Consider the following 57,671-nt stretch of genomic DNA (forward strand, 5'->3'; position numbering starts at 1 on the left):
TCTTTCGGCCCAGGGTGAGTCATCGGCCCCAGGAACCTACCGCTGAATTCCTCCCGGCTTGGCCGGGGATACACCGAAGCGTTTTCGTGACGCACAGCATGGGTCAGTATAGCCCTGCCCTCCTCCGGCGCGCCCTGCACCGCCTGTGGGCCCTCCTCGCCCCGGCTCGCGGACGCCACGCGACCGCCGCCCGCCGTCGCCGCTCCACCCGCGTCCGCCGCTACGCTCCACTCCCGGCCCCCGAGCCGACCAGCACGCCCCTCGCGTGCCCCACCCGGCCCTCCCCCGCGCCGCGCCTGGCAGCCCCGTCGGAGCACGTCTCCGCCGACGAGATCGCCCTCGTCCGGCCGTACTACTCCACGTGGGAGCGGGAACGCGCCCTCGATCGCGTCCAGGCCAGGGCGACCGCCCGGCTCAACGCCTGGTCGGGCGACCTGCTCGCCGCTCCGCCGTCCGGCACCCCGCTCGGGGAGTTCGACGAACTCGCCGCCCTGGTCCGCACCTGGCAGGCCCAGCAGACGCGGGAGGTCGTCGCGGCATGAGGACCACCCTCCGCAGCGAACCCCGCCCGCTCGTGCACTGGGAGCACCGGGTGTACTCCGGCGAGTTGTCCGAACTGGCCCGGGTGCGCGCCGACCTCGCCCGCGACCTGACCGGATTCGACCCGGACACGGTCGCCGCCGTCCAGCTCGCGGTCAGCGAGCTCTTCGCGAACTGCGCCAAGTACACCGACCCGGAGCGGCTGTACGGCGAGGTCATCCGCGGACTGGCGCTGCCCGACGCCTCGACGCTGCGCGTCTTCCTCTCCGACTCCGGCGGCGGTGGCGGCGTCCCGCGCATCCCGACCGGGCGCACCGACGACGAGTGGGAGTGGGCGGAGGATCAGCGCGGCCTGCTGCTCGTCGAGAACTTGTCCACAGCCTGGGGATATTTCCGGACCGTGCCGTGGGCGGACCTCGGCACCCACGTCTGGGCGACCTTCGACCTCGGCCCGACCGGCGCCCCCGCCGGTCTGCGGCCCTACGTCTTCACCAACCACTAGCGAAACGGAGCCACATGCCCTCGCCCACCCGAGAACACGAGATCCCGTTGCGGATCATCCAGAACCAGCCTGCCCTGGCACCCGTGCTGCTGGAGTCACTCGGTTTCGAGGTCCCGCATCACACCGAGGCGATCAACACCCTCTCAGCGCTGACCAACTGCGACCCCAAGGAACTCAACAGCGACGGGGCCGTGCTCCTACGCGACGGCCCCCGCCACGTCCTGGCGATCGTGGTCGAGCGCCAGAACTCGACCTCGAAGGAGAAGCGGCTCAGCTGGCCCGCCTACCTGGTCAACCTCCACACCCGTCTGAAGTGCCCTGCGGTGCTGGTGGTCCTGTGCCCCACCGACTCGCTGGCGAAATGGTGTGCGGCGCCGATCAGTATCGGACATCCGGGGTTCGAGCTGTCGCCGCTGACGATCGGCCCCTCCGACATGCCGGTCGTGGAGACCGCCGAACAGGCACGCATGCTCCCGGAGTTGGCGATGCTGTCGGCCCGCGCGCACGGAAACACCCGTCCGCGCGCGCTGAACGCACTGGTCGAGGCGTTGGACGCCACTGCCGACGAACACCGGGTGTTCTACTATGACTACGTGCTGGCCGGTCTCAACGAGGCCGCCCGGAAGGAGCTGGAGGGTTTGATGGCCGTGGACACCTATGAGTGGCAGAGCGACTTCGCCCGCAAGTACGTCGGCCTCGGCCGCGAGGAAGGGCGTGAGGAAGGCCGCGAGGAAGGGCACACCGAGGAAGCCGCACGCAACGTGCTGCTGTTCCTGGACGCGCGTGGCCTGACCGTCACGGACGAGGTCCGCCAGCGGATCGAGTCCTGCACCGACCTGGACACCCTGCACACGTGGGTTCGCCGCTCCGCCACGGTGGACCGCGCCGAAGCCCTCTTCGACTGACCGCTCCCCACCCGAGAGCCCGTCGCGGCGACCGGCCTCCGTCCGGCACCCCTGCCGCCGGGCGGAGGCCGCGACCGGATGCGGCGGCGGGTGTGTCCCGCCGCCGCCGGGGAAGGCTCAGGAAGATCCGCTTCCATCGACAGGAGCCCCCGTTGTCCGTCCGCCGCGTCGTGCCCGACATCCAGTCCAAGGCCCTGGAGGAGAGCCGCGACTTCTACGGCCTCCTCGGGCTTGAGGAGGTCATGAACCTGGGCTGGGTCATCAACCTCGCCTCGCCCTCCAACCCCTCGGCGCAGGTCATCCTCATGAGCCGCGACGAGACCGCCCCCGTCGCCCCGGACATGAGCATCGAGGTGGACGACGTGGACGCGGTCCACGCCGCCGTGGTCGAGAGCGGCGCGGAGATCGTCCACCCCCTCCAGGACGAGGAGTGGGGCGTGCGCCGCTTCTTCGTCCGCGATCCGAACGGCCGCGTGGTCAACGTGGTCGGCCACCGTTGACCTGACTCCGGCGCTCCCTCGCGTCATGGGGCGAGAGTCCGCCCGGTACGCGGCCCATGTCACCGTGACCGGGCCGACAGTCGCCGGTCAGACCGCCTGACCGCGCCGAGGGATCAGCGGGATCGCCTTCCCGATGGTCTCCGCGACGTCGGGAACCACGTAGCCCAGGGCGCGGAACCACTCCGCGACCTGGGTGAGCGGCGCGCCCACGTGCTGGGCCCCCACGATGAGGTTGTGGAGGGACAGGGGGCTCCCGGTGCTGATCGGAGGAGCGTAATGTCCCCTACCGAAGACGAGCACCGCCGCGTCATGAGGATCCAGGCCCGGGGGAAGCTCCTGGCACGAAGGCCGGAGACCGAAGTCCGCCAGCGCGCCGACGACGCTCTTCCGGTCCGCCCCCGTCTGCCTCTCCATGTGGAGGAGATCCGCGAAGGGTATGGCGGATCCCAGCGGAACATTCGGCCACATGACGTAACTCTCGTCGCGAAGCAAACGTTCGCCGAGCCGAGACAGGGGATCCGGAATCCGGATCGGCACATCGACCCCGAGCCGCTCCAGGCGCGCGAGGACCTCCCGCAGGGAATCGACGGATGTTCGAGATTCGAAGCACGCACTCAGGTACGTCATTTCCCTGGAAGGAATGAGTCTCACCAGACTTCTCTCCCGGAACTCCTCCTCCTTTTCCCGTGTCATGGTGAACCCCGCGATCCTCCCGAGCGCCAGGTCCCTGACCAGTCCGCCCACATCGAATCCACAACCCGCGAGCTGTTCGCACAACTCGAAGGGTGACATTCCCAGGTTCTCGGCGACGGTGGTGAGACCCCGGTACAGTTGCGGCCACGGTCCTCCCCTTGCGAACGAGTCCTTGTGCCGAAGGCATACCCTCCGGACCTCCTGGACCACCGGGGACCGCGCCGCTCGCACGGTGTCCTCACCGACCTCCACGCCACAGCCGCGCACCACGTCGGCGATCCGTTGGACGTCGGCCCCCATGGCGTGGGCGAGGTAGGTCAGGGCCATGGTCCCGACGCCATCACCGACGTCCAGGGTCCCGTCGAGAACCATCGCGCACACCAGGGGTTCGAAGCCCATCGCCTCCATGACGTCCATCGCGAGATCGGGACGCGTCCCGAGCAGCCCGAGATCGCCGAACCTCCGCATCACCCCGGCGGCGGTCGTGTCGAGACGGCTCGCCAGTTCAGGGACGATCTCCGAGCCAGGGGTGATTTCGTGCCCTCTGAGGTCGGCGCCCGCGTCCAGGAACACCAGGAGTTGGTCCGACGGGGACGCGCGACGCAAGGGGGATACGCTCGCGAGTTCCGGACGGATACCGATGAGCTCGTCGACCAGCGCAGCCCTCCCCACGGCCAGGACACGCCAGAGCAGGATGTGATCCTCATGGCCGGTGTCCTGACCCCGCCGCCAGTCCCCGAGAAACCTCATGGTGACATAATCGAGGTCGTCCCGGACCTGGGCGGTCAACAAGGCGTCGGCTGGCAAGAGACCGGAGATCCGCGGACGAACGTTCACACCCCCCAGGTCGACGGAGATGTCTTCCCGGACCGCGTACCCGATGACGAGGTCGCCGATCAACGGGCTCGCTCTGGAGACCTTCCCTATCCATCTGGAGTTCCAGAATTCCGCCCCAGCACCGCCCAGAGCCTCAACCGCCCCCTCGAGCAGGGAACGCAGCACGGGTGAGACGTCACTGAGCACCTGGGTGCGGTCCGCCGACAGGCTGCTCGGCGCGTAGGCGCCCGAGAGGTTGACGACCGCGCCGGTGAGTCCTGACTCCCGTGCGGTGAGGGACTGGTGACCGGCCGCCCACGAGACGGAGACCAGCAGCCCGTCCACCAGGAGGGCTCCATCGCGTTCGACCCAGAACACGTCAGCGCCCTCCGGGGCGTCTTCCCACGTGACGTGCGCCCCGAAGTGGAGACCGCTGCGTCTGGGGGACCCTGCCGCCTTCACCTCCTGCGCTTGAAGCACACCCGGTGGCCACTCCCGTTCCCTCGTCCCGTCGTTACCGGACGTGTGGAACTCGGCGACGCACAGGACGCCCCCCAGCGCCCTCACGCACGACCAGTCCGAGGTCACGGCCGCGTCGCCGCCCAGGTAGAGACGGACGCACGTCCCGGGTCCGGTTCCGCGTTCCGCCACCCGGTTGATCCGGTACAGGTTCCCCGGTCCCTGGATGGACGCCTCCAGCACCGGCCCCAGGGATCCGTCGGCCCCCATGCGGCAGGTGGTCACGTGGATCTCGTCGGCCAGCATGAAATAGCTGAGCACCCCGATCCCGAAACGACTGTTCGGGTACAGCTTCACGGGGGGTTCCAGGCTCTCCCAGCGTTCGCGTTCGACCAGGAAGTCCGACTGTTCGGCGAACCGCGCTCCCGCGTGGGAGAACACCCCGCGCAGCTCGGTCTCCCCCATGCCGACACCGTTGTCCCGGCAGTCCACGTACCTGCGCCCGTGCTCGTCCACACCCTGGGTGAACGCGATCCGCCCCTCGTACGCGTACGTGGCGGCCGACGTCCGGTCCAGGTACTCCGTGCGCGCCCGCCGGTACCGGCACGCGTCCAGGGCGTTCTGGTAGAGCTCGCGGATCGCCAGGTCCCGGTCCTTGTACAGCTGCACGCCGGTCAGCAGCTCCCGGGCCCGGCGCTCGTCGATGCGGAACCTCGCCCAGCCCTCGAACACCCCTTCCGCGGGCTGCACCCCGCCCGCGGACAGCCGCACCGGGAGCTTCGGCAGCGGTTGGTTCAACCGTTCACGATCCGCCTGGTGGATCTCGTACAGCAGCTCGTCCGCCCGCGCCACGTGTGCGCGCAGTGCCTCGATCAGCGCCGCGTGGTGGCACATCGCCTCCAGGACCGGCAGGCCTTCGGGCCCGCCCCAGTGCGCGTCCGCCACATCGCGGAGCAATCGCTCGGGAACGACCGGATCGGGCACGGCCAGGTGCTCGGCCACCACCTCCGGCAGGGACGACGCCTCCAGCGTCATCCCGAACCCCAGTGCCAGCACCAGCATGACGCGCTGTTCCCGCACCCGTTGGGGGCGGTCAGCGCGAACGCTCTCGTCGGCCTTGAGCAGACCGAGGAACTCAGGGTTGCAGACCCCCGGTCCCCGCCTCAGCCCGTGGAGGAACCGGGTCAGCCGGTCCGCGGCCAGGGTCCCGCCCAACGCGCACGCGGACGGTTGGACGGCCTCGACCAGCGCCCGGACCCGGTCGCGTCCAGCCGTGTTCTCCGGCCGCAGCACCCACCGGTGGAACAGCCACCAGCCGATCGCCGCCCCGTCGTCCGGGCGGCGCCGCGCCCGCTTGACCAGGACCCCGTGCTCCTCCGCGAAGTCCTCGAACGCCCGGCGCCGCTCGGACGCGCGGTCGAGCCGCTCCAGTGTTCCCGGGGCGACCTCGTCGGCGAGCCCGGCGGCCGTCCTCAGGTCGTGTACCCGGAACAGCAACGGGGTCAGGGCGAGCAGCGCCGCCTCGGCCGGGTACAGGTCGAGGTCGCGCCCTGCCTCCGCCTCGTGGAGCAGGGCCTCGACACGCTCCAGGAAACGGAGCGGCGCACCGGGGTCGAGCCACGGGTCGGCGGCCAGACGCCTCTCCGTGCCGTCGCGCAGTGGCACGAGACGGGCGGCCACATCGGCCGCGGCTGTCCGAAAGGGTTCCACGTCGTGCCCGGTCAGCACGTGGTTCCAGACGGGGGACTCCGCCACTCGCTCCACCCACGGGTCGCGTGGGGCGGGCGGGGCATCGTCGCGCCGGTGGATGACCACACCGCCGTGGATGTCCCGTGCCTGGATCACGGTCGAGTCTGTGACCTCACCGACGGAGTTGTCGTTGCCCGCTCGTTCCACCGCCGTGCTCAGCCCTGCTGCTCGTCCTCGGGGTGTTCATAGCCCCACTGCATCTGGACATGCAGATTTCCCTCCACGGACGACTTGGCGATGACCGCCCCGGCCTCCGCGGTGAGTTTCACGCCGAAGGTCACTTTGATGACGTCAGGCTTCAACGAGTTTCCCAGTTCGTCGAGCGTCGCCGAAACCGCTTTGCGCACGGTGGAGAGTTTCTCGGTGAAGGTCGCGGTGGCGTCCTCGATCTCCCGACCGCCGGCGACCAGCACGCTGTCGTCCCGGCCGTCGTCGACCTCGACGACGACGGAGTCACCTTCGTCCACGCTGAAACGCACGAGCCGTGACACCTAATGCACCTCTCGGGGGGAGCGCCCACCGCGACCACATGATCGGCAGCGGAGTGGGCATGTACAAGTGAGCCCGAACGTTATCAGAAAACATAAGCGAACGAACGACCTTTCCGGGCTGCGCGGGAAACAGGAGCGACCAATGATGGAACTGGGAGAATCGAGGCCGTCTCATGTATAGAAAAGACCAGGGAAGACGGCACCTTCGGAGGGACACGTGAGAGGGCTCGGGTGCGCTCCGGGCACGTGGCGCGTCTCCAGCCACAGCGAGGGCAGCAGCCAGGTGACCTGTGTCGAGGTGGTGTGGCGCGCCAGGAACCGGATCAGTGTGCGGGACTCCACCCGCCGGGCGGAGACCGCGTTGGTCTTCCCCCCGTGGGAGTGGGCGGCCCTGGTCCGACTCGCCCACTCCGGATGAACGGCGGTGCGGGATGCCCGCACCGCCGACTCACATCTGCGTCAGGAAGATGTCGGCGTCCCCCCGGACCGTCTGGCGGATGCTCAGCGTCGCCGGGTGGTCGGGGCCCATGACGTCGCGGTAGGCCGTCTCCACGGCCTCGAACTCCACGGACACGTCCTCTCCCTGCGTGTTCAGGTCCACCAGCAGATTCCGGCGCGCGACGAGCGTCAGCGGGTGGCGGTCGCCCAGGTCGGTCCGGCAGGCCTCCACGGTCACCTCGTCCAGTTCCCGGGCCCTGTCGACGCCCCCGGTGAGGAAGCAGTCGTTGGCGAGGCCCACCCGGCACGCCAGGGTGCTGGGGTGGTGGTTGCCGAGCCGCTCCTGGAACAGGGTGAGCGCCCGTTCGTCCAGGTCCTTGGCCTCCAACGCCCGGCCCAGCCGCCGCAGGACGATCCCGCGGTTGACCGAGGCCGCCACGACGTGCGGATGCTCCTCGCCCAGGAGTTTCACGTACCGCTCGCCGGACACCTCGGCCAGTTCCAACGCCTCGTCGTGCCGGTTCACCGCGCTCAGGGACAGCGCGTGGATCAGCGCCGCGTACAGGGTGTTGCTGCTGTCGACCCCCTGCTTGGCCTGGAACCGCTGCCAGGTCCGCTCGGACAGGGTGAACGCGCCGTTGTGGTCGCCGATCCGACGCCGTAGCACCGCGAGCACCGACTCGTTGGACAGCGTCCCCACGCCGTCCGCACCCTGGACCTGCACACAGCGCCGCACCACGTCGGTCTGGATCCGCTCCGCCTCGCGGTAGTGGCCCAGCTCCATCGTCGCCTCGGCCAGGCCGTTGACCGTGGCGACGACCCGGGGATGGTCCGGGCCGAGGACGGCCTCGACCCGCTCCAGGGTGTCCTGGTAGCGGTTGACCGACGCCTGGGCATCGCCGCTGAGCAGGAGGCTGTAGCCCAGGTTGTGCGCCATCGACAGGGTGAGCGGGTCGTCCTCGTCGAAGGCCCGGACCCGCTTGCGGTAGATGTCGGCGGCCTGCGTCAGGGAGTCCTTGAACCGACCCGCCAGGCGCAGGTTGCGCACGTGCTCGGTCTCGGCCTCCAGTACCTCGGGCGCCTGCTCCCCGTGCACCCGGCGCAGCGTGCTCAGGGTCGACTCGCACAGTTCCCGCGCCGACTCCAGCTTGCCCTGGTCCCGCATCGCCTTGGAGATCTGGAGCGCCATGTCCAGGGTGTTGCGGTGCTCCTCCCCCAGGGTCCGCCGCCACCACGCGAACGACACCGACGCGAGCCGCTCGGCCTCGTCCGCCTCGCCGCCGGCGAGAGCGATCCGCACCATCTGGATGACCAGGGCGCGCACCCACGGGTCCTCGCAGTTCCACGCCTCGGAGGCCCACACGTGCGGCACGAGCCGCGCGTACTGCCCGAACGCGGCGATCGTGGAGTCCTGCGGGTCGTTGTGGCCGAGGAGCTGGTGGGCGCAGTGGCGCATCACCTCGCGTTCCTCGTCGCTCATGGGCGCCTGCACCGCGCGCTGGACGAGGCGGTGCAGCGAGATGGTGTTGTTGCGGTGGGAGATGTGCGCGAGGCTGTTGCGCCCGATGTCGCGGATGGCCATGCCCAGCCGCGCGGGCTCGGCCAGGGCCTCCCGGAGTTCGGGCGGCGCGTCGATCTGCCGGGCGAAGTTGAACAGCGAGCGCGGAATGGGCGCGGTGGCGAGGAACGAGCACAGCTGGAGGAGCTGGAGCGCGGCCGGGTTGGTGGTCGCGAGCCGGTCGAGGGAGACGTTCCACGCGGCGGCGACCGGGACCGGGTAGTCCGGGTCGACCGGGGAGAGCAGCTGGATCATCTCGGTGGACTTCTCGGCGAACTGCCGCAGGTACTCGTCGGGGTCCATGCCGCTCTCGTGCAGCCACACCGCCGCCTGGTTCAGGGCCAGCGGCAGGTCGCCGAGCTCCTCCGCCAGGCGGTCGGCCTCGTCCTCGGTCAGGGACGTGGGGCCCCGACGTTTGAGCAGCTCGATGCTCTCGGCCCGGGTGAACTCGCGCACGGACAGGAAGGTGTCCCCTCCCCTGCGCGTCCAACTGCTGTCCCTCGACGTGATGATCACGTGTCCCTCGCCCCCGACAGGAAGGTACTGCTCCAGTTCCTCCCGGGACTGCGCGTTGTCGAAGACCAGGAGCCAGCGTCCGAAGGGCACGCCGCGCCGCAGCGCCTCCAGGACGTCCTGTATGACGTGCTCGCTGCCCGCGCCGACGCTGTCGAGGCCGAGGCGGGCCGCCAGCGAGGCGAAGGCCTCGCGCAGCTGGTTGCCGTGGCCCGCGAGGAACCAGCAGATCAGGTCGTAGTCCTCGGCGTACCGGTAGAGGTACTCCTTGGCGAGCTCGGTCTTGCCCACCCCCGACATGCCGTTGAGCGCGGTGATGACCTGCTGCTGGTCCTTCACCAGTTGCGACCGGAGCGCCGACAGCAGCTCCTCGCGTCCGGTGAAGGCGGTGTTCCTCCGGGGAACCTGCACCCAGACCGCGTTCAACGGCCGACCCCGCGAGCGCCCACCGGAAACGGCAGTGGGCGAGCTGACAGAATCGTTCATCATTCCCCCACTTGACGGGATTATGGACATACCATTCTCTTCGCCCGAAGGGACGGAACTGTGTACAGGGTTCCGCGTTTTCCCCGTGTTGCCCGTGGTCGCGTGCGCAGATCCGGGATCCTGCGCAGATTGTAAACCAGCTCCCTGCGGGGCGGCGACGTCCGAGGACACCGGTTCACGCCCTTCCGCGGGCTCGGAAAGGGCGTCGGCGTACATGTCCGCCGAACCCGCGTCATTGCGGAAGAGCGAGATGCTCTCCATCGCGGGTTTCATCGAATTCACCCAGCGGCGGGACGTCCTGGGGATTTCCGCCCGCTCCACGCGCTGCCCCCGGAGCATGCGGGCCAGGTCGCCGAACCAGGGGTCCACCTGGCCGAGGCGCTGGGCGGCCAGTCCGAGCATCCGGCGGATGTCCGGCACCCGCCCGCCGAGCGACAGCAGCGCCTCGCGCACACCGTCGCGGAACTCCCAGCGCTCGGTGTCCGCGCCGGTCTCGTCGCGGTCCGCGCGCCGCGCGACGAGCCCGCTGAAGTAGACCTCGGTCAGCTCCGACGGTGTGGGACCACCGAAGACCTCCTCGCACACCGCGCCCACCATGCTCGGGACGAGCGGGACCGCGGCCAGGGCGACCGCCAGCTCGAAGGCGTCGCGGGTGGCGGTCTGGTGGAAGCGGCGCACGGCCCGGACGGGGTCGAAGGCCCGCCCGCCTCCGGAGCCGGGAACGCGCGCACCGGGGTCGGGGGCCGGGCCGCCCTCGGGAACGGGCGCACCGCGGGCATCGGAACCCGGGCCGGTCCCCGGGGCGGAAGCGGGCGCGCCACCGGCGCCGCGTCCGTGTCCCGCCGCTCCGGGAACGCGCGCACCACCGGGGTCGGGCGCCGGTACCCCCCCGGAGGGCGGGACGGCGCGTGGACCCGGAGGCGAAGCGCCGGGCTCTCCCCGCGGGACCGCTCCGGGCGGCATCGGGGCCGCCGCGCGGTGCTCCTCCTCGGCGGGGAACTCCGCGGCGTGCACCCACAGGCGGCCGAGTTCGCGCCCCATGACGAACGCCGCCCAGGCGTGGACGGCGTCCGGACGGAGCGGAAGCACCGGCACGACCGTCCCGGTCGGCGGCCGGTCCTCCTCGTCCGCCCGGGTGATCGCCCGTTCGCGCACGTAGTCCGTGTTGGGTCGGCCGGGCCGGGCGGGCGCGCACACGCTCAGCTCCGTGGGCACCGTGCGCAGCGCGCCGCGCCGCCACAGCTGCGGGCGCAGGAGGTGCAGGATCGCGACCGCGCCGTCACCGGCGACTCCGGCGAGCCATTCCTGGAACGCGCGGTCCCGCCAGGCCGTGCCGAGGCCGTCGGTGAGCACCAGCACGACCCGCGTCCCCGTGCGCGGCGGCGCCGCGAGCACGCGCGGCCGGTCGCCGGAGTCCCGCAGGACGGGAGCGCCGCCGCCTCCGGAGTCGAAGCGCAGCTCCCGCACCGACCGGAACACGCCGCTGTCCCGGGCCAGGCGGGAGAAGGCGCCCGCCACACCGCGCTGGAACAGCATGGTGACCCCGTCGTCCACGATGAGGACCAGGTCCACCGCCCGCAGCGAGCGCGCCCGCAGCCGCGGGACGATCGGGACGCCCCGCTCGACCTCGTCGGTCTCCGGCCCGGGCGCGGCGGCGAGCAGCGCACGGGCGTAGTCGCGCGCGGTGCCGACCAGGTCGACCTGGTCGCTCGGCCCCTGGGGCAGTCTGAGGTTGAACGGGCGCAGGGCCGCGAGGAACTCCTGGCGCTCCTCCAACGAGGCCTCGCCCGCGCCGAACCACAGCCACGGCCCCCCGGCGGACACCGCGTCGCCGGGAAGGTGGACGGTGTCGACCGGTGTCCCCGGCGGCGGTTGCGGCGGCGTTCCGGACACGCGCGCACCCGGAGTTCCGGACACCCCGGTCTCAACCGTCCCGGGCGGCTCCGCCGTCCCCGGCTCCCCGGGCACGGCCGCCGTCGGCGGCGGCCCGGTCGGGTCCTGTCCCCGGGCGTCGGGGGTCGCGCTATCCGCTCCGCGCGTGCTCGCGTCCGCCCCCTCGCCCCTCCCCGCCCCCGAACCCGCGGCCGGGTCCCGACCGGATTCCGTCACGGTGCGGGGTGGGTCCTGGTCCTGGTCGGCGCCGCGGGGCGGTTCCCGCCGCCGCGTGTCGGCGCGGGTCCGGCGCAGCGCGGCGAGGAACACCGCGTCCGCCAGATCCGTCGCGTGCGCACCGAACGCCGCGGCCCACGGGTCGGCCCGGTCGCCGCGCCCCTGGGAACCGCCGCTCCCGTACTCCGCTCGGGGGCTCATCCCGCGGTTTCCGTGAGACGGTGCCACACCATGTCGGAGAAGTGCTCCACCTGCTCCGGGCTGGGCGCCGCGCCCGCCCCGTCCACGGTTCCGACCAGGTGCACGGCGTTGAGCAGCTGGTCGACGGAGAGCCGGTGGCCGTCGGCGGTCCGGCGCAGGAACTCGGTGACCAGGGCCCGTGTCCCCGGCGGCGTGGCGCCGTCGAAGTGCCCGGCGACCAGGGACACGAGCTCCTCGGCGTCCGGCAGCTCCATGTACACCGGGACGCAGCGGCGGAGGAAGGCGGGCGGGAGGTCGCGATCGCTGTTGCAGGTCACGACCGTGATGGGAAAGGCCGAGCACAGCACCTCGCCGCGCGTGACGCGGGCGGTCCGGTCGGGGTCGTCGGTGGCCACCTCGATCGACTCGGCGACGCCCGCCAGCCGGGCGAGTTCGGGGACGCGGTAGCCGCCGTTCTCGAAGAGGTCGAGGAGGTCGCCCGCGAGGTCGAAGTCGCCGAGGTCGAAGTCGTCCACCAGCAGCACCCGCGGCAACCTCGTCGGCAGGAAGGCCGTGCCCAGGGGGCCCAGGGTGAGGTAGCGGCCGATGGACTCGGCGCTGGAGCGCAGGTGCGCCTCGACGGGGTCGCCGTCGGCGCTGTAGCGGCGGTCCACCGTGCCGAGGGCACGGCGGCGCGCGCCCTCCACGTTGAGGTCGTGGATCTGGGTCAGGGGGTCGTAGACGTAGAGGCCCTCGGTGGCGGTGGTCCGGCTGTTGACCGCCCAGCGCAGGACCCGGCCCAATCCGAGCTCCCGCGCGATCTGGTGCGCCAGGCTCGACTTCCCGACCCCGGGCGGACCCGCCAGCAGGAGCGGGCGGCGCAGCAGGATGGCGGCGTTGACCCGGTCGAGCAGCCGTCGGCGCCGGGGCCCGAGCGGGACCGCCGACGCCCGGGTCCGGGGCCAGCCGAGCACGCGGGCGGTGTCCTCGGCGGACGGGTGGTCGTGCGGCGGCGAGGCGCCCGGGTCCGGTTCACCCCCGTAGGCGCGCCACGGCGGCGGTGGCGGCAGTTGGGCGGCCAGGTCCAGGTGGCCTCGGGGCTGACCGGTGCCATGGAAGATCCACCAGTCCGGCACCGTCCGCGCGGAGTCGGCCGACCCGGTCTCGGGGGGTGTGGTCATGGCGTGCCCTTCGAGCCGCGCCCAAGGGGGCTATCGGATGCTGTCTGTGGACAGTTGCGGAGGGGGTTCCGGCAGAACCGGAAAGGGGTCGTTGTAGATGACGGCGATCTCGAGACTGCCCTCGATGTACCCGCTCTCACTCGGTGACACGCGTCCGGAGCGAGAGCTGTGGAGAACTTCGGGGAGCGCGCGGATTTCCTCCAAGGTCACGGTCACCTCCCGCCCCACGCGAGCCGGATTCAGCCATGATCCGATTCCCCGACCGAATTCCGAGGAACGCCAGACCACAACCGGAACCCCAAGGGTAATGGCCGACCAGACCTGTGTATACCAATGGTTCAATCGCGAGGGAACCGACAGCACGATCACCCGGTCGTCGCGCAGCCGTTCCGGAAGCGGTTCGTCGTCCCTGCCGCGGTCGTGGTACTCGTCGAGCGCGAGCGCCTCCCCACGCGATTCCAACTGACGCCACCTGTTCACGCAGGTGCCCCACGCGTCATGGCCCGCGTGGTCCGGAAGCAGCTCCTCCGCCCGGTACACCACCTCCGCGCGTGCGCCGAGCGGGACGCCGCCGGTGGCGTCCCGCTGCCAGGTCTCGGCCTGGAGACGGTCGAGAAGGGGCAGGGGCGCGACCAACTCGACCCGCCTGCCGTTGTGGTGCGCCACGCGCGGGTCGGCCTCCATCCGGCCGAGCAGGAGGCCGACCCACGCCCCGATCATGTCCGGCGGGACGTCGACCTGGAGGTCGTGGTCGCAGAACTCCGGTTCCCCGCCACCGCGCTGGCTGAGCACCGTCCAGTACTCCACGTCGTAGCGGTCGCGCCGCGTGCCCCGGCCGACCCGCACGACCAACCGCGCCGGACGCTCCGGCGCGGGCGGCTCCCCGGACGCCGTCCCGAGCGGGTCCGACGGGCGCAGGCCGCGGCCCCAGTCCTTGAGCAGCCCCGTGTTCGGCGTCCGGAGGTCGCGGGCGACCTCGGCGCAGAAGAGGGCCACCGGCGGCTCCCCGCCCGTCGGCGCGGGGCGTTCGGCGAGGTCCATGAGGGCGTCCCAGGCCGTGACCGGTTCGGGGGTGTCGACCCGGAAGGCCGCCGGACGGACGCGCTCGAAGACCGCCTCGACCTGGTCGAACAGGACGCCGGACAGATCGTCCCGTACGGCGCCCACATCGCGCGCGTTGCGGACGTCGAGGTGCTGGACGAGCAGTTCGTACTCCTCCTCGACGAGCAGCGGACGGGCCGCGTCGGCCGCCGCCCGCGCGCTCCGGCCCCGGTCCTCCAGGTACAGCACCCAGCGCACGAGGCAGCCGAGGCGCCGGTGCTGGTGGCAGCGCCGGACGAGTGCTCGGGCGAAGACGGAGGCCTCTCCGGCGATGTCCGCGTTCCGGCGTACGGCGCTGGGCAGGTACTGCACCAGCTGTTCCCGGTGTTTCGGCGAGTAGACGTGTTCGACGTCGCACAGCGCGCGTGCCAGGCGCTCGACGTCCCGCGCGTTCACCCGGATCCCCACTCCAGCAGTGGTGCCGCCGCGTCACGGACGCGGCGCATGGACGCGCCCCCTTCCTCCCACGTGTCGAGCAGGTCCAGGACCTCGGCGAGGAGGTCGAACTCGTGGTGGGCCAGGCGGACCAGGTGCGCGGCGAACGTACGCGGATCCTGGTCGAGGCGGACGCGCACGCGCAGCCGCCGGTCGAGCCCCTGGTGGAAGGCCCGGCGCTGGTCGGGGGACAGGAGGGTGTCCAGGTCGGCCATGGCCAGGCCGGTGGCCGTGACCGCCCTCCGCGCGGCGGCCGGATCGGGCCGGGGCGCCGGGTCGACGGGCGCCGGGGGCCGGTCCGCGACCGCGCGGGGCGGGGCCGTCCGGTCCGACTCCCACACGGGGCGGATCTCCGACATGGGAATCATCCAGCCCAGCCTGCCTTCGGTGGCCGCCTCACACACGATGCCCACAAGGGCGTCCGTATTCTGCTCTCGGACGCCTCCTCCGCTGAAGCCGCGGGTGAAGGCGGCTCCGGCGCCGGGTTCGGTGTCGATCTGGACGTACTCGGGGTGGCTGCCGCCGGATCCCGCGACGCGTCCGGCGACCCAGCGGCCGGAGGGTGACTGGGAGAAGCCGACGACGCGGACGCGGTCCCCGACCCGCGGCGGAGCCGCGAGCTCCGCCGGGCGGGCCGGGGCGGGGCGGTCGAGGCGGAGGACGGCCACGTCCCAGGGACTGGTGTCCTTCCACCACCACCCGTCCGGAACGACCTCGGCGGTGGCGGTCCAGCCGTCCGTGCCGCGCGGGGCGTCCACGCGGACCCGGCTTCCGGGGCCCGCGTCGGCGACGGCCGCTCGGACGACGTGGGCGCACGTGACCACGTGGTGGGGGGTGACCAGGACCCCCGCCCCGTGGAGGACGGATCCGTTCGGGTCGGTAACGCGCAGTTGCCAGTCGGCGGAATTCTGGTGCGGCGGATATGTGGCCAGGTGGGACAATCAGGCTCCCGTTCGGCACAGGGGGCGGGAAACGGAGGACGGAGGTCGTTTCCACCCCGCTGTCGACGTGGATTCGTCTGATTCTACCTACGGACCCGAAAAACCCACAATACACAAATCCTTATAGCAGCCGACCTGAATGGTGAATTGAGTAGAGAAGTGCCCCGGGCCGCCCGTTTTCCATGGTAGGCGGACCGGGGCCGGCGATCGGCCTGGTTACGCCAGGTCGTCCCCGCGCCGACGGCGTCCCCACGGCATGATCCGGTCGAGGGCGAACCGTCCGCCGGCGAAACCGAGGGCCAGCGCGGTGACGGCGAGCACCAGGACCAGCTCCCACTCCGAGAACGCCTGACCGGCGTGCGCGAAGACGTAGGCACCGACCATGTCGAGGGCGAGGAGGATGCCGGCCAGGGGTAGCAGGAACCCGATGATGAGCCCGATCCCGCCGCCGACCTCGATGAGGCCCCCGACGACGGCGGCGACCTCGGGCATGGGGATGCCCATCATCCCGAAGAACTGAGCGGTGGCTCCGGGGTCCATCAGCTTGGGCCAACCGTGGTAGACGAAGACCCCGCCGATGACGAGGCGGGCGAGAAGGCTGGTGAAGTCGCTGACGCTCAGACCGGACGACTGTTGACTCATGGATCTTCCTGCTTCCGTGTGGCGGGCGTCTCGGGAGAGGTGCCCCGAAACGGACACTTGAGCGTACAACTTTTTCCCGAGAAACCACGTGTACGTTCGTGTCTAGTCGATCACGTATGGTGTCGAAGCAGGCGTAACCCCGGCCGATGTCGGCGCTGGTCAGAACGCGCGCGAGGGCCGAACGGCGTGTCGGGGGCTACAGGGGCGGGCGGCCGGGGTCCTCGCGGTGGGGGTCCAACGCGCTGAGCATCGCCTCGGAGATCGCCCCCAGCTGACCGACCTGGTCGCGGCTGAGCGTGTCGAAGACCACCCTGCGCACCTCCGTCACGTGGCCCGGCGCGGCGTCGCGCAGGGCCGCCAGCCCCTCCGGAGTGAGCTCGACCAGCGTGGTCCGCCGGTCTCCGGGGCGCTTGTAGCGGCGGACCAGGCCGTCGTCCTCCAGGCGGGCCACGGCGTGCGAGAGCCTGCTCGCCGAGGAGCGCAGGATCCGCGCCAGATCCGTCATCGTCCTCGTCCGGTCCGGCGCCTCGGAGAGCATGGCCAGTGCGAGGTAGTAGGTGTGCGGCATCCCCGCGTCCCGCCTGAGCTGGCGGTCGAGCGCGGCCTCCAGCAGGTTGACGGCGGTCATGAAGGACCGCCAGGCCCGCTGCTCACCGTCGTCGAGCCACCGCGTGTCGGCCACCGTTCCCCCGGGATCGATCGAGTATCGTCGCGCAACGCTACTACGCGCCCGTGGCCCGCCCCGGCGCACCGGCGCCCGACCGTCCGATCCGTGTGCGACGATGCGCCGCATGACGGACCTACGCAACCCCGCCGACGCGCGGTCGGTGGACGAACTCGTCGCGGCGACCGAACGCCCGAAGTACGTGCACTTCTGGGGGCACAGGCCGCCGGCGTCGGGCGATGTGTCGGCGAGCTGCCTGTCCCAGTGGTGGCCCGCCGCGTTCACCGCCGACGGGGTCGCCTATCCCACGGCCGAGCACTACATGATGGCGGGCAAGGCGCGGCTGTTCGGCGACGCGGACGCGGCCGGGCGGATCGTCGCGGCGGAGCACCCCGGGGAGGCCAAGAAGATCGGGCGGGAGGTCCGGGACTTCGACCAGGCGGTCTGGGAGGAGGCGCGGTTCGGGATCGTGGTGGACGGCAACGTCGCCAAGTTCGGCCAGAACCCGGAGCTGCGGTCGTTCCTGCTCGGCACCGGCCGACGGGTCCTGGTGGAGGCCAGCCCCAGGGACCGGGTGTGGGGGATCGGGATGGGGGCGGGGAACGAGGACGCCGGGCGCCCGGAGCGCTGGCGCGGACTCAACCTCCTCGGCTTCGCCCTGATGGAGGCCCGGGCACGGCTGGCGGCCGAGGGCGGGGCCTGAGCCCGGGCCGCCGCCCGTCAGACGGCGCCGATCCGGGCGGCCGTTTCGGCGACGTCTCCGCTGACCGTGGGGCCGAGCGGGGTGTAGCCCGCCTCCTCGGCGGTCGCCGCGCCGTCCTCGGAGAGCGTGTAGGTCCACAGGTCCCGCAGTGCCGCGCCGACGCCGTCGTCGTACCCGCACTCGAAGGCGAAGACATGGCTGATCCGCATGATCGGGTACGCGTCACCCGTGGCCCTGGGCAGGCTGGCGATCCCCTCGGGGTCGAACTCCAACAGCTCGGTGGCCGCCCCCGTGGTCTCGGGCGTGGGCCGAACCGCCGTTCCATCGGAGTTCTCGACGGGGAGGACCGCCAGGCCGGGTTCGTCCGTGGCCGACGCGTTGACGAACCCGATCGCACCGGGCCTTTCGAGGACCGTTGCCACGACACCCGCGTCTCCCACGGCGTACGTGGAGTCCACCCCCCAGTCGGTCTCCCCGCTGGCGCCGTCGTAGCGCTGTTCCCGCCACATCGCGCCGTACGTGGCCAGAAAGGCGCTGAAGGCGTCGGCCGTGGAGGCCGCGTCGTCGTGGCGGACGGCGAGGATCTCCAGGTCCGGGAGCTCGTAGTCGATCGATTCCGGATCATCGAGGTAGGCGGTGAGTTCCCGGTAGTTGGTGGCCTCCCCGGCGTACACGACCTCCAGTTGGCGCGCGCTCATCGGGACGTCGGCCAACTCCCCGTCCGCGGTGACGACGGCCACGGCACCGGTCACCACCGGGAACTGCACGACCGGACAGCCCCGTGCGTCCTCGGCCAGACGGCGCTGGGCGTCGGTGAGCCCGAAGTCCGCGACACCGAAGTCGATCCGGCCGTCGACGAACTGTTCGGCTCCGGAACCGGAACCGACCGAGTCGTAGGCCACGGAGACCCCCGACTGTCGATCCCGCGTGTACTCCTCCGCCCAGGTCCGGATCGCGGCGTCGGCGAAGGTCGATCCGGCGCCCGAGATGCTCCCGGACAGGGTGTGCGGGTCCGCGGGTTCGATGGTCGCGGCGCCTTCGCCGACCAGGTCTTCGCCCTGTCCCGTGCGGTCGTCGGCGGTCAGGCGCGTGGCCGCGAGCAGCCCGAACGCGCCGAGGAGCGCGACGGAGAGGGCTCCGGCGCCCACGGCGAGGGGGAGCCTCCAACGGCGGGGCGCTCTGCCGGGCGGAGGCGGCGGGGCGGTCGACGCCGGGGTGGGAGGGGCCGGCGCGGAGGAAGGTGTGGCGGGTGGTGTGGCGGTAGCAGGGGTCGCATGGGCCGGGGGCGACACGGCCGCGACGCCCCCGGGCCGCGGATCCCCCGTGTCCTGACCCCAGTGCTCGCGGATGAGGACGTCGACGATGGTCGTGTCGTCGGCTCCCGCGTCCTCCACCCGCGGCGCGGCGATCCGGTGCACGAGTTCCGCCGCCCGGGGTCTGCGCCCGGGATCCTTGTCCAGCGCCTGGACCACCGGTTCCGCGAGTTCCTCGGGCAACCCGTCCAGATCCGGCTCCTCGTTGAGGATGCGGTACATGAGTGTCTCCGCCCCGCCGTTGCCGAACGGCGGGCGCCCGGTGGCGGCGAAGGCGACCATCGCACCCCAGGCGAACACGTCGGCCTCGGGGCCGCTGGCGCCCCGGTAGCGCTCCGGGCTCAGCCACGCCGGGGAGCCCACCAGTCCGCCGGTCCGGGTCAGGCCGGTCTCGTCGACGGCGCGCGCGATGCCGAAGTCGAGCACCTTGGGGCCGTCGGGGGCGAGGATGACGTTGGACGGCTTGAGGTCGCGGTGCAGCACGCCGGCCGCGTGGATCGCGGCGACGGCCTCGGCCATGCCCGCCGCGACCACGCGCGTCCGGGGCAGGGAGAGCGCGCCGCCCCGGCGGACCCGCTCACCCAGGGTCGGACCGGGCAGGTAGGCGGTGGCGTACCAGGGCTGCTCCGCGATCGTGTCGTGGGCGAGGACGGGTGCGATGCAGCGAGCCCGGACCCGGCGCATGAGTTCGATCTCGCTCGCGAAGCGCGCCCGGAACTCCGGGTCGCCCGCGTACTCGGGCCGCACGACCTTGACGGCCACCCAGGACCCGTGGGGATCGGTCGCCGCGAAGACCACGCCCATGCCGCCGGCGCCGAGCCTGCCGTGGACCGTGAACGGGGGAACCGCCCGGGGATCGGTGGGCTGGAGGGGGGTCAGGCCGGGCGGCACGCGGGGCGGGTGGGCCATGGAAGTCCTCGGGGTCGGGGCCTCCACCCCGCGGCACGACGGCGGTCGCGTGCCACGGGAGGAAATCGGTCACACGGGTAGGACGCCTCACGCGTCCCAACCGTTCACCCTAGCCTCCGTGTGCGGGGTCCGAACTGTGGCACTACGCGCCGAATGAGACGTCCGGAATCGGCCAGCGGGGAGGCGGCTCCGCGGACGAGACTGACACCCATGAACGCACTGGAGAACAGAGTCGCGCTGGTGACCGGTGGCAGCAGGGGCATCGGAGCCGCGGTCGCCGAGCGGATCGCCGAGGCCGGGGCGGACGTGGCCCTCACCTACGTACAGGACGAGGCGGCCGCCGACCGCGTCGTGGCGGCGGTCGGGGCCGCCGGGCGCAGGGCGGTCGCGCTGCGGGCGGACAACGGCGACGCGGACTCCGTGGTCGCGGCGGTGGAACGCACGGTGGAGACCTTCGGCCGCCTGGACGTCCTGGTCAACAACGCCGCCGCCTTCCCCTTCGGACCGACCGGGGAGCTGACCCCGGAACTGATCGACGAGGTGCTGGCCGTGAACGTGCGGGGAACCCTGCTGGCCACCCGGGCGGCCCTGCGCCACATGGGGGAGGGCGCCAGCGTGATCAGCGTCGGCAGCAACGTCGTCGACCACGTCCCCTTCCCCGGGCTCACGCTGTACGCGACCAGCAAGGCCGCCCTGATCGGCATGACGCGGGGCCTGGCCCGCGAGGTGGGGCCGCGCGGCATCACCGTCACCATGGTCAACCCGGGCCCCGTCGACACCGACGCCAACCCGGCCGACGGCCCCAACGCGGACGGGATCCGATCGCTCGTCCCGCTGGGCCGGTTCGGCCGATCCGAGGAGATCGCGGACATGGTCGTGCACCTGGCGGGCCCCGGCGGACGGTTCGTGACGGGCTCCGCGATCGACGTGAACGGCGGGATCAACGCCTGACGCGAACCCGACACCGACCATCAGAGGTAATAAGAAACCATATATTTCGCAAAGGTGAGTTGACCGTCGTTTCTCCCCTTCCGAGATCGCGAAGGGGAGAATTCGCCTGCGGTAAACCCGTTGTTTGGCTCCGCGCACCCCATCACAGGAGTAGAGTCCGGAAACGCGGACAGTACGGTGCCCCGGCACCCGCACCCGTTCCCCGGAGCATTCCGGGTCTCGGCATTCTCGCCGCCACCCTTCAGCGATTCTCGTGGCCCTCGGTCAACAATGCGGTCACGCGCCCCGGGAAACTGGTCCACCACGCGCGCTCGGCGCGCCGCGTTCGTTCCGGGACACGCCGTCCTACGTTGACGAGACCAGACCCAGGGGATTCCCATGGCCTATTACCGTATCCACCTCAACGACGGCTCTTCCCACACGCTCCAGGCCGTGCGCATGCGTACCGACGCCCACTGCCTCTACCTGGAGGAGCGCGCCGCGGGATCGTGGCGCGAAGTGTTCACCAACCCGCTCCACGGCATCGACCGCGTGCAGCGCCGCTTCACCGAGAACGACGGCACGTGGACCTGGCTCAACGAGCGCCTGCCCGCGCCGATCGGCGGAGTGCGCGCCTGGTGACGCGGCGCCCGCGCGCGAGGGGCGGTGCCGCCGCGGCGCGGACGGCACCGCCGACCCGGGGGACGGCGCGTCCCGGACGGGGAACCGCCCCCGGCAGGGCGGGCACCGTCCCCGCCGAAGGGGACACCGCCCGCTACCAGGGCAGGATCCCGTAGCTCTCCGGGTCCGACGCGGCGGCCAGATGACCCCACAGCACTCCGGAGGGCCCATCCTCGGGCAGGGTCGCCAGGTGGAGGCTCACCCGCGCGCCCTGTTCGGCGGTGCGCGTGCCCGAGTGGCCGTTGAGGTCGGTGGCGCAGTAGCCGGGGTTGGCGGCGTTGACCTTGATCGGGGTGTCACGGAGCGCCCTGGCGTGCATCACGGTCACCATGTTCACCGCGGCCTTGGTCAGCGGGTAGCCGGGGCTGGCGACCAGGTCGTGGAAGGGACCGCGGGGGTCCGTCACCGCCCCCATCGACCCGATCTCGCTGGACACGTGGACCACGCGCGCGGCCGGGGAGGCGCGCAGCAGCGGGAGGAAGGCGTCGGTGACCGCCATGACGCCCACCACGTTCACCTCCAGCATCCGGCGCACGGCCGCCAGGTCGGTCCCGCCGATCGTGCCCCAGCCCTCGGCGACACCGGCGTTGTTGACCAGCACGTCGAGCCGCCCGAAGCCGTCGGCGACGGCGCCGACGGCGGTCGCGACGCTCCCCGCGTCGGTCACGTCCAGCGGCAGCACGCGGGCGTCCACCCCGTCCTCCCGCAGAGCGCGTTCGGCCTCGGCGCCGCGCCCGGTGTCCCGGGCGCCGACCAGCACCGTCATCCCCTCATGTCCCAGCAGCCGCGCCGTTTCGAGGCCGATGCCCCTGTTCGCCCCGGTCACCAGGGCCACCTTCGTGTCATGTGTGTCGGTCATGGCGCCATCGTGGAACCCGAGCGGGACGCGCGGGAGGCCCCGCTGATGGTGGTACCGGTCGTACCTCCCACGGCGGCGCGGCGTCGGGCAGGCTGGTGTCCCGACCCCCGGGAGGCACGCCATGGTGGACCGCCGCGAGCTCGCCGCGTTCCTGCGCGCCGGACGCGCACGGATCGGGCCGCGTGACGTGGGCCTGCCCGACGCCGGGCGGAGGCGCACCCCGGGTCTGCGCAGGCAGGAGGTGGCCCAGCTCGCCGGGATGTCGGTCGAGTACTACGTCCGGCTCGAACAGGCGCGGGGCCCCAACCCGTCGGCACAGGTGCTGTCGGCGCTCGCCCGGGCGCTCATGCTCAACGTGGACGAGCGCGCCTACCTGTTCCGGGTGGCCGGGGCGCCGCCGCCGGAGGCCCGGGTTCCGCACCAGGAGGTCCCCGCACCGGTGCGCCACCTCATCGGCGACCTCACGGCGACCCCCGCGTACGTGCTGAACGCCAGGTACGACGTCCTCGCGCGCAACGCACTGGCGACGCACTTCCTCGGCGGCGCACCGGCCGACGGTTCACGGCACAACGTCATCGAGTGGATGTTCTCCGCTCCGGACGACGATCCGCACTGGGCGGACCCGGACCAGGAGGAGTTCGCGCGCCAGTCGGTGGCCGACCTGCGGGTCGCCTACGCCCGCTACCAGGGCGACCCGGAGATCGCCGCGATGGTGACCACGCTGCTCGGGACGTCGCCGCGGTTCGCCCGGATGTGGGAGGAACGGCACGTGCGGGAACGGCGCGGGACGCGCAAGCGCATGCGCCACCCCGTCGCGGGTCCACTGGAGTTCGAGTGCCAGGTGCTGCTGATCCCGGACACCGACCAGCGGTTGATCACGTACTGCGCGGCGCCCGGATCGCCGACGGAGGCGGCGATCCGGCGGCTGGCCGACCTGCCGCCCCTGTCCGCGGCGCCGCCCGCTCCCGGTGGCCGCGCGTCGCCGTGAGCGGCCGAACCGGCCCGGGAACGGACGAGGGGCGACGGGACCGCGTCCCGTCGCCCCTGCCGGTGCTCGTCGGTTACAGGCCCTCGCCGTGGGGGGAGCCGGAGGTGCCGGAGCCGTCGGTGGTCTGCTCACCGGTCAGGCTGGCCTCCAGCCACTCGTCCCAGGACATCTGCCAGTAGCCCCAGCCGTTGTTCCACTCCAGCTCGCGGTCGGTGCCGGTGGTCTCCAGGACGTCGCCCATGAGGGTGTTCTCGAAGATCCACCGGGCGTCCTCCATCCGCAGGTTGGTGCACCCGTGGGAGGTGTTGGCGGAGCCGATGTTGCCGTTGTACGAGGCCTCGTGGAGGAACTCGCCGCTGCTGGAGGTGCGGACGGCGTACTGGACGTCCACGCGGTAGGCGTCCGGGGAGTCGGCGGGGACGCCGAGCGTCGCCGAGTCCATGGTCAGCTGCTCGTAGCGTTCCATGAGCACGTGGGTGCCGGTGGTGGTGGTGTACATCCGGCTGCTGCCGTTGCCGTTGCTCACCTCGATGACCCGGTCCTGCTCGCCGTCGATGTTGACGGCCATCTCGTGGTCGGGGACGTTCATCGTGAGGATGAGCTCCCGGCCGACCTCGAAGTCGATCTGGTAGTCCCGGACGCCGTAGACCCCCTCGGAGGCCTCGACACCGGCGAGGTGGAGGTCGACGGTCACGTTCTGGTGCGGCTCCCAGTACTCCTCGGGACGGAAGACGGCCTGCTGGTCCGACACCCAGTTCCAGGCGCCCGCGATCTCCTGGTCCGCGGTCACCTCCATCGCGCTCTCGACCTGCTCCTTGTTGGTGACCGGCAGGTCGAAGCCGACCACCACCGGCATGCCGACGCCGACCGTGTCGCCGGCGCTCGGGAAGGTGGTGTAGGTGTCCAGTTCGAGGCGCTGCCCGGGGGTGGCGTCCAGGGTGGCGAACCGCTGGACGAGTTCGGTCTCCTCACCGGCCGCGTTCGCCGCGGTGGCGGTGACGACGACCTCGGAGCCGGGGGCCAGGGTCCAGTCGCTGACCCACTCGGTCTCGTCCTCGTTGAGGGTCCCGGTCATGGCGAGGAGGTCGGAGCCCTCCTCCTCGGCGCCGGTGAGCGAGGCCTCGCTGACGACGGTCTGTTCGACCTGGACGTCGGTGATGACGCCGCTCTCGGCCGTCACGCGGACGGGGGAGTTCGGCGCGACCTCGGTCCCGCCGTCCTCGGGGGTGATGGTCAGCGCCGCGGGGTCCGCGTCGACGGCGGAGTCCTCGCTGCTCTGCGGCTCGGCGTCCCCAGACGTACAGGCAGTGGCCGCGAGCGCCAGCGCCATCAGTCCGATGCCGAACCGACGCGTCACCGCCGGGGTGGTGTTGCCCGTCACGTCTGGACCTCCATCTTGAACGCCGGGTGCCTGGTGCACGCTTTCGATAGTGAGACGCGTGAGCGCCGAAAAGGTTCGGATTCTCCGCGGATCGGTATGCAGCGGTGATCTCGGGCGCGTGGGGAGGAAGCGCCGGAACCGCCGACGATACACCCAGGGGGTAAGAGCCCGAACCTCCGGTCCCGAGATTACGGCCATCCGAGACCCAGTCCGCACAGAGACCGATCACATCCAAAAACCTGAGCGAACGAACAAGTTGTCGGATAGAATCTGGAGCAGTCGATCAGGTTTCTCTGGAAGGGGCCCTATGCCGTGGATCTGGTTGGGCGGCGCGATCGTCGCCGAGGTCGTCGCGACCACCTCACTCAAACTCTCCGAGGGCTTCACCCGGCCGATCCCGTCGGCCGTGGTGGCTGTCGGATACCTCACCGCGTTCGTTCTCCTCTCTCAGTCCCTGAACCGGGGTATGGACCTCGGTGTGGCCTACGGCGTGTGGGCGGCGACGGGCATCGCCCTGGTCGCCGCGATCGGCGCCCTGTTCCTCGGCGAGTCCCTCACCTGGGTGCAGGTGGGCGGCATCGCCCTCGTCATCGGCGGGGTCATGGCACTGGAGATGGGCGGCGCCCGCTGACCGGGCGCCTCCACCGTCACACCGGTCGACAAGGGGACACGTGAGCGAGACCGAGGACATCTCCGACGGCCGACGGCGCAAGGGAGAGCAGCGCCGCCGCCTCCTTCTGGACGCCACGATGCGCGTCGTCGAACGCGACGGCGTCGCCGCCGTGAGCCAACGGCGGGTGGCGGCCGAGGCGGGCGTCCCGCCCAGCGCGGTCACGTACTACTACGCGGGCGTGGACGACCTCCTGGTGGACGCCCTCACGCGGGTCAACGACACCTACGTGGCCGCGATCACCGCCCTGCCCGACGATCCCGACGACGCGCTGCGCGGGTTCGCCGCACTGGTGGCCGCCGGATCGGGCGCCGATCGGGCGCACGTGATGGCCGAGTGCGAACTCTTCCTCATCGCCGCGCGGCGGCCGTCGCTGCGCCCACAGATCGAACGCTGGAACGAGGCCGTGGATTCCTTCCTCGCCGCCTACCTGACCGACCCGGTGGCCAGGACCGGGGCGGCGGCCGCGGTCGACGGCCTGTTCCTGCGCGCCTGTACGACCGAGTCCGCGTTGACGGACGACGAGGTGTACGCAGTGCTCACCCGGCTGGTGTCCGCGACGACCGCGCCGCGTACCGGCCGGGAGGAACCCCGATCACGGATGTGAACTCACGGGTCAGGTGCGACTGGTCGCTGAAGCCGAGTTCGGCGGCGAGCCGCCCCCAGTCGGGCCGGTCCCCCGCACGGGCGCGCTCGGCGGCCTCGTAGAGCCGGTACCGGCGGATCACCGTCTTGGGCGCGAGGCCGACGTGGTCGGCGAACCGGCGTTGCAGCAGACGCACCCCGACTCCCTCGCGCTCGGCGAGCGCGGACACGCTGACCACAGCGGGATCGGCGGCCACCCGGTCCACGATGTCGGCGGTGTCCTCCGCCGGGTGGCGCTCCTCGGGCAGCCGCGCGGCGAGGTGGCCGTCCACCCACGCGATCAGCGGCCCGGGACCGGCGTGGTCGGGCGGGTCGTCGTCGAAGACCTCCGCCCACGGCAGCGCCGCGTCCACGATCGTGTTCAGGGGGCGACCGAGGAGCGGCCGGAATCCGGCGGGACGGAACATGACCCCGAGCGCCCAGCCGACACCCTCCAGACGGCGCTCGGTCACACCCGTGGCGGGACCGTGCACGCCCGCGCGGCCCCCGGTGAACACCACGTTGACCACGGGGTGCGGCAGGACCCGCTGCACGTGCGGCGCACGGTCGGTCAGGTCCCAGGAGGCCACCCAGTAGCGGTCCACCAGACGGGCGACGGGCGACGAGGGCGCGTGGCGGTCGAGCCGGAAGCGGGTCAGCCCGGTCTCCGGGTCGAGGATGCCGCGCGCGTCCCTGTCGACGGACTTCGGTATCACGGGCCAAGCATAGGACGCGGCGTTCGAACACGTGTCGCGTTTGTTCAAGACCTCCTGCGGCTGCCGGATCAGACTGGTCGTCACCGACGACTCCCGGAAGCAGGTTCCGCCATGAGTGACATCGCCAAGCGCTACGACCGCCTCTCCGCCGACTTCGCGCGCGCCGTCGCGGCCGTTCCCGAGGACGGGTGGTCGGCCGACACCCCGTGCGACGGCTGGACCGTCCGCGACCTGGTCCAGCACGTGGTGGACACGCAGGGCATGTTCCTGGGACTGGTCGGCCGCGGACTCGGGGAGATCCCCTCGGTGGACGACGACCCGGCCGCCGCCTGGGACGCGGCCAGGTCAGTGGTCCTGGCCGACCTCGACGACGCCGAGCGCGCCGGCACGGAGTTCGACGGCCTCTTCGGCCGGACCACGTTCGCCCGGGCGGTCGACCAGTTCCTCGGGTTCGACCTCGTGGTCCACCGGTGGGACCTGTGCCGCGCGACGGGCCAGGACGAGCGCCTCGACCCCGACGACGTGCGCTGGGCGCGCGAGACCGCCGACCGCTTCGGCCCGAACCTGCGCCGCGAGGGCGTGTGCGGCCAGGAGCTGACCCCGCCGGAGGGCGCCGACGACCAGACCCGCCTGCTCGCCCACCTCGGCCGCCGCGCCTGGTAACCCGCCCCGCCGGGCCGACACGGCGCCGCCCTCACGTGTCCGCCGCGCGGGCCGCGGCGCCGAGCTTGGTCATCCCCACCAGCAGCCGCAGGATCATCAGTCCCGACGCGGCCAACAGCACCCAGGCGGCGATGCTCAGCACCTGGGCGCGCGAGGACAGGTCGGCCCACACCACACCGGGCCCCTCGACGGCGTTGAACAACCCCACCGACATCAGCCCGGTCACGGCCGCCAGGACCGTGAGCACCGCGCGCTGGGCCGCGTGCCGCAGCAGAGCGCGGTCCTCCGGATGGGCGAACGGCCGCACCCGCACGGTGAACCGGCCCTTGTGCAGCTGGTCGGTGATCCGATCGAATCTGCGCGGCAGCCTCCGCAGCGTGGGCATGAGCGCCGCAAGCTCCCCCATCGCCGCGTCCCGCACGTTGTCGGCGCTCAGGGCGTCCGCCATCCGGTTCTCCGCGAACCTCCGGGCCTCGGTGACCGTGTCGAAGCCCGGAGAGAGGTGGACCAGCGTGCCCTCCAGCGTGGCCAGGGCCCGGAACACCGCCGCCAACTCGGGCGGCAGCGACAGGCCGAACCGGGTCACGATGAGCATCAGCTCGGTGAACATGCGCATGCTGGCGGTCGCTCCGCTGTGCAGGTACCGGGCCATGAACTGGCCCAGCGCCCGCCGCAGCCGCTCCTCGTCCACCCCCGCGGAGTCGTCGACCACGTCCAACAGGGTGTCGGTGAGCAGCACCGCGTCGGTGCGGTCGATGGCCAGCAGCATCATCCGCAGCGCCTCACGGGTCTGCCCGTCCAGGCGGCCCACGGAACCGTAGTCCAGCAGCCCCACACCGCCGTCGTCGAGCACCATGATGTTGCCGGGGTGCGGGTCGGCGTGGAAGATGCCGCTCATCATCACCTGCTCCAGCAGGCAGTCCAGCAGCACACGGGCGATGTGGCCGCCGTCCGCGCCGTCCAGGTCGGCCGAGCCCAGCGGCGTCCCGTGCAGGCGTTCCATGACCATGACCCGGCGCGTGGTGTAGGCCTCGTGCACGGTGGGGATGCGCACGGGCGACCCCGCGGTCGCCTCGGCGACGGCGGCGATGTTGGCCGCCTCGACCTCGAAGTCCAGCTCCTCCAACAGCGCCTCGGCGAACCCCTCCGCCAGGTCCACCACCCCGATCGCCGGCCCCCATTCGGTCCCCCGCTGGAACCTGCGCGCCAGCCTCCGGATGATGTCGAGGTCCCGCCGCACGACCGGCACGATGCCCGGACGCTGGACCTTGACCACGACTTCCTGTCCGTCCGGCAACCGCGCCAGGTGGGCCTGGGCGATGGAGGCCGAGGCGAGCGGTTCGGCGGAGAAGTCCGCGAAGAGCTCGTCCAGGGGGCGGCCCAGGGATCGTTCGACGGCCTCGCGCACCTGGCCGAACGGCACGGGCGCCACCTCGCTGTGCAGGCGGCCCAGCTCCTCGACGAACACCGGCGGCAGCAGGTCACGCCGTGTCGCCATCACCTGGCCGAGCTTGACGAACACCACCCCGGCCTCCTCCATGGACCGGGCCAGGGACCGCGCGAGACGGCGCTGGGTGGAGGCGTCCTCCCCCGCGTCGCGCCGCCGGGTCACATACCCCCACAGGCCGTGCCGGGCGAGGATCCACACGATCCTGCGGTACCGACCGACGCGCTTGAACCACAGCACCGTCCCGCGCGCCGCCGCCAACGGGCGCAGCCGGGTCCCCTGCGGCAGGGCGAGTTCGAGGGCGACGAACACGAGCATCGCCGCGACGGCCATGGCCAGCGACATCAGCGCGACGAACCCGGGCCCCGCCAGCCGCTCGGGATCGAAGTCGGGCGAGGTGGGCGTGGAGCCCAGATACAGCAGGATGCTGGCGGCGCCGCCGATCGGCACGCCGACCGCCCCGGCGATCACGAGCCGCGGGGCGTTGAACGGCACGCCCATCATCCGGCTCGCGAGCACGCCCAGCCCGAGCAGGAGGAGGACGAACAGGCCGATGGACAGGATCTGTCCCAGCCAGCTCCCGGCGTCCGTGGCCGCCGGGGCGGCCAGGACGGCCGACGTGTGTACGGGGAACTGTTCGGGGTGGCTGAACATGGCCACGAACCCTTCCGGGTCGTCGTGGCGGACACCCGCTCGTGCACGGACGCCCGCCGGGGGGCAGGAGGCGGCGCCCTGGATCCCGGTGCGGCGTGGTGGGGACGGGGGCGCCTGGATCCGAGTCTGCCACCCTCGCGGCGACCGTGGGTGGCGGGTCCACTACCTGTGGACAACTCACCGCCCCGCCACCGCACCGCCTCAGACAACCCGCCGGCCCCGCGGACGCGAAGGGGGCGCGCCCCCTCAGGTGCGCGCCCCACAGCGTCGGATCTCGGCGGATCAGCGGGTCAGACCCGGATCAGCAGGTCAGCTCCCACGAGCACTCCAGCTCACCGCCGCGCTGCTGCGCGGGGGCGTTCTGGCGGAGCGTCGCGACCGGGGCCTCGTGCCCCAGGTACTCGGCGATGCTGATCGCGATCCCGTCCTGCACGTGGATCGGCGCCCACCCCGCGTGGCCGTTGTTGACCACGCTGAACACCAGGTCGCGGCCGTCGGGCCCGGTGACGTACCCCGACAGCGCGCTGACCCCGGACATCGTGCCGGTCTTGCCCTGGACCACTCCGTCGGCGGCCGTACCGCGCATCCGGTTGGCGAGCGTGCCCCCGACCCACGGATCGGGGTCGCCCGCGACCGGGATCGAGGCGCGCCAGGTCCCGTACCAGGAGGCGTCCCGCGTCCGGCTGAGCAGTTCGGTGACGGCGTCGGCGGTGACCCGGTCGGTCCGCGACAGACCGGAACCGTCGTGGAAGACCATGTCCCCGGTGTCCACGCCGAGACCGGCCACGGCCTCCTCGACGCCGGCCAGACCGGCCGCCCACGACCCCTCGTCGGCGACCTCCCGGCCGATGCTCTTGACGAGCATCTCCACGTGCCCGTTGTTGCTGAACTTCATCAGCGGCACCATCAGTTCGCCCAGGGTGTCGGACTCGTGGTCGGCGACCACCTCGGCGTCCGACCGGTCCTCGGGCATCTCGCCCAGCGTCACGTCGCCGCGGACCCGGACCCCGTGCCGCTCCAGCGCCTCCCGGAACACGTGCCCGGCGAAGGCGGCCGGCTCGTCGACCGTGCGCAGCCGGACGACCGGGTCGGCGTCCTCCGGCAGGGAGCCGGTGACCGTGATGGTGTTGGCGCCCGTGGGACGGTCGATCACGACGGAGCCGGTCTCCCCGGCCGCCACGGTGACGGCCTGGTTGTCCAGCTCCATGTAGCCCTCGGCGGCGCCGAGGTCCACGTCGACCGGCTCACCCTCCCCCGCGGGGGCGACCACGACCTCCGTGACGCCGGTGTCGAGGCGCTCCCCGTGGGCGACGGTCAGCGCGGAGATCTGCGCGGAGTAGGCGTACGGCTCGTCCGACGGCCACCAGTCGTCGACCAGGCGCTCGTCGTCGAACCAGGTGTCGTCGGCGACCAGGTCCCCTCGCACGACCCTGATCCCGGAGTCGGCGACCTCCTCGGCCATCGCGTCCAGGTCCTCGGCGGTCAGCGACGGGTCGCCGCCGCCCACCAGGTACAGGTCGGTCACGGAGTGCCGGCGCCGGCGCTCGTCCTCGACCACGACGTCCGTGGTGAACGTGTGGTCGGCGCCGAGCACGTCCAGCCCGGCCGCGGTGGTGAACAGCTTCATGTTGGACGCCGGGAGCAACTGCTCCCCGCCGTCGCGCGAGTACAGGCGCTCGCCCGTCTCGGGGTCGACGACGACCACACCGGACACCGCCCCCTCCAAGGCGGGATCCTCCAGGAGGGCGTCGATGTCGGCGCGCAGCTCGGCCAGGCGGTCCCGCTCGTCCACCGCGTCGGCGAGAGCGGACGAGGCCGTGAACGGCGCGACGGCGGCCAGGGGGAGCGCGGCCAGCGCGGCGGCGGCCAGACGGGTTCTCCTCCGGAGGCGGCCGGGACGGAACCGCGAGGGGCGGTGGCCGTCGGGGGTCTCGGCGGTCATGGATCTCCTCGTGAGATCGGTCGGGGGTCCGTTGACACGGGGGCGCGGCGCCACGGAACATGGCGGAACGACCGTAGCGGACGGAGTTCCCGTCCGCCACGGACGCGCCCGGGGCACGGACCCCGGCCTCAGATCAGCTCGACCACCTCCGAGTAGTGGCAGGCGTCGCGGTGACCGGCGCCCCGCTCCTCCAGCTCCGGGGGCTCCTCCACGCATCGGGCCTGCTCCTGGGCAGAGAGGTCGTTCGCGAACTTCGGGCACCGCGTCCGGAACCGGCACCCCGACGGCGGGTTGGCCGGGCTGGGGACGTCACCCGTGACGATGATCCGCTCGCGGGTGCGTTCCTTGACCGGGTCCGGCAGAGGGATGGCGGAGATGAGCGCCTGCGTGTACGGGTGCGCGGGGGCCCCGAACAGCTGCTCCGTCGTGCCGGTCTCCACGATCCGGCCCAGGTACATCACGGCGACCCGGTCGGCGATGTGCCTGACCACCGACAGGTCGTGCGAGACGAACAGGTACGACAGGCCCAGCTCCTCCTGCAGGTCCTCCAGCAGGTTGATCACACCCGCCTGGATGGACACGTCGAGGGCGGAGACGGGCTCGTCCAGGACCAGCACACGGGGGTTGAGCGCCAGGGCGCGGGCGACCCCGATGCGCTGGCGCTGACCGCCGGAGAACTCGTGCGGATACCGGGAGCCGTGCTCCGGGTTGAGCCCCACCAGCTCCAGCAGCTCCCCAACGCGGCGCCGGGACTTCCCGTTGCCCTCGCGGTGGATGCGCAGCGGCTCGGCGATGATGTCCGCGACCGTCATGCGCGGGTCGAGCGAGGCGAACGGGTCCTGGAAGACGATCTGGAGGTCGCGCCGCAACGGGCGCATCTGGCGCGGGGTGAGCGCGTGCAGCGGCTGGCCCCTGTAGTGCACCTCGCCCGACGTCCGCCGGATCAGCTGCAACAGCAGCCGCGCGGTCGTGGACTTGCCGCACCCGGACTCGCCCACCAGGGCCAGCGTCTCCTTCTCCCGCAGTTCCAGGGAGATCCCGGACACCGCCTGCACCTCGCCGATCTTCCGCCGGAGCAGGCCCTTGGAGCGGATCGGGAAGTCCTTCACCAGGTCGGTGACGGTGAGGATCGGCTCACCGCCGCCCCCCGTCCCGGAGCCCGCGCCCGAGGCGTCCTCTCCCGGGGAGTCCGGGGACTCCCCGCCCGCGGAGCCGGGCTCCGCGGCCGACTCCGTGCCGGTCCCGGCCGCGGCCCCGGCGCGGAACAGGTCGGCCGGGGTGGACTCCCCCAGCTCCGCGCTGAAGTGGCACGCCGCTGAGTGCGCGCCCGCGTCGCCGACGTCGGCCCACACGCGGTCACCGCGTTCGTCGAGCGCCAGCAGGAGCGGCTCCTCCTCCCGGCACCGCGCCCGCGCCATCGGGCAGCGCGGCGCGAAGGAACAGCCCGGAGGCATGGCGTTGAGCGAGGGAGGCGTCCCCGTGATCGGGGTGAGGCGCTCGCGCCGGTCCGCGTCGAGCCGGGGAAGCGAGCCCAGCAGCCCGAGGGCGTAGGGCATCCGCGGCCGGTAGAACACCTCCTCCACGGGCCCCGACTCCACGATCCGGCCGCCGTACATCACGGCGACCCGGTCCACGTTCCCGGCCACCACACCCAGGTCGTGGGTGATGAGCACGAGCGCCGCGCCGGTCTCCCGCCGCGCCGCGTTCAACGCCTCCAGCACCTGGGCCTGCACGGTGACGTCCAACGCGGTGGTCGGCTCGTCGGCGATGATGACGTCGGGGTCGTTGGCCATCGCGATCGCGATCACCACGCGCTGGCGCATGCCGCCCGACAGTTCGTGCGGGTACTGCTTGAGCCGCTGCTCCGGGTGCGGGATACCGACCAGTTCCAGCAGCTCCAGGGCACGGTCCATCGCCTTGGCCTTGCTCACGTTCCGGTGCGCGAGCACGGCCTCGGAGATCTGGTAGCCCACGGTGTAGACGGGGTTGAGCGAGGTCAACGGGTCCTGGAAGATCATCGCGATCCGCTCGCCGCGCACCTTGCTGATCTGCGCGTCCGTCAGACCGACGACCTCCTGGCCCAGCACGCGCGCCGATCCGCTCACGCGGGCGTTGCGGGGCAGCAGACCCATGATCGCCATGGACGTCACCGACTTGCCCGACCCGGACTCGCCGACGATCCCCAGCGCCTCACCCGCGCGGAGCACGTAGGAGACCTCGCGGACCGCCCGGAGCGGCCCGTCGTCGGACTGGAAGGTCACACTGAGGTCGTTGACCTCCAGCACCACGTCGTCGCGCTCCACGGTGGCTTCCCTGGCTTCCTTCTCGCTGTTCGTCGCGTCGGTCGCGGTCATCGGCGCTCCATGGTCTGTCGCGGGTCCAGGGCGTCGCGGAGGCCGTCGCCGATGAAGTTGATCGTCAGGCAGACGATCACCAGCAGGACGCCCGGCGGGTAGAAGAGCCACGGTCGGGTGGAGGCGGCCGTACGGGCGTCGCCGATCATCTGGCCCAGGGAGATGTCGGGGAGCTGGATGCCGAAGCTGAGGAAGGACATGCCCGCCTCCAGCAGGATCGCCACGGCCACCAGGAGGGTCGCGGCGACGATGATCGGCCCGGCCGCGTTGGGCAGCAGGTGCCGGACGATGATCCAGCCCGGCGACGCGCCCGCCGCCCGTGCCGCCTCCACGAACTCCTGCTCCCGCAGGGACAGCACCACGCCGCGGACGACGCGGGCGATCTGCGCCCAGGAGAACGCGGCGATGATGAGCGCCACCGCCCACCACGTGGTGCCGCCGCGCACGCTGCCGGCGATCGCGGCGACCATGACCAGCAGCGGGACGATCATGAAGACGTCGACGATCCGCATCATCAGCGCGTCGGTCCGTCCCCCGTAGTACCCGGCCGTCGCGCCCCACAGGGAGCCGACCGCGGTGCCGAGGAGCGACACGGTGAACGCCACCTTCAGGGTCTGCTGGGCGCCGCGCATGAGCTGGCCCAGCACGTCGTGCCCGGCCGTGGTGGTCCCCAGCGGGTGGTCGGCGTTCGGCGGGACGCTGGGCGGGATCTCCCGGTGGACGAGGTGGTCCCAGGTCCAGAAGTAGGGGCCCAGGAAGGCGAAGAGGGCGATCACGACCAGCACGCCCAGGCTGATCATGGCGGGCCGGTGCCGGAGGAACCGGCGGACGATCAACTGGAGCTGGGTGCGCTGGACGCCGCCCACCCCTTCGGCGGCGACGGCCGTGCCCGGCGCGCTGTTCTCACTCATAGCGGATCCTCGGGTCGAGCACGCCGTACAGCAGGTCGGCGATGAGGTTGGCCAGGATGACGGTCGTGCCGCTGAGCATCAGCCACGCCATCAGCGCGAAGGAGTCGTTGGCCGCGACCGCCTGGATGAAGAACTCGCCGAGCCCGCGCCACTGGAAGACCCGCTCGGTCAGGACCGTGCCGTCGATGATGGCCGCCATGCCGACGGCCACGACCGTGGTCAGGGGGATGAGCGCGGTGCGCAGGGCGTGCCGACGGACGACGACCCGGTTGGGCAGGCCCTTGGCGCGCGCCAGGCGCACGTAGTCGCTGTTGAGCACTTCCAGCATGGAGGTGCGCTGGTAGCGGCTCCACGACGCGAAGCTGGTCAGCATGAGCACGATCGTGGGAAGGGTCATGTAGGCGAGGGCGTTGGTGACCAGCCCGAAGCCCGATTCGCTCTGCGCCTGGTAGGTGCCGTCGCCGACCGTGGCGAAGAACTGCGTGCCGACGAGTTCGTTGAACCCGACCCCGGCCTGCTGGACGATCCCGGCGAACCAGAACGTCGGCATGGCCAGGGCGAGGAAGCCGACGAAGGTGAGGGTGTAGTCGAGCTTGGAGTACTGCCGCATCGCGCTGACCACGCCCGTGAGGACGGCCAGGCCGATGGCGAAGACGGTCGCCGCGCCGACCAGCCGCAGGGTGACCCCGAGGCGTTCGGCGATGTTCGCGCCGATGTCGTAGGTGGCGCTCTGGGTGGAGGGGCCGAACTCGCCCTGGAGCAGTCCGATGTCGCCGTTGCCGCCGATGCCGGTGATCCAGAGCCAGTACCGCTCCGGCATGGACCGGTCGAGGTAGAGGCGTTCCTCCTGGAGCTGGATGACCTCCGGGTCCGGGGGCGGCTGCATGACGCGCATGTTGGCCAGGGGATCGCCGGAGAGGTCGATCAGGACGAAGGTGAGGACGGAGGCCAGGAGCAGGACGGGTATCGAGCCCAGCACGCGCCGCACCGTGTAAACGAGCATGGGTGTGATCCTTCAGGGTGAACGAGGACCGGCCCGGGCAGGGGAGGCGCCGCACCGCGGGCGTCCGTCGAGGACGCCCCACCCCGCGTGGAGAGCCGTGCGGGGTGGCGGGTGACGGGTGGGCTCCCGTGCCCGGGCCCGGAGACCTGCGCCGGTCTACTCGGCGAGGCTCCACTCACCGATGTTGTAGGTGGCGCGGAAACTGGAGTAGAGGTTGTCCTCGATGCCCGCGACCCGGTCGCTCGCGAAGAAGTAGTTCGGGTCGGCCAGCAGCGGGAGGACGTACGCCTCCTCGACGAGGATCTCCATGGCCTCGTTGGCGTAGTCGGCCGCCTCGTCGCGGTTGCGGGCCGAGCCGGTGGACTCCACCAGCCCGTCGATCTCCTCGTTGTCGAGCCGCCCGAAGTTGCTGGTGCTCTCGCTGTGCCACTGCTGCTCGGGGTTGCTGGCGAAGTAGGGGGAACCGCTCCAGCCGAACTCGACGATGTCGAAGTCCTGGGTGCTGAGCATCTCGCCGAGGTTGTCGGTCATCTCGATGGTGGTCTCGATGCCGATCTCCGCCAGGTGGGACTGGATCAGCTGCACGGAGTTGTTGCGGACGACGGTGTCGGTGCTGCGGAGGCGGAACGGGCCCACCTGCTCGCCGTCGAGCATGAGGGTGTCGCCGTCGAGCTCGTACCCGGCCTCCTCCAGGATCTCCAGGGCGGCCTCGGTGTCACCGCTCCCCTGGCCGGTGGGGGTGACGTGGTCGACGAAGTACTCGCTGTCGTTGCCGAAGGTGTGGTTGTTCTTCAGCTCGTAGTCCGGGTAGCCCTGGCCGTAGGTGCGGCTGGCGATGTCGTCGCGGTCGATCGCGGTGAAGACGGCGCGGCGGAGTTCGACGTCCGAGAGCCACTCGTTCTCGGTGTTGAGGTCGATGTGCTCCCAGGTGCTTCCCTCGGCGATGGTGACGGTCGCGTTGGGAATGCCCTCCAGCTCCGCGATGACGTCCTCGCTGAACTGGGCGGGGTTGGCTCCGTCGATCTCGCCGTTGTTGAACGCGTTGACGAAGGTGCCCTCGTCGTTGTTGAACGGCATGATGATGCGGTCGAGCTGGACCGGCTCACCCCACCACTCGGCGTTGGGCTCCTTGACGACCTGGTTCTCCAGGTCGCCGTCGACGATCATCCACGGGCCGCCGGACCACTCGGGCCGTGTCTCGTGCAGCCAGGTGTAGAACTCGCCGAGCTGGTCGGGGTCGTCGACGTCCCAGCCGTTCTCCTCCGCCAGGTGGGACGGGTAGAAGCCGCCGCCGGGGCTGTCGGAGTCGAACTGGCTCATCCACTCGGGGTCGGACAGCCCCTCCTTGAGGGTGATCGTGATGGTCGTGCCGTCGACCTCCATGGTGTCGATCATGTCCGCGTTGGTGGTGCCCCGGGAGTCGCAGGTGGTGCAGTAGCCCTCGTCCGGGGAGGCCGACATCATCGCGGTGACGCGCAGGTCCTCGCCGGTCATCGGCGTGCCGTCGCTCCACACGGCGTCCTCGGCGAGGGTGAAGCTGTACTGGAACGGCCCCGCGTCGAGGTCGTCGTTGATGACCTCGGGCTCCTCGGCGAGGATGTCCAGGTTGTACTCGTAGGTGCCGTCCGGAAGCCAGATGCCGGTGTTCGGGACCACCCCGGAGAGCATCTGGAGGGTGTAGACGCTGCCTCCGGCGCTACTGGTACTCGCCCACGCGGCCGGGAGGCTGTTGATCACCCATGTGACCTCCCGTTCTCCGTCCGCTGGACCGCCTCCGCCGCCGGAACAGGCTGTCAACACCATCATCGCGGATGTGCCCGCCGCGGCCAGCGCGAGCGTTTTCCTTCGTTCGTGCATCAGTTACACCCTTGATCGCTAATACGAGCCGAACACACAGCGTCCGATCGCGTGACGCATACCCCGCCGAAGTTAGGCGATTAGTCGATCAGAAGACCATTAGGCGAAATGTCTGTATAGCCCCACTGCAGGATTCGTGACCCATCCGCAACCCGTTCGCGGCCATTGCCCGGAGTGCCCGACACACGGCCTCAACACGCGCGCAACATCCCGTGCCGTCGCGCGTTTGCGCAGTACAGAGCCCCTCCGAGTCCGACTACACAGCGAAGTTGGATTCGGACATACCAAAAAGGGATTGATGTCCACTAGACACGGGCGACCGAAGCGGACACGAGGTCAACAGCGTTTATTCTCGGGATCCTCACGGGACGATCCGCACACCAAACCAGACATAGGACATCAAACTACACGTATAACGCGAGAGGTCGCCCGCGCGAACCCCAACGCGCGCCGCCCGGAAGGGGGAGGGCACAGGGTTTCATTCATCCGAAGATCCCATGACAATCAGGAAAAAGCGACAGAAGGAACAAAAGACACCAACAACCACATAGTCCCTGGAGTGTCGCCAACAGGGGTGCCCGAAACCGCAGACCGCACGTCTGGGAAGCCGATAGGCTGCGATCGGCGACCGCCATCACCCCGCGCAGTACCCGTCGAGAGAGGCATCTGCCGTGTCCGAAACCGTCCGCATGGTCTGCCCCGCAGGCCGCAAGCACGTGGAGTTGTCGGCCGGTTACCTCCTCGTGGCGCTGGCCGTCGTCGCCGTGGTCGTCGAACCCGGCCACTGGGCCACCGTCACCCTCGGTGTCCTCCTCGCGCTCACGGGGATCGCCCTCGCGGTCCACGGGCACCGGATCACGTCACCGGTCCTGGAGGTCTCCGACGACGAGTTCCGCTACGTGCGCGGCCGCTACGTCGTCAGCGTCCCGTTCCAGGACATCGGCTCCTACCACGTGCTCACCGGGCGCATCCGGTCCCTCGCCCTGTACGACACCTCCGGTCGGCCCAAGCGCTTCCCCTCGCTGCGCAGCCGCCGCACCGCCCGCACACACCTCCCCCTCACCGGGATGACCAGGCCCGCCAAGGTCGAGTCGTTCATGGCCGTGGCCGGCATCCCGCCCCGTGAGCGCTCCCTGACCTCCTGAGCCGGATCCGGGCGCTCCTACGCGTGAGGAGCGCGGGGCAGGCGTGAGGTCGGCGGGCGCGTGTGCGCCCGGTGCGCCGCCCAGGCCCGGGACCTGGGCGGCACGGCCGTTCGGGAGACGGGCGACGGCGTTCCCCAGAGCGCGGACGGTGTGAGCCCCCAGGTCACTCCCGTCCACCCGACACCACACACCACTGGGACATACCGCCGCAAGGTCGTGTGATCTACCCTCGATGGGGTGAAGCAGTCCAGAATCACCGCCATCCTGACCGTAGCGGGGATGCTCGCGGCCATGTGGGTCTTCGAGATCCTCGACAGCGTCCTGTTCAACGGAGGTCTCGACCAGGAGTTCGGGCTGCGCGCCTGGACCTTCTCCGACCCCTGGACCGTGCTCACGGCACCGTTCATGCACGGCAACCTCCAGCACATCATCGGTAACTCACTACCGTTCCTGGTGCTGGGGTCCCTGGTCGCCTTCAGCGGGCTCGGCCGGTTCCTCCTGACCACCCTGATCGTGGCCCTGGTGAGCGGCCTCGGCATCTGGTTGTTCAGCTCGCCCCTCACCCTCACCGTCGGCGCCAGCGGCCTCGTCTTCGGCTACTTCGGCTACACGGTGCTGCGCGGCCTGATCGAGCGCAGGACCATCGACATCGTGATCATGATCTGTGTGGTCCTCTTCTACGGGACGATGATCTGGGGGGTCCTGCCCCAGCACCCCGGCGTCTCCTGGCAGGCCCACCTGTTCGGCTTCCTGGGCGGTCTGCTCGCCGCCTACCTGCTCCCCCGTCGGGAACGCCAGAACCAGAGCCAGCAGTGGAAGCCCGGCTCGCAGGGCGGCTACTACGCTCCCTGACCCCGGAACGCCGCACACGGGAACGGGCCGCCTCCCATCGAAGGGAGACGGCCCGTTCGTCGTCGCCGCGGTGGCACCGGCGCCACCGCGGCCCCGTCGGCGGGGGCCTAGAACTCCAGGCCCTCCGCGTCGTCGCCCAGGGTGCGCTCCAGGAACTCGGGGTTCTCGGAGAGCCAGACGCGCGCGCCCTCCTGCGGGTCGTCCTCGTACTCGTCGAGGGTCAGCGCCTCGAGGTCGCCGAGCTCCTCGTCGGACAGGTCGAACGCCTCGATCCAGGCCGCCACCTCGGGGAAGTCCTCGGCGAAGCCGTCACGGCCGACCGCGTGGACGCTCTCCGCGTCGCCCATCAGACCCTCGGGGTCCTCCAGGTCCTTCAGGTCGTACTGCGCGTAGGCGATGTGCGGACGCCACAGCGTGACGACGATCGGCTCCTCCTCCTGGTAGGCGGAGTCCAGCTCGGCGAGCATCGCGGACGTGGAGGACTCGACCAGCTCGAAGTCGTCCAGACCGTAGCCCGGCATCGCCTCCTCCCTGGTGACGCGCACCAGGCCGGAGCCCGACTCGATGCCGACGATGCGGTTGTCGAGCTCCTCGGCGATGCCGGGCAGGTCCTCGATGCTGTCGACGTCCTCCATGTAGGCGGGGACGGTCAGCGTCAGACGGGCGTTGTCGTACCAGGAGCCCAGGTCCTCCAGCTGGTCGCCGTAGTCCTCCCAGTAGTCGGCGTGGGTCACCGGAAGCCAGGTGTCGAGGAACAGGTCGATGTCACCGTCGGCGGTGCCCTGGTACATGGGCGCGACGTCGAGCTCGGTGACCGTGACCTCGTAGCCCTTCTCCTCCAGCAGGACCTGCCACAGGTTCGTGGCCGCGATGTCCTCCTCCCACGGGATGAGGGCGATGTTGATCGCACCGCCGCCCGTGCCCTCGTCCTCGGCCCCCGAGCCGCCGGTCAGGTCCTCGCCGCCACCGCCGCAGGCGGTCAGCAGGAGTGCGCTGCCCAGGCCCAGGGCCGTGAGCGATGCCAGACGCGCGTTCATACTCTTCCTTCCCTCGATACTTCTTCGTCGGTCTCTCACGAGCGCGCGCTCTCGGCGCGCGCCTGCGGGGAGTTGTGCGTGATCGCGGCGGTCAGGCGGTCGAGGAAGATCGCCAGGACGACCACGGCCACGCCGGCCTCGAAGCCCAGGGCGCCGTCGTTGCGGGAGATGCCCTGGTAGACCTGGTTGCCGAGGCCGCCGGCGCCGACCATGCCCGCGATGACGACCATGGAGAGGCTGAGCATGATGACCTGGTTGACGCCGGCCATGATCGTGGGGAGGGCGAGGGGGATCTGGATCCCGGCCAGGATCTTGCGGCCGGGCGCGCCGAACGCCTCACCGGCCTCCACCAGCTCCCTGTCGACCTGACGGATGCCCAGTTCCGTGAGGCGAACGCCCGGCGGCATGGCGAAGACGACGGTCGCGACCACGCCGGGGACGGAGCCGATCGAGAAGAAGACGACCGCCGGGATGAGGTAGACGAAGGCGGGCATCGTCTGCATGAGGTCGAGGACCGGCTTGACGATCCTGCTGACCGTGTCGTTGTACGCGGACAGGACGCCGATCGGGAGCGCGATCACCAGGACGATGAGACTGGCCACCAGAACCAGGCCCAGCGTGTCCATGGCGTTGGCCCACTGGCCCACGGAGGCCACCAGGGAGAGCGCCACCAGTGCGAACAGCCCCATCTTCCAGCCGGCCACGGAGAGCGCGAGCAGGCTGAGCAGCAGGATCATGAGGACCGCGCGCGGCTCCGTCACCGCGGTCGGCAGGAGGAACCAGCCGAGCAGGACAGCCGCTGTCCAGCCGCCCGCCACGATGCCGGTGCGCGTTCGGGTTCTCCCGTCCAGCGTCCCTAGCACCGTGACGGCGAGCAGGAAGAGCACGGAGACGACGAAGTAGCCGTCGGCGTACTCCCCCGTGGCGTCGATCAGCCAGAGGACCGGCCCGGGCGGGAGGACGCGGTTGATGAACAGGTCGCCGACGGCGAACTGGGCGTGGAGGATGTAGAGCACCGAGACCACGCCGACGATGGCCACCAGGGGGACACGCCGGGTCCGGAGCAGCGGGACCGCGATGATGACCGCGGCGATGAAGGCGAGTTGACCGGCGGCCGGGGAGACGAAGAAGCCCGAGAGCGCGTCCACGGCCCAGCTGACGAACTCGCCGATGACGTCGAAGACCACGCCGAAGTGGGTCTTGAGCCACTGGTTGAGGGCCTCGAAGCCAGCGCCGAGGGGAAGGGACGGCGGAAAGTCGACGGGTGTCACGCGTTCTCCTTCCCTGCCGCGAGGGCGGAGAGCACGGAGTCGCGGCACACGCTTCCGATCTCCCGTCCGTCGTCGGCGACCACCCGGAGGCGGTCGACCTCGACGAGGCTCGCGTAGAGGTCGGCGATGGGGGTGTCCTCTCCGACCTCGGGAGCCGCCGCGTCGGCCATGACGTCGGTGTCCAGCGCGGAGGCGGCGGTGAGCACGCGGGTGCGGTCGACGTCCTCGATGAAACGCTCGACGTAGTCGTTGGCCGGGGAGCTGAGGATCTCCTGGGCGGTGCCGATCTGGGCGACGCGGCCGTCGCGCAGGACGCAGATGCGGTCGCCCAGGCGCATGGCCTCGTTGAGGTCGTGCGTGATGAAGACGATCGTCTTGCCCAGGGTCTCCTGGAGCTCGAGGAGCTGGGTCTGCATGTCGCGGCGGATCAGCGGATCCAGGGCGCTGAACGCCTCGTCCATGAGGATGATGTCGGTGTCGGCGGCCAAGGCGCGGGCCAGGCCGACGCGCTGCTGCATGCCGCCGGAGAGCTGGTGGGGGAGCTTGTCCTCCCAGCCGCCGAGACCGACGAGGTCGAGGGTCTCGCGTGCCTTGCGCTCGCGCTCGGCGCGGGGCACCCCGCGCAGTTCGAGGCCGTAGGCGGCGTTCGCGCACACCGTGCGGTGCGGAAGCAGGGCGAAGTGCTGGAAGACCATGCTGATCTTCTCGCCGCGCAACCTGAGCAGGTCCTTCTTGCGAAGGGCGGAGATGTCGACGCCGTCGACCTCGACCGTGCCCGCCGTGGGCTCCAGGAGGCCGTTGAGCATGCGGATGAGTGTGGACTTCCCCGATCCCGACAGGCCCATGACGACGAAGATCTCGCCGGGCTTGACCTCGAACGAGACGTCGATGACGGCCGCGGTCACGTTGAGGTCGGCGATGGTGTCACGGTGGCTGCCGTCGGAGAGCCGCCTGACCGCTGCTCCCGACTGTCTTCCGAACACCTTGTACAGGTTGTCTGCGCGTACTGCTGGCACGGTCTCCTCTGTGGGGCTGTCCCGCCGCGAGGACCGACAGGGCACACGTTGTCCCTTCGCCACCCGCGGTCATCTCAGGCGGCGGATCGGCGCAGAGCCCCCGCGTGCGCACCCCGAGGACCGGGGCGAGACCGCCACCTGGTGTCACGTCGGGGCGCCACCTTACCGAGATGTACACCGGCGGTTTAGTTGGAAGGTCACTAGCAAATAACAGGTTTAACCGGGATAAAAGCGGTCCGTCGACCTGTGGCGGTGGATGGCGGCAACACGAAGGACCCAGTTGTGATCTACACCACTGGGTTCTCTGTCGTGATATGGGTCACATCAACCGGATGAGTTCGCACGTCCACGGAACGTGGCCAACCCTGACCATAGCGTCAGAACGCGCGGACCGGGTGGCCGCTTCCGGTCAGTCGGACTCGACGGGGATCGGCGTGCGGATGAAGTTCTGGTGCGAGCGCGAGGGCGTCGGACCGCGCTGCCCCTGGTAACGGGAGCCGTACCGCGCGGAGCCGTAGGGGTGCTCGGCCGCGGAGGAGAGGCGGAACATGCACAGCTGGCCGATCTTCATGCCCGGGTAGAGCTTGATCGGCAGGGTCGCCACGTTGGACAGCTCCAGGGTCACGTGCCCGGAGAAGCCGGGGTCGATGAACCCGGCCGTGGAATGGGTGAGCAGTCCGAGACGGCCGAGGGAGCTCTTGCCCTCCAGACGGCTCGCGATGTCGTCGGGAAGGGAGACGACCTCGTAGGTGGACGCCAGGACGAACTCTCCCGGGTGGAGGACGAACGCCTCGTCGCCGTCGGTCTCGACCAACCGGGTGAGGTCCGGCTGCTCGACCGAAGGGTCGATGTGCGGGTACTTGTGGTTCTCGAACACCCGGAAGTACCGGTCCAGCCGGACGTCGATGCTGGACGGCTGGACGAGACCGGGGTCGAAGGGGTCGATCCTGACCCGCCCGGCGTCGATTTCGGACCTGATATCGCGATCGGAGAGCAGCACGCTCCGAACCTACCGCCTGCGAGAACGCCGCGGGAGCGGGCCGGTCGGCGGTCCGGCGCGAAGGCGAGTTGCCTACGGGGCCCGAAGTTGGGCTAGGATGGCGTTCGTTGCCAGCCGATGACGATCGTCGGCGGGACGACGCGGATGTAGTTCAATGGTAGAACTTCAGCTTCCCAAGCTGATAACGCGGGTTCGATTCCCGTCATCCGCTCCGAACAATGTTAGGCCAGGTCATTCGGGGTTTTCCGAACACCTGGCCTCACATGTTTCCTAGGGCTCCACACGCCCCGCGTGCCCGCTACGTGCCCGATGCTCAGACGCGGGCACCGACGAGGGGCGGATCCCCGTCGTCATCGTCACCGCCGTTCTCGCGGGCCTTGCGCAGTTCCTCGGCGGCCCTCTCCCCCAGCAGGAACTCTTCGAGCGCGTTCTCAGGGATGCGCACATGCCGCCCGATGCGGACGAAGGTGATGCGCCTTCCTCGATCAGACGACGGGGGTAACGCTCGGAGGTGTGGATGCGTTCGGCTGCCTGCGCCACGGTGAGCAGACGGCCGGTCGGACGGGTCTTCGTGGTCGCCATCAGGCAGCCCTTTCCATTGCCGAACGTTCGGAGGTACGTGCCGCGTCGAGCTGGGCGCGGCGCTTGAGGGATTCGCCCACCGCCCGGAGGAGTCGCCGTTCCCGGGGAGCCACGTCGGGATCGGTGGGACGAGCCAGTTCCCACGCGAATTGGCCGGAGTTGACCGAGGCCAGCGCTGGTAGACGGGGGTCGTTCTCGTCGCCCTGGTCCTCGTCGACGGGATCGACGCCGAGCGCGTTGAGGACCCAGGTGAGCCGGTCGGCTTTGTGGTCGGCGAGGGTCTTGCCCGACCACTTGCGCGAGACCAGGGACGCGGCGGCCCGCGTAGCCCAGGTGTTCGCGGCGGTGTGCCTTGGACCGGCAGAACCCCGGGCGGAGTCCCGCCTTGGGCTGGTCGGATTGGATGCCGTAGCGGAGCCAGTTCGCGCACCGGGGCGAGCACGGTTCGAACCGCAGCGCGTCCAGGAGTCGGTCCACGTGCTGTTCCTGCGTCAGGGACTCCACTTCGTGGCACTCGGCGATGTCCTTGGTGAGGTACTTCGCGAGGTACCGGACGCACCGGTCAGCGTCCGCCGAACCAGCGACAACGCCTTTGGCGTCGACTTGGCGGCCGAACCGCACCACATGATGGGGTTCGGCGTCCGGATCCTCGCCCAGAGCGTCCAACGCCTCGTCCCAGGGGGGCAGGAGTTCGCCCGTGGTCGGGTCGAGGTAGGTCCCTGCGGATTCGTCCCACACCGGCAAGCGGTCACCGTCGAAGGCCACGCGATCGGCCGGAGGCCACCACACCTGGTGGTAGGTGGCGGCGGCGATCTGGCGCAGCTCGGCCCGGGGGATCGTCCCCCTGGTGGCCATGTGCAGGTGTGGGGCCAACCGGCGTTGGGGTTCGACGGCCGCGAAGTACTGCACGTCGAATCCGGCGACCCGGCGGAGGTTCTGCACGAACCGATCCACGAGCTTGGAGAAGTGCAGCGCGTCCCGAGCCGCCCGCCGGTAGTCGTACGTGGACGGGTCAACCGGGGTGCCGTCCGACTTCACCCGCCCGTAGGAGTCGAGGGTGAGCGTGATGAACAGCGACGGCCGGAACACCCTGCCCGTGTTCGGATCGGTGTAGGCCCGCCCGACCGTCTTCCGGGTCATCGGCCGCTTGGGAAGGTCCGGGGCATCCTGCCGACGACGAGTCGAGCGCACTCGACGCGACCCCGACGAGGAGGAGCCCGAACGGGTGACCGAGCCCCGCAGCCCGGAGGCGTTGATCTCCTCGTCCAGGTCCGAGATAGCCGCGTCCAGTGCGGCCAGGTCCTCCGCCGAGGCGTCCCCGGACACGGCGAGTCGGTCCCGTTCGGCGGTGACCACGGCGCGCTGTTCCACCCACGAGCGTTGCACCTCCGAGGGCGGGTCAGGCTCCACCACGGGTTCCTCAGCCAGATGCCGCCCCTCCTCACACTGCGTCCGCCGAAACGACCGTTTCCGTTTGGCGCAGGCAGGGCAGCGGGATTCGAGCGTGGACCCGCACGGGACGTCCACGATCTCGGTGGCACCGGTGGCGATGTCGGTGCGTCGAAGGGACACCGGGCGGATGCACACCCCGTGGTCGGCAACGACCTGTTCGGCGACCTCACGGACCAGGGGTTGCGCGAGCCGTTCGGCACGGGTCGACTTACCGGTAGGAGTCGGCATCAACCCACCCCCACGACCACAGAGCGGGAGACCCCCACCGCATGCAGCCCCAAAGACCGAAGACCGGCATGATCTTCCACTGGATTGGGTGCCTGGCCTTCATCCCCTTCCTGGGTTGGCACATGTGGGTCTTCGAGGACGGCCGGTGGAAGGTCCTGCCCTTTTGCTGGCTGCTGTTCCTGTGGTTCCTGGTCCGCGACACCAGCAAGTACAGGCGCTCGATGCATGAGTACCTGGAACATCAGGCCACCCAGAGCCCGAAGGAGAAATCCACCCCGTAGCCCCACCTGACGTCGATCTAGGGTTGCGCCATGGACGCACCACAACGCCTCATGTTCTGGATGACCTTCCCAGGGATGTTGCTGTTCGGGATGCTGTCGATCAACGTCGGTCTGTTGGCGGCATTCGCTGGTATGGGGGTCTGGTTCGCGCTGGTGTTCCTGTGGGCTGAGTGGTACCGACGTAGACACGGTCATCCCTCCGCCTCCTCAGATTCAGACCCTTAAGCGTCGGTCATGGCGGTGATGTCGTCGTCCGAGACGTACGCGGCCCGCACCCTCATGGGTGCCGGTGAGCCCTCCATCCGGATGTAGCCCACCCCGGGAAGGCCGGGGTCGATCAGGTGCGCGTTCGCCCCCCGGTCGCGGGCACCCTCGCCGAGGATCATGTCGACCTGGGACGCCTCGTCCAGCCGCAGGGCGACCTTGTCGGGGAACAGGTTGCGCAGGTTCATCACCTCCTTGCGGGGGTCCTGGAGAGCGGCCAGGACCGCGAAGCCGACCGAACGGCCTTGTGAGGTGAGGGTGGCTATGGCGTTCTCGGCGCGGCGGCGCACGTCGCGGTCGGGGTGGTAGGCGGTCAGGAACGCCACCTCGTCCAGCACCACCAACACGAACGGATCCGTCACCGTGGGGACGTGAGACCGCTGCTTGCCCGCGTACCGACGCGCCCGGTCCTGCATGTCGGCCACCGCTGATTCCAACACCTTCACCGCGGACTCGCCGTCATCGGCGTACCGGGCGAACAAGGACCGGCCGTAGGACAGTTCCATCCGTTTGGGGTCGGTCGCCCACACTCGCGCCGTCCCGTCCGCGATGGCGGGGAGCATCGCACGGATGGTCGACCAGATCACCGACCCCTTCCCGGACCCGGTCACCCCCGCCACCAGCACATGCGTCCCGTGGAGGCGAAGCCGCCACTGAGAGCCGTCCTCCCTCACGCCAACCGGCAGCGCGGACAGATCCACCCTGTCCGACACGTCGAGGGCGTCCAGGGGTTCCGGCGAGGGTGTCCTGTCGGGGGAACTCCAGGACGATTTTGCGTGGCCCCTCCACCACCACACGGCAGGACGGGGCACCGAATCCGTGCGCCAGCTCGGCCACCCGGGTCTCGAACTCCACAGGAGACGTCCCGGCTACCAGGGAGACCCGGACCCGGTCAGCCCATTCCTAGCAGGTGACGCGGCGGATGCGGGGGAGGTAGCGGCGTTCCTGGTAGGACTCGGCCAGCCCGGAGATCACCAGCACGGGTTGCCAGTGGCGGCGGTAGACCGCCACGTGCCGCCACCAGGCGAGCAGGCGAAGCGTGATCCAGCTCCGGTAGGAGTCGGGCCAGGTGCGCCACCACACCAGCGACGCGACCGCAGCCGCTCCCCACAGTCCGACCAGACCGGGCCAGCCCAGCCACCACCAGTCGCCGAACGACACCGAGGCATTCGCCACGAGGACCGCGAAGCGGAACGGCAGGGTGACCAGGAACCGGGTCAGCCTCCATATCCACGAGCCTAGGACCACGATCCCCGGCGTCTCCACGATCGGAGTCGTCTATCGCACCCCCTGGGCCGGGGTCGACAGCGTCGGGGATGTTTGAGGGGTACCGATCTTCGCCATCAGCGGTCACCGCCTATCGCGTCTTCGATCCGCGCCAGGATCCGGTCACGGTCAGCGCGGGCACGGGCAGCGGCCTTGACCGTGTCCGGGTTGTCGTCCCGGTCCGCGAGCGTGGCGAACACACGGGCCTTGAAGTCGAAGAACTCGGCGCGCTCGGCGTCGGTGGAGGGGTGGGAGTCGACCGCGTCGAGGAACAGCCGGACCAACCGCGGGCCGGTCAAGGTGGACAGGTCAGACCTGTTGTCGGACATACTTGAAGACACCTCTTCTGAGATTTCGCAGTCGCAGGAGGGGTTCAGGGGCGGCTAGGTGTTGGCGCACCAGACCGCCCCGCTTACTTGTCAGGAGGCGGTCACGCCGCTTCCTTGGCCGGTGCGCGACGGCCACCAGCAGCGCCACCGGGAGCCTTCACACCACGGGCACGCAGCGAGTACGCCACCCGGGGGCGGCGGCCGTTGTCGTCCACGTAGGGCATGACCGCCATCGCCTCGAACTCGATCGGTCGGAACGGCAGCCCAGGAACCTCGTCCGGCAGGGTCGGGCAGACCTCGGCGGCGACCTTGACCTTCACCGACTTGGCCTTGCCCCGCGCTTCGGGGTCGGCGTCGATCATGTCCACCGCCCACAGCGGCAACCCCGAGTCCTTGTCCATCTGCGGACGCTTGGTCTCGAAGTCCGTGATCGCCTTCACCCCAAGGGCGAAGGCACCGAGCGGGAACACCGTCCCGAACCGGCAACGCACCCTGAATAGCCACCAATCAGCCTCTTCTCAGCTCTGTCGACCCCCCTAGACACTCAGTGGCGACGCCACCGAAGACAGTTGTCTAGGGGGCTGGGCACGAAGGTGACAGCACGGCGAGGCGATTGTCTGGGGGCTAATCAGGCAGGGGTCCACGTGACGACGGTGGCGTCGTCATGGAGCTTGCCGCGCGTGTATTCACGCTGGTCAGCGTCACTTGCTTCCAGTGTGCGCACGTAGTCGATGAGCGCGGCGGGGCCGTCCTTGACGGCGAGGGTGTAGCAGTCGACCCAGGTCTGGGCGTCGAAGACCTCCACCCCGCGCGTGGCCCCGTCCGTCATCGCGGCGAACCCGACCAACGCGTCCAGGGACAGGGAACCGGTCAGGGCTTCGGCCGCCGCGCGAGGGTCGGCGCCGGCGGTCCAGAACCCGCCGGGGACGTTGCGGTAGGCCCGGATGGCGTGAGCCCGTTCGTGGAGTTCGGCCCGGCGTTCGGGGGTGCCCTCGATGGTGGTGAAGGGGGCGGCGGCCAGCTTCCACTTCAGGTCGTCAAGACGGGTGTCGGTGATGTCGTTGACCGTCCCGTCGGTGCCTTTGGACAGGAGCACCGAGTCCGACAAGACCAGGTAGTCCACGCGGTCACCGGCGAAGCGGACCAGGACCACGGTGGCCGAGGGCGTTTCCTGGTTGGTCAGATCGCAACCGTCTCCGTGGAGTGAGGACACGGTGGTGATCGACTCGGCGAGCACGTCCCTCAGGGGTTGGTCGCCCGTGAGTCCGGCCAGCAGGAGTCCGCCCAGGCGGCGCGTGAACCAGGCCACGCCGTGCGTACAGCCGATGTCGATCCCTTTGGGGGCACTGGCTCCGTCCAGCAGCACGGCCCCGTTGGTCGTGACGGCCGCGAAGTCCTCGTTGTCGCGGTCGGGGTTGCCGGGGGCGGTGGCTAGAAGGAAGGGCACGGGCTCAGTCCTGGTCGTGGCTCTGGAGACGCGCACGTGGAGATCCACACGGCTACACGTGCGCGGTCTCTTCATCCGCCTGTACGACGAGCTTCCCCACTCCGAGGTCAGCACGCATCAGAAGGCGCAGCTCCACCAGCCGTGCCCATGCTTCCTGGCGCTCGGCCTCGGCGGACTCCAGAGTCTCCCCAGCTCTGGGGTTCCCGCTGTCGAGTCGTTTCACGTGACCGAAGAGCCCCATCAGGCTCTGGTTGGCCTCGGATACAGCATCAAGGATGTCCTCATTCACCCAGAGCTGCGCCTCGGCATAGCAAAGCCTGTGTGCTGCGCGGGTCCGCTCCAGCGCCTCCCGCTCGCTGTCACGCGGTTCATCCAACTCCACGGTGTGCAGGAGATCGGTCAGGGCTGTGAGGAACTCTCTGGCGGCGGAATTGAGCGCAACGTAGCCAGACCGCCTTTGTTCCTCCTGAGCCCGGGTTTCTTCAGACCGCTGCTGCTCCAGACGCGTGTGATCGGCGTGCCTGAGCGCCTGCGCCTTGATGCGGTGCGCGAACGGCTGCGTGGTGAGAGCTGTCACCACACTGCCGACCGCGCCCGCCAAACCACCGATCACGATCGGATCCATCGGTTACACCCCTCCACGGTCTACCAGCAAGACACCAGCGTGCCACTGTGGGTGAAATGGTGCAGAAAACGGGTCCCGGAACACGCACGAGCCCCAGGAAAGCGCAGCTCGACGAACACATCCAGACTCAGCCATCGCTGTGTTCCATCGGTCGTCATCCACAACACGCGGGTGACAGGAGCTTCAGAGCCGCGTCTGGTTGAAGGAGACGAGGGATGAGGGCCCCGCAAGCCCGCCGCGGACAGCCTTTTCCGAGCGCCCGCAGTCACTCGATTCCAATGATCTGCGGCTCCGAAAGCGATTCCATCCAGCTGGTGCGCCCGCGCGGGTGCACCACACCGGCGAGGAGACGGAGTGCCCATGTGTGTCGCGGGGATCGCGAACCTGACGATGGTGCTGGTAACCGATCTGCGCAGGCGGCCAGAGCCCCGGCATCGATGTGGGCGGGAAACCGGGCTCACCGGTGAACGCCTCGATGCCTTCCCGCGCTGCTGGGAACCGCTTCGCGCGGTCACGCGCAGACCCGCGGGAGGGAGCGGCGCTCCGGCGGACCCTCCGCCCGGGATGACCAGCCTCGGTGTTGGCCGATGGGTACGCATCCGCCATGATCAAGGGCATCCCTTGCAAAAACGGCCGAACGACACGGGGGTCGGTGATGGCAGAGTCGCAGCAGCGCAGGCGCGGTAACCGCAGGACCGGGGTGCGCCGCGACAACTACGTCAAGCTCAGCCTCAGCGACGACGAACACGAACTCCTCACCCGCGCGGCCAAGGACCAGGCCATGACCCTGAGCGGGTTCGCCGCCCACGCCGCCCTGGGCGTGGCCCGCCACACCCTGGACACCACCCCCGACGCCCGCCAGACCCTCATCGCCCTCAACGACGCCGTCACCGCCCTGGAACGCCTGCACACCGACCTGCGCGCGACCACCGACCCTGAGGGGCTCGCTCGCGTGGTCACGACCATCGCCTGCGCGGTGGAGACCCTGGAGAACGCCGGCGACGCCGTCGCGGACGCACACCGGTGATCGCCAAGGTCATGCGCGGCCAGGACACCCTGGGCCTGCTCCGCTACCTGTACGGGCCCGGCCGCGCCAACGAACACACCGACCCCCACCTGGTCGCCGCCTGGCGCACCCTGGGCGTGCCCGACCCCGGCCGCGACCCCGACGCCGACCTGTCCGTGCTCGCGCGCCGCCTGGACCGGTTCGTCCGCCCGGAAGTACGCCGCCACGTGTGGCACTGCGCCGTGCGCGTGGCCCCCACCGACCGCCCCCTCACCGACACCGAGTGGGACCACGTGGCGCGCAAGATCGCCGCCGCCGGCGGAGTCGCCCCCCTGGGCGACGACCGCGGCTGCCGGTGGGTGGCCCTGCGCCACGACGGCGCCGACAGCCACCACATCCACCTGCTCGCCACCCTGGCCCGCCAGGACGACACCAACCCCCACATCCACAACGACGCGCTGCGACTGCGCGATGCGTGCCGCGCTTTGGAGGACGAACTGCAGTTGCGCCCCACCAGCGCCTCCGACAACACCTCCGCCCCCTCACCCACCCGCGGGGAAACGGAGAAAGCGCGACGCGACGGGCGTGCGCGGCCCTCACGCGCGGTGCTGGAGCGCCTGGCCCGGCGGGCCGCGGCCGCCTCCCGCACCGAGCAGGAGTTCCTCGACGCGGTGCGCTCCACCGGAGCGCTGGTGCGTCTGCGCGAGACCGCACAGGGTCAGGACCCGGCGGGGTACGCGCTGGCCCTGCCCGGCGACACCGCCCCCGACGGCGAACCAGTCTGGTACTCCGGAACCGCCCTGGCCCCGGACCTGTCCCTGCCCCGCGTACGGGCCCGGTTCGCCGACACACCCGACTCTCCTGCCACGGTGGACATGGGCAGTCCCTGGGCCGGGGTGGCCGCGGCGGTGCGCGACCTGTCCGCGGCGTGGGCGACCGCGGGCGAGGGGGCGCGGGCCGCGGGCGCGGCGGCCCTGGGCGACGTCCTCACCGTGGCCGCGGCGGTCGCCCCCGCGCGGTTCGCGGACGCGCTGGGCACGGCAGAGCAGACGTGGAGCCATGCGGGCCGTCCGCCGGTGGGCGCCGCCCCGTTCCCCTCCGCGGTCCGGCTGCGCGAGGCGGCCCGTTCGTTGGGGGCCTCCGCTCCCTCCGGTGCGGGGAGCCGACGGGATGCGAGCGGCTGTCGTGACGCCGTGGAGGAACTCGCCCGGATGACGGGGCAGGTCGCCGACTGGTACCAGACCTGTGCCTGGGGGCCGCAGGAGCGATCGGCCCACCTGGTGGCCGAGGGTCTGAGGCGGGCTCTTGGGTGAGCTCTCCCGGGCGGACCCACCTGTACGTTGCGGAGAGCGGGCCGGATCCATCCGGTCATGCCGGCCCCGAGCGTGTTCCGCCGTCGGGCCGAGCGGGTCATGTCCCCGTCGCGGCGGCGTGCCGACGCGCGTTCCCGGAACGACCCTGACGGAGGAAGATGTCTGAAGGAGAACTGTGGGAGGGCCTGGCGGGGACACGCGCCCAGGGCCCGAACGACGCGGACGCCGCCCTCTCGGCCGTGCTGAACACCGTCTCGGTCCTCAGCACCGACCTGGGCAGGCTCGGCGCCCGTCTCGACACGGCCGTCACGGAACTCGGAGACCAGGACGACCGCCTGACCCGGACGATGGAATCGGCCCTGGAGCGCCTGCAGGTGGTCGAGGAGCTGGCCGGGCAGGTCCGCGACCTGGCCGCCGCCGTCGCTGACCTGGGCGAGGGCGACAGGGAGGGTCCGCCCCAGCCGTGGAACTGGTCGGCCATGAGCGACGAGGAACGGCAGCGGTCGGTCGCCCTGCTGGGCGCGTGGGTGCGCGACGTGCTCTTCACCCGTTGGCCGTGGACCCAGCGGCGACTCCAGTGGTGCTGGGCCTACCACCCCGAACTCCTCCAGGACCTGAGCATGCTCCACGTGGCCTACCGGCAGGCCTACGAGCACTCTGGACGCCGCTCCCACCACGAGACCGACTTCCGGCACACCCTGGTCGAGGTGATGGCCGCGGCCCCGGACGTCTTCACCCGCGACGAGTGCCCCACGACCCCCGCGCGGCACCCGATCGCGGCCCCGGCCCGCGACGACGAGCGGTTCTGGCGTCTGGCGTCCGTCGGAGACAGCGGTGCCGAGGAGCCAGTGGACGGCTTCTCCGCCGACCCCGAACCGCTCGAAACGGAGCAGACGCGTGACCGGCTGCTGGCGCGGCTGCACGCGCTCAACGAGCAGGCCCGCGACCACACACTGCCGCAGGAGCACCGCGACCAGGCCCGGAGCCGGATGGCGGAGCTGGTGAGGAGGAACGGCATCACCCAGGAGGAGTACCGGGAGTTCCGGGCCGAACTCAACCGGCCCTGACGAAACCGGAGGGGCCGTCCCGGGGGTCGCGTCAACGCGGAACAGCCGCTCATCCCGGCGCGCCCCGGCACCGACCCGACCGTCCGCTCACCCGCTCTCCTCCGGCGCAACAGGCGGGTCGTCGGTACGGCACTGCAACCACATCAGCGAGTGCTCGACACCGACCAGGAAAGCCCGCGAACGCGCCCGCGGCCGGTCCGCGGCCAGCGGCTGCCCGCGCAGGAGCCGCTGCGCCAGCGCCTCCTCCGCCCCCAGGTCGCCTCCGACGGGCGGCTGAGTCCCCGGCCGCTCCCCCGACACGGGCCCCTCGGACTCGTCGCCCGCGGCGAAGGCCAGCGCCGCGGCGACGCCCGCCGCGTACTCGTCCGCGCGCCCGGCCGTGCGGAGAGCGCGGCGCACGGCCCGAACCCGACCCGCGTCCCTCACCGCTGGGACCCGGGCCAGGTGGTCGCGCTCGGAGGCGTTCAGCGCCTGGCGGGCGCCGCCAGGCCCGTTCAGCCTCCGCCGCAGGTCGCTCCGCTCGGCCGCGGTCAGCGGCCGGACCCGCTCGTAGTCCCCCGCCGACGGGTCCAGGTCGCGGGCGGGAACCAGCCAGTAGGGGCGCGGATCCTCAGCGCTCATATCCTCGTCCTTCCCCGTCACCGTGTCCGGCCCGAACCCTGATCGCCCCCGCTCGGCCCGCGACGACGGCCCGGCGTACCCGCACGCCTCCCGCTCTGGGCGCGGCGCACGGCTTCGAGGAAGTCCGCCGGCCCACCCGACCGGGCACGGCCCCGACCGGCCTTCCGCCGCTCCCGGGCGGAGGCGTCGGTGCGCTCGCTGCCTTCGGTGCTCTCGGCGGAGCGCCCCGGATCGGCGGGCCGCCGACGCGCCTGGCGACGAGCCCGCTCCTCCGGTCCCTCGTCGGAGGCCGACTCCCGACCGCGCGCGACCAGGACGGCGCGCGCCCGCTCGGCCCGCTCCATGGCCTCCCGCAGCGCCGGGTCCAGGTCCCGCAGTCGTGCGGTGGCCAGATCCGCCGAGCCCAATCGGCGGGCGTCCGCATCGGCGTCGGAGGGCGTGACGGGATCCAGCGGCGGCAGGTGCACACCCGGGAAGCGGCGGCGCAGTTCGGCGTCGGCCGCCAGGGCCGCCTCACGGATCGGCTCCGCGGCACGCATCCACTCCTCGCGACGCCCGTGTGCGCGTTCGAGGTGGCCGCGCCGCCGATCAGCGAGATCCGCCAGGTCGGCGTTGGCACGTGCCCAGGTCGACAGGCTCTCCCGCTCCGCCGGGTCGGCGCAGGCCCGGGCCCGCGCCCACAAGCGCTCCGCCTCCGCGGCCCGGTCCTGGGCCTCGACGACGGTTGCCCTGAGATCCTCGGCCGCATACGGAGGCGCGGAGGCCAGCTCGCGCGCGTACGCGGCACGCCGCTCCCAGAGCTGCCCCGTGGTGGCCGCCGCGGCCTCCCGATCCACCGAGGACAGGCCGAGCGCCAGCGCCGCCCGCTCCCAGGCCGCACGGCGCTCGGGACGGTGTCGCCCAGGAGCGGCGCCCAGCACGTCGGTCGTGACCCGCTCGTCGCCGTACTGCTCGCGATATCCCAGCACCAAGCCCGCGCGGTGCGCCCACGCGGCCCGCCCGAGGACGTCCTCGGGCGGGCTGCCCAGGTGCTCGACCAACCAGGCCGGAGGCTCCTCGGCGGCCATCTCGCCCAGCCGCTGCGTCCGAGCGTCCATGGCCTCGGCCACCTGACGGGCGAAGGCGCCCATCGCCGGGTCCGAGAGACGGGGGGTGCGCTCGGCCCACGTGCCGTCCAGGGGCGCAGGAGAGCCGATGAGGTCGTCGACACGCGCGGTCAGGATGAGGGCGATGCTGCGCGCGCCCTCCCATCCGCGCTCGTCGTCCACGGCGGCCCGCAGCACCGCGTCCGGGTCCAGGCCGGCGAGGCGGGCCCGGTGCAGCCGCTCGACGAGCGCCTCGCGCGCCGGATCCGCCTCCAACCGGTCGTGGATCGCGGGAGGCAGCAGTCGGGGCAGACGCCGCTCGGCCCAGGTCGCGGTGTCGTCGGCGACCACCTCGCCCCACATCGCGCCCAGGTGCGCCAGGTGGGTGACGCGGTCGGCCTCGGCGCGCAGAACGCCGACGGCCGTGCGGTCCCCCTGCGCGTTGCCCAGCACCCCGGCCAGCACCGCGAGGGGATCGCGGTCGACGTCCTCGTCGCGCACACCGGGGGCGGGCCGCGCAGGCTCGAAGGGACGAAGGTCCGCGCCCTCGTTCTCCACCACCGTCCAGGCCCAGTTGCCCTCGCGGCCGCGAGTCATCTCCACGTAGAACATCTGCCGGCTCATCCCGGCCTCGACCACGGAGTGGCAGGTGTCCACGGTGCGCCCCTGGGCGGCGTGGACGGTACCGGCGTAACCGAGCTCGACGTGCTGGCGTACGTAGTCAGCGGTCAGGGTCGCGTAGCCGCCCGCGCGTCCCGTGTCGCCGACCAGCCGGGCCACCACCGTGCCATCGGCCTCGATGCTCTCCACACGCAGCACGTCGCGGTTGGACAGACGCCGCTCGCCGCCGCCGACGCGGACCGTCCGGTCATTGCGGCGCGCCATGACCAGGTCGCCCACACCCATCCGGTTGCCGTCGCGCAGGACCACCGTACGCGTGTCGTCCACCAGCCCGTAGCCGACCAGCTCCGCGCGCACCGACCCCGACAGCTCCGAGGCCTTGGCGTTGGTGGCGGCCAACAGCAACGAGGTACGCCCGCTCAGATGGTCGGCAATGTAGGCGTCGCGGGCCCCCCGCTCCATCTCCTCGCGGGTTCCGCCCCGCAGGCGACCGCGCAGGTCGTAGTCGGCCAGCGCCCGCACATCGCCCTCGCGCAGGCGCACGCTGGCGTCGCGCTCCCACGCGGCGTGGAAGCGCCGCACCCCGGTGAGCTCGAACGACCCCTGGTCCGCGACCAACTGCCGCATCAACCCGCCCGCGCCGGGGGCCGACAGCTGCTCGCTGTCACCGGTCAACAGGATCTTGGCGCCGCTGCGACGGGCGATCTCGGCGATCCGGGACATGTGGTCGGTCGTGACCATGGACGCCTCGTCCACGACCAGCAGCTGGCCCCGCTCGACCCGGACGGCCCCCGACTCCACCTCCTGCAACCAGCGGGTGGTGTTCCACGCGTCGTCCATGCCCTCGGCGGCCAGGACCTGGGCGGCGTTCTGCGCGACGGCGAGACCGGTGACCTTCGCACCGGTCATCTCCCGCCACAGGTCGGCGGCGCGGGCGATCGTGTAGGACTTGCCGGTCCCCGCGTAGCCCTCCAGGACGTCGATCCGGCGTTCGCTGGTGAGAACGCCGTAGACGGCCGCCGCCTGATCGGAGGTGAGCCCGTGCGCGTGCCCCTCCTCCGGTGCCTTCTCCGCGCCGGGCGACCAGCGCAGCCGGATCGCCGCGTCGGACGCCTCGGCGGCGGGGGCCACGCGCTCGGCCGCGGTACGCAGGAAACGCTCCTCACGGTCCAGGTGCTCGGGCGTCGTCCAGAGCTGGGCGGTGGGGTCGCGGAAGACACTGACGCCGCGGTGGCGCAGAGCGTCGGGCACGTCGACCACATCGGCCACGTCCAGGAGCAGGGCCCTCCCGCCCGCGGGAGACAGCGCCTCGTCGGCCAGCTCCGACAACAGGCGGCTCACCTGCTCAGGCTCAAGGCCGCCCAGGTGCGAAGGCAGGTGACGCGAGATATGACGAGCCAGGTCGTAGCGGGTGAAGGCGGCCTTCGCCTTCTGGGCGTCCGCGATCGCCGCGTCCAGCACCCGGCCGATCTCCACCTCGGCCAGCTCGGCGGCGTCCCGCTCACGCCGACGGGCGTCGCGACGCCCCAGCACACGGCCGGGGACGTCAGCGAGCGGGCCGAGTTCGGCCCGGACGGCACGCCGTTCCCACGCGGCGATCTCCGCCTTCCTGGTGGGTGCCTGCGACAGCTTCGTCTTGCGAGCCTTGGTGTCCT

At 71.1% G+C, this 57,671-nt stretch carries 46 protein-coding genes, 1 tRNA gene and 3 pseudogenes (1 of these 50 running past the window's edge); 19 read left to right on the plus strand and 31 right to left on the minus strand.

From position 1 onward, the window contains the following. The first annotated feature begins 98 nt into the window (after positions 1-98). From ACIBFB_RS12355 to ACIBFB_RS12370, 4 genes are all read left to right on the plus strand, one after another. The gene (locus tag ACIBFB_RS12355; protein ID WP_397229284.1) at positions 99-542 is read left to right on the plus strand and encodes a hypothetical protein; all 444 of its coding nucleotides are present in this window, start codon (positions 99-101) and stop codon (positions 540-542) included. Continuing rightward, entirely contained in the window at positions 539-1,042 is a 504-nt protein-coding gene (locus ACIBFB_RS12360) for an ATP-binding protein (RefSeq protein ID WP_397229286.1), read from the plus strand. Before ACIBFB_RS12355 ends, ACIBFB_RS12360 begins: the two co-directional genes overlap by 4 nt. Positions 1,043-1,056: 14 nt before the next feature. Continuing rightward, complete coding sequence (locus ACIBFB_RS12365; protein ID WP_397229288.1) at positions 1,057-1,947, plus strand: hypothetical protein; 891 nt, start codon at positions 1,057-1,059, stop codon at positions 1,945-1,947. 152 nt (positions 1,948-2,099) lie between these two features. Beyond that, entirely contained in the window at positions 2,100-2,447 is a 348-nt protein-coding gene (locus tag ACIBFB_RS12370; protein ID WP_397229290.1) for a VOC family protein, read from the plus strand. A gap of 87 nt (positions 2,448-2,534) precedes the next feature. Here ACIBFB_RS12370 and ACIBFB_RS12375 read toward each other — a convergent pair whose 3' ends face one another. Further along, a complete protein-coding gene (locus tag ACIBFB_RS12375) occupies positions 2,535-6,260 on the minus strand; it encodes a hypothetical protein (RefSeq protein WP_397229292.1) in 3,726 nt (1,241 codons plus the stop codon). Positions 6,261-6,319: 59 nt separating this feature from the next. After that, the gene (locus ACIBFB_RS12380; protein ID WP_397229294.1) at positions 6,320-6,655 is read right to left on the minus strand and encodes a CU044_2847 family protein; all 336 of its coding nucleotides are present in this window, start codon (positions 6,653-6,655) and stop codon (positions 6,320-6,322) included. Between the two features lie 217 nt (positions 6,656-6,872). Between ACIBFB_RS12380 and ACIBFB_RS12385 the strand changes: the two genes are divergently transcribed. Next, a complete protein-coding gene (locus ACIBFB_RS12385; protein ID WP_397229296.1) occupies positions 6,873-7,073 on the plus strand; it encodes a DUF397 domain-containing protein in 201 nt (66 codons plus the stop codon). A gap of 30 nt (positions 7,074-7,103) precedes the next feature. Here ACIBFB_RS12385 and fxsT read toward each other — a convergent pair whose 3' ends face one another. The 6 genes from fxsT to ACIBFB_RS12415 all read right to left on the minus strand — a co-directional run bounded on the left by fxsT (position 7,104) and on the right by ACIBFB_RS12415 (position 16,921). After that, on the minus strand, positions 7,104-11,960 hold the full coding sequence (gene fxsT / locus ACIBFB_RS12390; protein ID WP_397229298.1) for an FxSxx-COOH system tetratricopeptide repeat protein: 4,857 nt from the start codon (positions 11,958-11,960) through the stop codon (positions 7,104-7,106). Then, positions 11,957-13,120 (minus strand): AAA family ATPase, encoded by a 1,164-nt coding sequence (locus ACIBFB_RS12395; RefSeq protein ID WP_397229300.1) that lies wholly within the window; start codon positions 13,118-13,120, stop codon positions 11,957-11,959. The genes fxsT and ACIBFB_RS12395 overlap by 4 nt, the downstream gene beginning before the upstream one ends. A 30-nt stretch (positions 13,121-13,150) precedes the next feature. Next, positions 13,151-14,617: a hypothetical protein gene (locus ACIBFB_RS12400; RefSeq protein WP_397229302.1), complete on the minus strand. Its 1,467-nt coding sequence runs from the start codon at positions 14,615-14,617 to the stop codon at positions 13,151-13,153. Continuing rightward, positions 14,614-15,597 carry a trypsin-like serine peptidase gene (locus tag ACIBFB_RS12405; protein ID WP_397229304.1) on the minus strand — a complete coding sequence of 328 codons (984 nt, stop codon included), beginning with the start codon at positions 15,595-15,597 and terminating at the stop codon, positions 14,614-14,616. The genes ACIBFB_RS12400 and ACIBFB_RS12405 overlap by 4 nt, the downstream gene beginning before the upstream one ends. A 216-nt stretch (positions 15,598-15,813) precedes the next feature. Next, positions 15,814-16,239 carry a DoxX family protein gene (locus tag ACIBFB_RS12410; RefSeq protein WP_397229306.1) on the minus strand — a complete coding sequence of 142 codons (426 nt, stop codon included), beginning with the start codon at positions 16,237-16,239 and terminating at the stop codon, positions 15,814-15,816. Between the two features lie 196 nt (positions 16,240-16,435). Beyond that, entirely contained in the window at positions 16,436-16,921 is a 486-nt protein-coding gene (locus ACIBFB_RS12415) for a MarR family winged helix-turn-helix transcriptional regulator (RefSeq protein ID WP_397229308.1), read from the minus strand. A 109-nt stretch (positions 16,922-17,030) separates the two neighbouring features. On the opposite strand from ACIBFB_RS12415, the gene ACIBFB_RS12420 reads away from it, so the two are divergent. Next, complete coding sequence (locus ACIBFB_RS12420) at positions 17,031-17,606, plus strand: NADAR family protein (RefSeq protein ID WP_397229310.1); 576 nt, start codon at positions 17,031-17,033, stop codon at positions 17,604-17,606. A gap of 17 nt (positions 17,607-17,623) precedes the next feature. Here ACIBFB_RS12420 and ACIBFB_RS12425 read toward each other — a convergent pair whose 3' ends face one another. Further along, a complete protein-coding gene (locus ACIBFB_RS12425; RefSeq protein ID WP_397229312.1) occupies positions 17,624-19,828 on the minus strand; it encodes a substrate-binding domain-containing protein in 2,205 nt (734 codons plus the stop codon). 210 nt (positions 19,829-20,038) lie between these two features. On the opposite strand from ACIBFB_RS12425, the gene ACIBFB_RS12430 reads away from it, so the two are divergent. Both ACIBFB_RS12430 and ACIBFB_RS12435 read left to right on the plus strand, forming a co-directional pair. After that, on the plus strand, positions 20,039-20,779 hold the full coding sequence (locus ACIBFB_RS12430; RefSeq protein ID WP_397229314.1) for an SDR family NAD(P)-dependent oxidoreductase: 741 nt from the start codon (positions 20,039-20,041) through the stop codon (positions 20,777-20,779). Positions 20,780-21,157: 378 nt separating this feature from the next. Further along, positions 21,158-21,400 (plus strand): hypothetical protein, encoded by a 243-nt coding sequence (locus ACIBFB_RS12435; protein WP_397229316.1) that lies wholly within the window; start codon positions 21,158-21,160, stop codon positions 21,398-21,400. Positions 21,401-21,533: 133 nt separating this feature from the next. On the opposite strand, the gene ACIBFB_RS12440 is transcribed toward ACIBFB_RS12435, so the two are convergent. Then, positions 21,534-22,298, minus strand: a complete 765-nt coding sequence (locus tag ACIBFB_RS12440; RefSeq protein ID WP_397229318.1) for an SDR family NAD(P)-dependent oxidoreductase — start codon at positions 22,296-22,298, stop codon at positions 21,534-21,536. A gap of 121 nt (positions 22,299-22,419) precedes the next feature. Between ACIBFB_RS12440 and ACIBFB_RS12445 the strand changes: the two genes are divergently transcribed. After that, complete coding sequence (locus ACIBFB_RS12445; protein WP_397229320.1) at positions 22,420-23,286, plus strand: helix-turn-helix domain-containing protein; 867 nt, start codon at positions 22,420-22,422, stop codon at positions 23,284-23,286. Between the two features lie 73 nt (positions 23,287-23,359). On the opposite strand, the gene ACIBFB_RS12450 is transcribed toward ACIBFB_RS12445, so the two are convergent. After that, the gene (locus ACIBFB_RS12450; protein ID WP_397229322.1) at positions 23,360-24,667 is read right to left on the minus strand and encodes an Ig-like domain-containing protein; all 1,308 of its coding nucleotides are present in this window, start codon (positions 24,665-24,667) and stop codon (positions 23,360-23,362) included. Between the two features lie 307 nt (positions 24,668-24,974). Between ACIBFB_RS12450 and ACIBFB_RS12455 the strand changes: the two genes are divergently transcribed. Continuing rightward, entirely contained in the window at positions 24,975-25,298 is a 324-nt protein-coding gene (locus ACIBFB_RS12455) for a DMT family transporter (RefSeq protein ID WP_397229324.1), read from the plus strand. A gap of 40 nt (positions 25,299-25,338) precedes the next feature. Next, positions 25,339-25,944, plus strand: coding sequence for a TetR/AcrR family transcriptional regulator (locus ACIBFB_RS12460; RefSeq protein ID WP_397229326.1), 606 nt, complete (start codon positions 25,339-25,341; stop codon positions 25,942-25,944). Here the strand turns inward: ACIBFB_RS12460 and ACIBFB_RS12465 are convergent. Then, positions 25,877-26,677 carry a DUF6597 domain-containing transcriptional factor gene (locus tag ACIBFB_RS12465; RefSeq protein ID WP_397229328.1) on the minus strand — a complete coding sequence of 267 codons (801 nt, stop codon included), beginning with the start codon at positions 26,675-26,677 and terminating at the stop codon, positions 25,877-25,879. The two genes, ACIBFB_RS12460 and ACIBFB_RS12465, sit on opposite strands and share 68 nt — an antisense overlap. Positions 26,678-26,788: 111 nt before the next feature. Here ACIBFB_RS12465 and ACIBFB_RS12470 point away from each other — a divergent pair, with 111 nt between their 5' ends. Next, positions 26,789-27,340 (plus strand): TIGR03086 family metal-binding protein, encoded by a 552-nt coding sequence (locus ACIBFB_RS12470; RefSeq protein WP_397229330.1) that lies wholly within the window; start codon positions 26,789-26,791, stop codon positions 27,338-27,340. 31 nt (positions 27,341-27,371) lie between these two features. Here ACIBFB_RS12470 and ACIBFB_RS12475 read toward each other — a convergent pair whose 3' ends face one another. From ACIBFB_RS12475 to ACIBFB_RS12500, 6 genes are all read right to left on the minus strand, one after another. Then, positions 27,372-29,441 (minus strand): ABC1 kinase family protein, encoded by a 2,070-nt coding sequence (locus ACIBFB_RS12475; protein ID WP_397229332.1) that lies wholly within the window; start codon positions 29,439-29,441, stop codon positions 27,372-27,374. 301 nt (positions 29,442-29,742) lie between these two features. Next, the gene (gene dacB, locus ACIBFB_RS12480; protein ID WP_397229334.1) at positions 29,743-31,383 is read right to left on the minus strand and encodes a D-alanyl-D-alanine carboxypeptidase/D-alanyl-D-alanine-endopeptidase; all 1,641 of its coding nucleotides are present in this window, start codon (positions 31,381-31,383) and stop codon (positions 29,743-29,745) included. Positions 31,384-31,511: 128 nt separating this feature from the next. Beyond that, positions 31,512-33,737 carry a dipeptide ABC transporter ATP-binding protein gene (locus tag ACIBFB_RS12485; protein ID WP_397229336.1) on the minus strand — a complete coding sequence of 742 codons (2,226 nt, stop codon included), beginning with the start codon at positions 33,735-33,737 and terminating at the stop codon, positions 31,512-31,514. Further along, complete coding sequence (locus ACIBFB_RS12490) at positions 33,734-34,648, minus strand: ABC transporter permease (RefSeq protein WP_397229338.1); 915 nt, start codon at positions 34,646-34,648, stop codon at positions 33,734-33,736. The genes ACIBFB_RS12485 and ACIBFB_RS12490 overlap by 4 nt, the downstream gene beginning before the upstream one ends. Further along, entirely contained in the window at positions 34,641-35,651 is a 1,011-nt protein-coding gene (locus ACIBFB_RS12495; protein ID WP_397229340.1) for an ABC transporter permease, read from the minus strand. Before ACIBFB_RS12495 ends, ACIBFB_RS12490 begins: the two co-directional genes overlap by 8 nt. 156 nt (positions 35,652-35,807) lie before the next feature. Further along, on the minus strand, positions 35,808-37,508 hold the full coding sequence (locus ACIBFB_RS12500; protein WP_397229342.1) for an ABC transporter family substrate-binding protein: 1,701 nt from the start codon (positions 37,506-37,508) through the stop codon (positions 35,808-35,810). A 671-nt stretch (positions 37,509-38,179) separates the two neighbouring features. Between ACIBFB_RS12500 and ACIBFB_RS12505 the strand changes: the two genes are divergently transcribed. Both ACIBFB_RS12505 and ACIBFB_RS12510 read left to right on the plus strand, forming a co-directional pair. After that, on the plus strand, positions 38,180-38,653 hold the full coding sequence (locus ACIBFB_RS12505) for a hypothetical protein (protein WP_397229344.1): 474 nt from the start codon (positions 38,180-38,182) through the stop codon (positions 38,651-38,653). Positions 38,654-38,890: 237 nt separating this feature from the next. Next, positions 38,891-39,505 (plus strand): rhomboid family intramembrane serine protease, encoded by a 615-nt coding sequence (locus tag ACIBFB_RS12510; protein ID WP_397229346.1) that lies wholly within the window; start codon positions 38,891-38,893, stop codon positions 39,503-39,505. A gap of 107 nt (positions 39,506-39,612) precedes the next feature. Here ACIBFB_RS12510 and ACIBFB_RS12515 read toward each other — a convergent pair whose 3' ends face one another. The 4 genes from ACIBFB_RS12515 to dcd form a co-directional block, all read right to left on the minus strand. Further along, complete coding sequence (locus ACIBFB_RS12515) at positions 39,613-40,542, minus strand: glycine betaine ABC transporter substrate-binding protein (protein ID WP_397229348.1); 930 nt, start codon at positions 40,540-40,542, stop codon at positions 39,613-39,615. 35 nt (positions 40,543-40,577) lie between these two features. Further along, a complete protein-coding gene (locus ACIBFB_RS12520; RefSeq protein ID WP_397229350.1) occupies positions 40,578-41,813 on the minus strand; it encodes an ABC transporter permease in 1,236 nt (411 codons plus the stop codon). Further along, positions 41,810-42,805, minus strand: a complete 996-nt coding sequence (locus tag ACIBFB_RS12525) for a glycine betaine/L-proline ABC transporter ATP-binding protein (RefSeq protein WP_397229946.1) — start codon at positions 42,803-42,805, stop codon at positions 41,810-41,812. The genes ACIBFB_RS12520 and ACIBFB_RS12525 overlap by 4 nt, the downstream gene beginning before the upstream one ends. 433 nt (positions 42,806-43,238) lie before the next feature. Then, complete coding sequence (gene dcd, locus ACIBFB_RS12530) at positions 43,239-43,829, minus strand: dCTP deaminase (RefSeq protein ID WP_358573057.1); 591 nt, start codon at positions 43,827-43,829, stop codon at positions 43,239-43,241. Between the two features lie 140 nt (positions 43,830-43,969). On the opposite strand from dcd, the gene ACIBFB_RS12535 reads away from it, so the two are divergent. Next, positions 43,970-44,040: transfer RNA gene (locus tag ACIBFB_RS12535), tRNA-Gly, on the plus strand. A gap of 102 nt (positions 44,041-44,142) precedes the next feature. Here ACIBFB_RS12535 and ACIBFB_RS12540 read toward each other — a convergent pair. Further along, entirely contained in the window at positions 44,143-44,274 is a 132-nt protein-coding gene (locus ACIBFB_RS12540) for a hypothetical protein (RefSeq protein WP_397229353.1), read from the minus strand. Positions 44,275-44,410: 136 nt separating this feature from the next. Continuing rightward, a pseudogene (locus ACIBFB_RS12545) lies at positions 44,411-46,091 on the minus strand (replication initiator). 41 nt (positions 46,092-46,132) lie between these two features. Here ACIBFB_RS12545 and ACIBFB_RS12550 point away from each other — a divergent pair. After that, a complete protein-coding gene (locus ACIBFB_RS12550) occupies positions 46,133-46,372 on the plus strand; it encodes a hypothetical protein (protein ID WP_397229355.1) in 240 nt (79 codons plus the stop codon). Between the two features lie 221 nt (positions 46,373-46,593). Here the strand turns inward: ACIBFB_RS12550 and ACIBFB_RS12555 are convergent. The 5 genes and pseudogenes from ACIBFB_RS12555 to ACIBFB_RS12575 all read right to left on the minus strand — a co-directional run bounded on the left by ACIBFB_RS12555 (position 46,594) and on the right by ACIBFB_RS12575 (position 50,303). Beyond that, positions 46,594-47,902 (minus strand): annotated as a pseudogene (locus tag ACIBFB_RS12555) (cell division protein FtsK). Positions 47,903-47,979: 77 nt separating this feature from the next. Beyond that, positions 47,980-48,231, minus strand: coding sequence for a hypothetical protein (locus tag ACIBFB_RS12560; RefSeq protein WP_397229357.1), 252 nt, complete (start codon positions 48,229-48,231; stop codon positions 47,980-47,982). Positions 48,232-48,332: 101 nt separating this feature from the next. Further along, positions 48,333-48,735: pseudogene (locus ACIBFB_RS12565) on the minus strand (plasmid replication, integration and excision activator). Positions 48,736-48,859: 124 nt separating this feature from the next. Next, positions 48,860-49,678 carry a protein phosphatase 2C domain-containing protein gene (locus tag ACIBFB_RS12570; RefSeq protein WP_397229359.1) on the minus strand — a complete coding sequence of 273 codons (819 nt, stop codon included), beginning with the start codon at positions 49,676-49,678 and terminating at the stop codon, positions 48,860-48,862. Positions 49,679-49,730: 52 nt separating this feature from the next. Next, entirely contained in the window at positions 49,731-50,303 is a 573-nt protein-coding gene (locus tag ACIBFB_RS12575; protein WP_397229361.1) for a hypothetical protein, read from the minus strand. A gap of 655 nt (positions 50,304-50,958) precedes the next feature. Between ACIBFB_RS12575 and ACIBFB_RS12580 the strand changes: the two genes are divergently transcribed. From ACIBFB_RS12580 to ACIBFB_RS12590, 3 genes are all read left to right on the plus strand, one after another. Further along, a complete protein-coding gene (locus ACIBFB_RS12580) occupies positions 50,959-51,330 on the plus strand; it encodes a hypothetical protein (protein ID WP_397229363.1) in 372 nt (123 codons plus the stop codon). Then, positions 51,327-52,622, plus strand: coding sequence for a relaxase/mobilization nuclease domain-containing protein (locus tag ACIBFB_RS12585; protein ID WP_397229365.1), 1,296 nt, complete (start codon positions 51,327-51,329; stop codon positions 52,620-52,622). Before ACIBFB_RS12580 ends, ACIBFB_RS12585 begins: the two co-directional genes overlap by 4 nt. A 158-nt stretch (positions 52,623-52,780) precedes the next feature. Then, a complete protein-coding gene (locus tag ACIBFB_RS12590; protein WP_397229368.1) occupies positions 52,781-53,689 on the plus strand; it encodes a hypothetical protein in 909 nt (302 codons plus the stop codon). A gap of 87 nt (positions 53,690-53,776) precedes the next feature. Here the strand turns inward: ACIBFB_RS12590 and ACIBFB_RS12595 are convergent, their stop codons facing one another. Further along, positions 53,777-54,310 (minus strand): hypothetical protein, encoded by a 534-nt coding sequence (locus ACIBFB_RS12595; protein WP_397229370.1) that lies wholly within the window; start codon positions 54,308-54,310, stop codon positions 53,777-53,779. Between the two features lie 17 nt (positions 54,311-54,327). Beyond that, positions 54,328-57,671, minus strand: partial view of a MobF family relaxase gene (mobF, locus tag ACIBFB_RS12600; protein WP_397229372.1) — the 3' portion only. 1,069 nt of this gene lie beyond the right edge of the window; 3,344 of the gene's 4,413 nt are visible here — the last part of the coding sequence; its start codon lies off the right edge, out of view; the stop codon is at positions 54,328-54,330.

It is taken from the genome of Nocardiopsis sp. NPDC050513, from assembly GCF_044457925.1.
Lineage (GTDB): Bacteria > Actinomycetota > Actinomycetes > Streptosporangiales > Streptosporangiaceae > Nocardiopsis.

What these genes read in the sequence shown, in the direction of transcription:
- ACIBFB_RS12365 (WP_397229288.1), top strand. Translation starts at nt 1,057, where the DNA reads ATGCCCTCGCCCACCCGAGAACACGAGATCCCGTTGCGGATCATCCAG.
- ACIBFB_RS12360 (WP_397229286.1), top strand. Translation starts at nt 539, where the DNA reads ATGAGGACCACCCTCCGCAGCGAACCCCGCCCGCTCGTGCACTGGGAG.
- ACIBFB_RS12500 (WP_397229342.1), bottom strand. Translation starts at nt 37,508, where the DNA reads ATGCACGAACGAAGGAAAACGCTCGCGCTGGCCGCGGCGGGCACATCC.
- ACIBFB_RS12435 (WP_397229316.1), top strand. Translation starts at nt 21,158, where the DNA reads ATGGCCTATTACCGTATCCACCTCAACGACGGCTCTTCCCACACGCTC.
- ACIBFB_RS12590 (WP_397229368.1), top strand. Translation starts at nt 52,781, where the DNA reads ATGTCTGAAGGAGAACTGTGGGAGGGCCTGGCGGGGACACGCGCCCAG.
- ACIBFB_RS12355 (WP_397229284.1), top strand. Translation starts at nt 99, where the DNA reads ATGGGTCAGTATAGCCCTGCCCTCCTCCGGCGCGCCCTGCACCGCCTG.
- ACIBFB_RS12445 (WP_397229320.1), top strand. Translation starts at nt 22,420, where the DNA reads ATGGTGGACCGCCGCGAGCTCGCCGCGTTCCTGCGCGCCGGACGCGCA.
- ACIBFB_RS12470 (WP_397229330.1), top strand. Translation starts at nt 26,789, where the DNA reads ATGAGTGACATCGCCAAGCGCTACGACCGCCTCTCCGCCGACTTCGCG.
- ACIBFB_RS12420 (WP_397229310.1), top strand. Translation starts at nt 17,031, where the DNA reads ATGACGGACCTACGCAACCCCGCCGACGCGCGGTCGGTGGACGAACTC.
- ACIBFB_RS12440 (WP_397229318.1), bottom strand. Translation starts at nt 22,298, where the DNA reads ATGACCGACACACATGACACGAAGGTGGCCCTGGTGACCGGGGCGAAC.
- ACIBFB_RS12475 (WP_397229332.1), bottom strand. Translation starts at nt 29,441, where the DNA reads ATGTTCAGCCACCCCGAACAGTTCCCCGTACACACGTCGGCCGTCCTG.
- ACIBFB_RS12575 (WP_397229361.1), bottom strand. Translation starts at nt 50,303, where the DNA reads ATGGATCCGATCGTGATCGGTGGTTTGGCGGGCGCGGTCGGCAGTGTG.
- ACIBFB_RS12430 (WP_397229314.1), top strand. Translation starts at nt 20,039, where the DNA reads ATGAACGCACTGGAGAACAGAGTCGCGCTGGTGACCGGTGGCAGCAGG.
- ACIBFB_RS12490 (WP_397229338.1), bottom strand. Translation starts at nt 34,648, where the DNA reads ATGAGTGAGAACAGCGCGCCGGGCACGGCCGTCGCCGCCGAAGGGGTG.
- ACIBFB_RS12425 (WP_397229312.1), bottom strand. Translation starts at nt 19,828, where the DNA reads ATGGCCCACCCGCCCCGCGTGCCGCCCGGCCTGACCCCCCTCCAGCCC.
- dacB (WP_397229334.1), bottom strand. Translation starts at nt 31,383, where the DNA reads ATGACCGCCGAGACCCCCGACGGCCACCGCCCCTCGCGGTTCCGTCCC.
- ACIBFB_RS12560 (WP_397229357.1), bottom strand. Translation starts at nt 48,231, where the DNA reads ATGTCCGACAACAGGTCTGACCTGTCCACCTTGACCGGCCCGCGGTTG.
- ACIBFB_RS12395 (WP_397229300.1), bottom strand. Translation starts at nt 13,120, where the DNA reads ATGACCACACCCCCCGAGACCGGGTCGGCCGACTCCGCGCGGACGGTG.
- ACIBFB_RS12495 (WP_397229340.1), bottom strand. Translation starts at nt 35,651, where the DNA reads ATGCTCGTTTACACGGTGCGGCGCGTGCTGGGCTCGATACCCGTCCTG.
- ACIBFB_RS12410 (WP_397229306.1), bottom strand. Translation starts at nt 16,239, where the DNA reads ATGAGTCAACAGTCGTCCGGTCTGAGCGTCAGCGACTTCACCAGCCTT.
- ACIBFB_RS12550 (WP_397229355.1), top strand. Translation starts at nt 46,133, where the DNA reads ATGCAGCCCCAAAGACCGAAGACCGGCATGATCTTCCACTGGATTGGG.
- ACIBFB_RS12595 (WP_397229370.1), bottom strand. Translation starts at nt 54,310, where the DNA reads ATGAGCGCTGAGGATCCGCGCCCCTACTGGCTGGTTCCCGCCCGCGAC.
- ACIBFB_RS12580 (WP_397229363.1), top strand. Translation starts at nt 50,959, where the DNA reads ATGGCAGAGTCGCAGCAGCGCAGGCGCGGTAACCGCAGGACCGGGGTG.
- ACIBFB_RS12485 (WP_397229336.1), bottom strand. Translation starts at nt 33,737, where the DNA reads ATGACCGCGACCGACGCGACGAACAGCGAGAAGGAAGCCAGGGAAGCC.
- fxsT (WP_397229298.1), bottom strand. Translation starts at nt 11,960, where the DNA reads ATGAGCCCCCGAGCGGAGTACGGGAGCGGCGGTTCCCAGGGGCGCGGC.
- ACIBFB_RS12515 (WP_397229348.1), bottom strand. Translation starts at nt 40,542, where the DNA reads ATGAACGCGCGTCTGGCATCGCTCACGGCCCTGGGCCTGGGCAGCGCA.
- ACIBFB_RS12455 (WP_397229324.1), top strand. Translation starts at nt 24,975, where the DNA reads ATGCCGTGGATCTGGTTGGGCGGCGCGATCGTCGCCGAGGTCGTCGCG.